At 67.9% G+C, this 49,479-nt stretch carries 37 protein-coding genes, 1 tRNA gene and 1 pseudogene; 19 read left to right on the top strand and 20 right to left on the bottom strand.

Translation table 11 applies throughout. The features are described 5' to 3' along the window. The coding region (locus GV790_RS24125) for a transglycosylase SLT domain-containing protein (RefSeq protein WP_163816365.1) at nt 1-371 on the top strand (371 nt) is incomplete at its 5' end. Between the two features lie 39 nt (nt 372-410). Then, nucleotides 411-725 carry a hypothetical protein gene (locus tag GV790_RS24120; protein WP_163816362.1) on the top strand — a complete coding sequence of 105 codons (315 nt, stop codon included), beginning with the start codon at nt 411-413 and terminating at the stop codon, nt 723-725. A gap of 2 nt (nt 726-727) precedes the next feature. Here the strand turns inward: GV790_RS24120 and GV790_RS24115 are convergent, their stop codons facing one another. Next, nucleotides 728-1,216, bottom strand: coding sequence for a MarR family winged helix-turn-helix transcriptional regulator (locus tag GV790_RS24115; RefSeq protein ID WP_163816360.1), 489 nt, complete (start codon nt 1,214-1,216; stop codon nt 728-730). A 54-nt stretch (nt 1,217-1,270) separates the two neighbouring features. Beyond that, the gene (locus GV790_RS24110; protein ID WP_163816358.1) at nt 1,271-3,391 is read right to left on the bottom strand and encodes an acyltransferase family protein; all 2,121 of its coding nucleotides are present in this window, start codon (nt 3,389-3,391) and stop codon (nt 1,271-1,273) included. A gap of 291 nt (nt 3,392-3,682) precedes the next feature. Between GV790_RS24110 and GV790_RS24105 the strand changes: the two genes are divergently transcribed. Beyond that, nucleotides 3,683-3,982 (top strand): excalibur calcium-binding domain-containing protein, encoded by a 300-nt coding sequence (locus GV790_RS24105; protein ID WP_014349542.1) that lies wholly within the window; start codon nt 3,683-3,685, stop codon nt 3,980-3,982. Nucleotides 3,983-4,054: 72 nt separating this feature from the next. Here GV790_RS24105 and GV790_RS24100 read toward each other — a convergent pair whose 3' ends face one another. Further along, nucleotides 4,055-4,276 carry a DUF3618 domain-containing protein gene (locus GV790_RS24100; RefSeq protein WP_014349541.1) on the bottom strand — a complete coding sequence of 74 codons (222 nt, stop codon included), beginning with the start codon at nt 4,274-4,276 and terminating at the stop codon, nt 4,055-4,057. Nucleotides 4,277-4,405: 129 nt separating this feature from the next. Here GV790_RS24100 and bcp point away from each other — a divergent pair, with 129 nt between their 5' ends. Further along, nucleotides 4,406-4,876 (top strand): thioredoxin-dependent thiol peroxidase, encoded by a 471-nt coding sequence (bcp, locus tag GV790_RS24095; protein ID WP_163816356.1) that lies wholly within the window; start codon nt 4,406-4,408, stop codon nt 4,874-4,876. A gap of 18 nt (nt 4,877-4,894) precedes the next feature. Here the strand turns inward: bcp and GV790_RS24090 are convergent, their stop codons facing one another. Further along, a complete protein-coding gene (locus tag GV790_RS24090; RefSeq protein ID WP_163816354.1) occupies nt 4,895-5,626 on the bottom strand; it encodes a TetR/AcrR family transcriptional regulator in 732 nt (243 codons plus the stop codon). Between the two features lie 126 nt (nt 5,627-5,752). Between GV790_RS24090 and GV790_RS24085 the strand changes: the two genes are divergently transcribed. Beyond that, nucleotides 5,753-6,730 (top strand): ATP-binding cassette domain-containing protein, encoded by a 978-nt coding sequence (locus GV790_RS24085; protein WP_163816352.1) that lies wholly within the window; start codon nt 5,753-5,755, stop codon nt 6,728-6,730. Between the two features lie 25 nt (nt 6,731-6,755). Further along, nucleotides 6,756-7,544, top strand: coding sequence for an ABC transporter permease (locus GV790_RS24080; RefSeq protein ID WP_163816349.1), 789 nt, complete (start codon nt 6,756-6,758; stop codon nt 7,542-7,544). A gap of 16 nt (nt 7,545-7,560) precedes the next feature. Here the strand turns inward: GV790_RS24080 and GV790_RS24075 are convergent, their stop codons facing one another. Next, nucleotides 7,561-8,835: a hypothetical protein gene (locus GV790_RS24075; RefSeq protein ID WP_163816347.1), complete on the bottom strand. Its 1,275-nt coding sequence runs from the start codon at nt 8,833-8,835 to the stop codon at nt 7,561-7,563. A 320-nt stretch (nt 8,836-9,155) separates the two neighbouring features. Between GV790_RS24075 and GV790_RS24070 the strand changes: the two genes are divergently transcribed. Continuing rightward, nucleotides 9,156-9,800 carry a TetR/AcrR family transcriptional regulator gene (locus GV790_RS24070; protein WP_171048418.1) on the top strand — a complete coding sequence of 215 codons (645 nt, stop codon included), beginning with the start codon at nt 9,156-9,158 and terminating at the stop codon, nt 9,798-9,800. Here the strand turns inward: GV790_RS24070 and acpS are convergent, their stop codons facing one another. Next, on the bottom strand, nt 9,801-10,238 hold the full coding sequence (acpS, locus tag GV790_RS24065) for a holo-ACP synthase AcpS (RefSeq protein ID WP_014349534.1): 438 nt from the start codon (nt 10,236-10,238) through the stop codon (nt 9,801-9,803). An 11-nt stretch (nt 10,239-10,249) separates the two neighbouring features. Beyond that, entirely contained in the window at nt 10,250-19,603 is a 9,354-nt protein-coding gene (locus GV790_RS24060) for a type I polyketide synthase (protein WP_163816346.1), read from the bottom strand. 382 nt (nt 19,604-19,985) lie between these two features. Here GV790_RS24060 and GV790_RS24055 point away from each other — a divergent pair. Next, nucleotides 19,986-20,070, top strand: a tRNA-Leu gene (locus GV790_RS24055). Between the two features lie 433 nt (nt 20,071-20,503). Here GV790_RS24055 and GV790_RS24050 read toward each other — a convergent pair. The 3 genes from GV790_RS24050 to GV790_RS24040 all read right to left on the bottom strand — a co-directional run bounded on the left by GV790_RS24050 (nt 20,504) and on the right by GV790_RS24040 (nt 26,820). After that, nucleotides 20,504-21,703: a saccharopine dehydrogenase family protein gene (locus GV790_RS24050; protein ID WP_163816375.1), complete on the bottom strand. Its 1,200-nt coding sequence runs from the start codon at nt 21,701-21,703 to the stop codon at nt 20,504-20,506. Nucleotides 21,704-21,737: 34 nt separating this feature from the next. After that, nucleotides 21,738-24,077 carry an MMPL family transporter gene (locus GV790_RS24045; protein ID WP_163816344.1) on the bottom strand — a complete coding sequence of 780 codons (2,340 nt, stop codon included), beginning with the start codon at nt 24,075-24,077 and terminating at the stop codon, nt 21,738-21,740. A gap of 106 nt (nt 24,078-24,183) precedes the next feature. Continuing rightward, the gene (locus GV790_RS24040) at nt 24,184-26,820 is read right to left on the bottom strand and encodes an aminotransferase class III-fold pyridoxal phosphate-dependent enzyme (protein ID WP_163816342.1); all 2,637 of its coding nucleotides are present in this window, start codon (nt 26,818-26,820) and stop codon (nt 24,184-24,186) included. A 907-nt stretch (nt 26,821-27,727) separates the two neighbouring features. Between GV790_RS24040 and GV790_RS24035 the strand changes: the two genes are divergently transcribed. Beyond that, nucleotides 27,728-28,210 (top strand): GNAT family N-acetyltransferase, encoded by a 483-nt coding sequence (locus GV790_RS24035; protein ID WP_280213225.1) that lies wholly within the window; start codon nt 27,728-27,730, stop codon nt 28,208-28,210. Nucleotides 28,211-28,269: 59 nt separating this feature from the next. On the opposite strand, the gene GV790_RS24030 is transcribed toward GV790_RS24035, so the two are convergent. Beyond that, nucleotides 28,270-29,211, bottom strand: coding sequence for an amidohydrolase family protein (locus GV790_RS24030; RefSeq protein ID WP_163816339.1), 942 nt, complete (start codon nt 29,209-29,211; stop codon nt 28,270-28,272). A 100-nt stretch (nt 29,212-29,311) separates the two neighbouring features. Here GV790_RS24030 and GV790_RS24025 point away from each other — a divergent pair, with 100 nt between their 5' ends. From GV790_RS24025 to GV790_RS24015, 3 genes and pseudogenes are all read left to right on the top strand, one after another. Further along, complete coding sequence (locus GV790_RS24025) at nt 29,312-29,749, top strand: MarR family winged helix-turn-helix transcriptional regulator (RefSeq protein ID WP_218586463.1); 438 nt, start codon at nt 29,312-29,314, stop codon at nt 29,747-29,749. 294 nt (nt 29,750-30,043) lie between these two features. Further along, nucleotides 30,044-30,397, top strand: a pseudogene (locus tag GV790_RS31935) (MmyB family transcriptional regulator); the annotation flags it as partial. A 91-nt stretch (nt 30,398-30,488) separates the two neighbouring features. After that, entirely contained in the window at nt 30,489-31,838 is a 1,350-nt protein-coding gene (locus GV790_RS24015; protein WP_163816335.1) for a TIGR01777 family oxidoreductase, read from the top strand. A gap of 202 nt (nt 31,839-32,040) precedes the next feature. Here the strand turns inward: GV790_RS24015 and GV790_RS24010 are convergent, their stop codons facing one another. Further along, nucleotides 32,041-33,726, bottom strand: a complete 1,686-nt coding sequence (locus GV790_RS24010) for an FAD-binding dehydrogenase (RefSeq protein ID WP_163816333.1) — start codon at nt 33,724-33,726, stop codon at nt 32,041-32,043. A gap of 289 nt (nt 33,727-34,015) precedes the next feature. On the opposite strand from GV790_RS24010, the gene GV790_RS24005 reads away from it, so the two are divergent. Beyond that, complete coding sequence (locus GV790_RS24005) at nt 34,016-34,675, top strand: TetR/AcrR family transcriptional regulator (RefSeq protein ID WP_163816331.1); 660 nt, start codon at nt 34,016-34,018, stop codon at nt 34,673-34,675. A 16-nt stretch (nt 34,676-34,691) separates the two neighbouring features. On the opposite strand, the gene GV790_RS24000 is transcribed toward GV790_RS24005, so the two are convergent. From GV790_RS24000 to GV790_RS23980, 5 genes are all read right to left on the bottom strand, one after another. Beyond that, nucleotides 34,692-35,408, bottom strand: a complete 717-nt coding sequence (locus tag GV790_RS24000; RefSeq protein WP_163816329.1) for a hypothetical protein — start codon at nt 35,406-35,408, stop codon at nt 34,692-34,694. Nucleotides 35,409-35,472: 64 nt separating this feature from the next. Next, nucleotides 35,473-36,774, bottom strand: coding sequence for a lipase family protein (locus GV790_RS23995; RefSeq protein ID WP_163816328.1), 1,302 nt, complete (start codon nt 36,772-36,774; stop codon nt 35,473-35,475). A gap of 234 nt (nt 36,775-37,008) precedes the next feature. Next, nucleotides 37,009-38,259 carry a PucR family transcriptional regulator gene (locus GV790_RS23990; protein WP_175585994.1) on the bottom strand — a complete coding sequence of 417 codons (1,251 nt, stop codon included), beginning with the start codon at nt 38,257-38,259 and terminating at the stop codon, nt 37,009-37,011. A 175-nt stretch (nt 38,260-38,434) separates the two neighbouring features. Then, nucleotides 38,435-39,133: a TetR/AcrR family transcriptional regulator gene (locus GV790_RS23985; RefSeq protein ID WP_163816325.1), complete on the bottom strand. Its 699-nt coding sequence runs from the start codon at nt 39,131-39,133 to the stop codon at nt 38,435-38,437. Nucleotides 39,134-39,177: 44 nt separating this feature from the next. Next, nucleotides 39,178-40,545 (bottom strand): ABC1 kinase family protein, encoded by a 1,368-nt coding sequence (locus GV790_RS23980; RefSeq protein ID WP_163816323.1) that lies wholly within the window; start codon nt 40,543-40,545, stop codon nt 39,178-39,180. A gap of 252 nt (nt 40,546-40,797) precedes the next feature. On the opposite strand from GV790_RS23980, the gene GV790_RS23975 reads away from it, so the two are divergent. Next, nucleotides 40,798-41,610, top strand: a complete 813-nt coding sequence (locus GV790_RS23975) for a VOC family protein (RefSeq protein WP_163816321.1) — start codon at nt 40,798-40,800, stop codon at nt 41,608-41,610. A 40-nt stretch (nt 41,611-41,650) separates the two neighbouring features. Here the strand turns inward: GV790_RS23975 and ilvD are convergent, their stop codons facing one another. Together ilvD and GV790_RS30595 are read right to left on the bottom strand one after the other, a co-directional pair. Beyond that, on the bottom strand, nt 41,651-43,366 hold the full coding sequence (ilvD, locus tag GV790_RS23970) for a dihydroxy-acid dehydratase (RefSeq protein ID WP_163816319.1): 1,716 nt from the start codon (nt 43,364-43,366) through the stop codon (nt 41,651-41,653). A 61-nt stretch (nt 43,367-43,427) separates the two neighbouring features. Beyond that, complete coding sequence (locus GV790_RS30595; protein ID WP_175585993.1) at nt 43,428-43,778, bottom strand: hypothetical protein; 351 nt, start codon at nt 43,776-43,778, stop codon at nt 43,428-43,430. 256 nt (nt 43,779-44,034) lie between these two features. Between GV790_RS30595 and GV790_RS23960 the strand changes: the two genes are divergently transcribed. Further along, on the top strand, nt 44,035-45,540 hold the full coding sequence (locus GV790_RS23960; protein WP_163816317.1) for a hypothetical protein: 1,506 nt from the start codon (nt 44,035-44,037) through the stop codon (nt 45,538-45,540). Between the two features lie 37 nt (nt 45,541-45,577). On the opposite strand, the gene GV790_RS23955 is transcribed toward GV790_RS23960, so the two are convergent. After that, the gene (locus GV790_RS23955; RefSeq protein WP_163816315.1) at nt 45,578-46,393 is read right to left on the bottom strand and encodes a DUF72 domain-containing protein; all 816 of its coding nucleotides are present in this window, start codon (nt 46,391-46,393) and stop codon (nt 45,578-45,580) included. A 117-nt stretch (nt 46,394-46,510) separates the two neighbouring features. On the opposite strand from GV790_RS23955, the gene GV790_RS23950 reads away from it, so the two are divergent. The 4 genes from GV790_RS23950 to GV790_RS23935 all read left to right on the top strand — a co-directional run bounded on the left by GV790_RS23950 (nt 46,511) and on the right by GV790_RS23935 (nt 49,026). After that, entirely contained in the window at nt 46,511-46,765 is a 255-nt protein-coding gene (locus GV790_RS23950) for a hypothetical protein (protein ID WP_163816313.1), read from the top strand. A 563-nt stretch (nt 46,766-47,328) separates the two neighbouring features. Beyond that, complete coding sequence (locus GV790_RS23945; protein WP_163816311.1) at nt 47,329-47,661, top strand: hypothetical protein; 333 nt, start codon at nt 47,329-47,331, stop codon at nt 47,659-47,661. After that, nucleotides 47,642-48,121 carry a DUF6879 family protein gene (locus GV790_RS23940; protein ID WP_163816309.1) on the top strand — a complete coding sequence of 160 codons (480 nt, stop codon included), beginning with the start codon at nt 47,642-47,644 and terminating at the stop codon, nt 48,119-48,121. Before GV790_RS23945 ends, GV790_RS23940 begins: the two co-directional genes overlap by 20 nt. Nucleotides 48,122-48,156: 35 nt before the next feature. Next, nucleotides 48,157-49,026 (top strand): helix-turn-helix domain-containing protein, encoded by an 870-nt coding sequence (locus GV790_RS23935; protein WP_163816307.1) that lies wholly within the window; start codon nt 48,157-48,159, stop codon nt 49,024-49,026. Nucleotides 49,027-49,479: the final 453 nt, after the last annotated feature.

Here is a 49,479-nt window from a genome sequence, read left to right as displayed (position 1 = left end):
CCCCTGAGCCGATTCCCGCTCCCGCTCCCGCCCCCGCGCCGCCGGTCTACCCGGACAACCTCGACGGCTGGATCCGCCAGGCGCTCGACATCATGGCGGCCAAGGGCATCCCCGGCTCCTACGACGGCATCATGCGCAACATCATGCGCGAATCCACCGGTAACCCGCAGGCGATCAACCTGTGGGACTCCAACGCCGCCGCGGGCATCCCGTCCAAGGGCCTGCTCCAGGTGATCGACCCCACCTTCGCCGCCTACCACGTCGAAGGCACCCCGTTCGACATCTGGAACCCGGTGTCCAACATCGTGGCCGCCTGCAACTACGCGGCGCACCGCTACGGCTCGATGGACAACGTCAACAGCGCGTACTGACCCGAATCCGGCGTCTACCGGCCCGACGTACACTGCGCCATGGCCGATTACGCCCACTCCGACGCAGCGGCCAGGAGCCGCGCCGAGAAGGCGCGGCGCCTGGCCGGATTCATCTGGGAACGCGGTATCACCGGCACCGAATTACTGGCGATGCCCGCAGCGCTCCGGCGCAAACTGGCCCGCGCCGCACAGACCAATCCGCCCAGCACCGGCGAGACCTGGGAATCGGTAGCGCGGTTGCTCGACGAGAAAGACGCCTGGGCCGCGCGCAATCCGCACCATCCGGCCGCCGCCCGCGCACATCTGGACGAGAAACTGCTCTGGGTCAAACCGCCGATCACGCCCTGGTCGTGAGCTCAGACGGCTTCGGCCTCGCCGTCCACCGCAGGTTCCGCGCCCCCTCGTTCGGATCGCTCGACGACCCGTTCCGACAACGTCCGCAGCGCACGCGCCTCCGCCTCGGTGATGCCGTCGATGAACATCTCCCGCACGAGCGCCACATGGCGCGGCGCGGCGCGCTCGAGCAGCGCACGCCCCTGCGGCGTCAACCGGATCAGCACACCACGGGCGTCCCCGGCCACCGGCTCACGATCGACCAGCCCACGCGCGGCCATGCGCGCCAGATGCTTGGACAGCCTGCTCTTCTCCCAGCACACGCGTGCCGCCAGCTCCTTGGCGCGCAGACAGCCGTCCGGCGCCGCCGAGAGCGGGACCAGCAGCTCGTAATCGGGCATCGAGAGCCCGTCGGCCGCCAAGCCCGCGGTGATCGCCGCGTCCATCCGCTGACGCAGCAGGATGTAGGCCTGCCAGGTGGCCTGTTCCTCGTCGCTCAGCCATCGCACCACCCCACGATGCTAGCCACAGATGGTTGACATAGACACCAACCGCGGCCGCGGGGCTCACCACCAGCCGGTGGTCGCGCCGATCTGGCGTTCCAGCTCCGGGGCGATGGTGCGGACGTAGCTGGCCGTCATGTGGTGCTCGTCGTGATAGACGAGCACATTCCCGATGACCACCCGGCACACCTCGGGACCGCACACCGCATCGCTCAGATCCAGCAGGTGGACGTTCGGGAACGCGGCGGCGGGCTCGACGGCGGGGTTCACCGGTGAGAGCGCCTCACTGCGCGCGATACCGCAGCTCTCGGCGTTACCGCCGGCGGCAAGGCAATCGACCGCGCGGTACCGGGTGCCCTTCTCATTACGCAACCACGGCGTGTCACGGATGGCGAGCACATTCAACTGTCGCTCGGCCATCGCCGACCACACCTCGACGAACTCGTCCGGCGTGCGATCCCCGCCGATCGGCCACTGCGGTTCGGTCGCGGTGGTGAACACCCAATCCGGGCGCTCGGCGCCGAGCCGGTCGATCACCGCGCGCGACCAATCGCGGCAGTCCGGGATATCGAGGCCCCGATACTTGGCGTCCTCGCGGATATTGAGCGGGCAGCCCATCTTGAGCAGCACGACCACCTTCACCCCGTGCGCGTGCCCCAGCGCGTCCAGCGCGGGCAGCCAATGTTCGGCATGGGAGTTGCCGACGACGGCCATGGTGCGCGTTCCGGCCGGATCACCGTAGGTGCAGGTGGTGATCTCGGTGGTGAACCAGTCCGAGATACAGCCGTCGATGGTGGAGGCGGGCACATCGCCCGGCGCTTCCAGGACCGAGGGCCGCACCCGGGCGGGCGGGACCGTGGCGCCGGCCAGCAGGGCCTCAGCACCCGGATACACCACCGGATCGAGCGCGCCGATCGGCCGTGCCGGATTGGTGATCAGCACGCCCTGCCAGAACCCCGAGACCCCGAGCACCAGCGCGGCGACGACGGTGACCGCGACCGCGGCACCGCGGCGCAACCACACCGGCGAGGTGATCGCAGCGCCCGAACGCAGCCGCAGCGGTTCCTCGATCAACCGATTCGTCAGCACCGCGAGCACCAGCGACAAACCGATGATCAGCACCCCGGCTCCCAGGGTGACCTCGGTGGTGTCGGCGCGGATCAAGTAGTAGATGAGCAGCGGCCAGTGCCACAGGTACAGGGCATAGGCCACGGCTCCGAGCTCGACCATCGGGCGGGTGGCCAGCAACCGGGACACCGCTGGCGTCCAGCCCGCTTCGGTGCGCACACCCGCGAGGATCAACGCGACCGCCGCACCCACCGGGAACAGGGCAGCGGGCCCGGGGAACTGGCGCGCACCGTCGAAGAGGATTCCGCAGGTCAGCACTGCCAGCAGGCCCGCCGCCGCGAGCACCGACAACCCCGCCTTCGCCCACCACCGCGCCGGCATCCGCAGAAACGGCACGACCACCGCGAGCAGGGCGCCGACCAGCAGCTCCCAGGCCCGGGCGCCGCTGTCGTAGTAGATCCATTCCTGATACGTGGTCGAACGCAGCGCCGCATAGATGAACGAGGCGATACCGAGCACCACCGCAAGCGCCGCTACCGCCGGACGGATCGCTTCGCGGCGCCCGGCCCGACGGCACCCCCACGCCACCGCGGCCAGCAACAGGGTGATCGCGATATAGAACTGCCCCTGCACCGCCATCGACCACAGATGCTGCAGCGGGCTCACCGACGGATCGGCCGCCAGATAGTCGGCGGCGGCATTGGCCAGGTACCAGTTCTGGTAATACAGCGCCGAGGCCACCGTCTGGCCCGACATATCCGCCCACTGGGTGTAGGGATGCTCGGCCACCGTCATCACCACGACCAGCGCGAGCACCACGAACAGCGCGGGCAGCAGGCGGCGGGCGGTCCGGCGGAAGGTCTGCCACAGGCCGATCCCGCCGTCGGCCTCGGCGCGGCGCAGCAGCATGCCGGTGAAGAAGAAGCCCGACAGCACCAGGAAGACGTCGACGCCGCCGGAGACCTTGCCGAACCAGACGTGGAACGCGACCACCAGAGCGATCGCCACCCCGCGCAGGCCGTCCAGATCCAGGCGGTAGTCGGCCGGTTTCGCGGCCTCCGGCACCGAATCGGCGGCCGCCGTAGCGACCGCCGAGCCCTCGCTGATCCGCACCAACTGCTCTCTCCCGGTTTAGCTCAATCGCCCGCACACCGGGCGCGCGATGATCGCGCGCGGCGGTAGGCATACAACGGACACAGCTGAATCCCTATCACAACCGGCCGTTTCACCGGAATTCACCGAACACCCCCGCGCGCGTGTCCCGCCCCTGGTCCGCGCCGCGGATCCCCCGCTCGCCACCGGCATCCGGGAGTCATCCGGTTGACAAGTGCGTGGGTCGTCACAACAGTGGATGCGGCGTTCGGACTCAGAGCGCCAATTCCACCGCAGCAGAACATAGAGGAATACATGAACGTTCGCCGGCTCACCGTCAGCGTCGCCGCCGCGGGACTGACCCTCCTCGCGGCCCCCACCGCGCTGGCCGTCCCCGCCCCCTCCGGTTCCGCAGGCACCGGTTCGTCCGCCGTCGACACCGGTTCGGCAGCCACCGGCTCGGCCGGAACCTCGCAGACCGGCTCGGCCGGTGGCGCCTTCGCCAACTGCGAGGACGTCAAGGCCGCGGGCCGGGCGCCGATCTTCCGTGGCGAACCCGGTTTCGGCCCGCACCTGGATCCGGATGGTGACGGATTCGCGTGCCCGACGGTCTGACACTCTCCACACAGACGAACACCCGGTGCGGCTGCTGCCGACCGGGTGTTCGTCTGTTCGCGGGCCCCGCGCTCAGCGGAAGATCTTGACCAGCACCAGTCCGGCGAGCAGCACCCCGGCACCGATGAGGGTGTACTTCACCTTGGGCTCGTTGACCTTGGCCACCACCAGCTGCTTGGTGTCGTCGGCGATCCGCTGCGGATCGGCCCGCACCGCGATCTCGTCCAGCGTGCTGGCCAGTCGCGTCCGCGCGGCCTCGATCTCCTGCTCGATCCGCTCGGTATCCCTTGCCACTTGGCGCCTCCTGTAGACAATTGCCGGGTTCGCGGGCTCCCGGGCCCGGCCGTCGTGCGCGGGCCGGTCCAGGGCTCGCCGACGAGTGTATCCGCGCTCGCTGTCGGCGCCTTCGGTTACGGTTCGGTGATGACCGACAACCGTCTCTCCCCCGGCGATCCCGCCCCCGATTTCACCCTGCCCGACGCCGACGGCAAGGACGTCTCCCTCGCCGACTACCGCGGCCGCAAGGTGATCGTGTACTTCTACCCGGCCGCGAGCACCCCCGGTTGCACCAAGCAGGCCTGCGATTTCCGCGACAACCTCGGCGAGCTGTCCGGTGCCGGCATCGATGTCATCGGCATCTCCCCCGACAAGCCGGCCAAGCTGGCGAAGTTCCGCGACAACGAGGGCCTGAACTTCCCGCTGCTGTCGGATCCCGAGCGCAGTGTGCTCACCGCATGGGGCGCCTTCGGCGAGAAGACGATGTACGGCAAGAAGGTCACCGGCGTGATCCGCTCGACCTTCCTCGTCGACGAGGAAGGCAAGATCGAGGTGGCCCAGTACAACGTGCGCGCCACCGGCCATGTGGCGAAGCTGCGCCGCGATCTGTCGGTGTGAGGTGAGCTGTCGGTGTGATCAGCTGCCGTAGGCGTTGAGGAAGCATTCGTAGCCGTCGAGCAGCCGCTCCATGCCGAACTCGAAATCGCCTTGCTCCCAATCGATGTCGTCGTCGTCGAAGGCGCGGTTGCTCAGCGCGGACAGCAGCGCCGGGAACTGCTGCGGATCGAGTAGCTGCCGCAGCGGTTCGGTGAAGTCGGCCTCGGACTCGAGGCTCGGGGCGATATCGCGGGCCGCGCGGCGGCGCCCGATCACATACAGCGACAGGTTCATCACGAGCTGGAGCTTGACCGCGTCGGGCACCGGCACCTCGCGCAAGGTGCCGAGTCCGGCCTCGAGCCAGGCCATATTGTTCGGGCCGAGCGGCGGTGAGCCGCCGAACGAAATGTCCAGCGCCCAGGGATGCCTGCCCAGCACCTCGTATTCGCTGCGCGCCCACTGCGCCAGGCCGGCGCGCCAGGAGGTGCCGGGCTCGATCTCCGGCGGCAGCCCGATGACGTGATCGAGCATCATCTCCATCAGGGTCGCCTTGCTGTCCACATAGCGGTACAGCGACATCGCCGTGAACCCGAGTTCGCGGGCGACGCGGTTCATCGACAGCGCCGCGAATCCCTCGGCATCACCGATCGCGATGGCGGCCTCGATGATCTGCTCGAGGCTGAGCCCGCGTTTGGGGCCGCGACCGCCCGGCTGTTCGAGCCCCCACATCAGCGCTACCGCCTTCGGTAGCTCGCCGGTACCGGACGTCATCGTCTGCCATCCTCCTTTGCTCGCGTCGACTCTATCCGTGTCCGCGACCGCCTTCCCTTGCGCCCATAAACTGTTTACTCTATAAACGCAGTATAGGTTATAAACAGTTTTGGATCGGAGATCCTGATGAGTTCCTCTCGCCCACCCGCGCTCACCCTCGCCCACTTGGGCAAGTCATTCGGAGAGCGCGTGGTGCTCGACGGCATCGACCTGAACATCGCTGCCGGAACAGTTTTCTCGCTGCTCGGACCCAACGGTGCGGGCAAGACGACGATGGTGCGCATCCTCGCCACGCTGAGCACGCCGGACCAGGGCCGGGCCCTGGTGTTCGGCCACGACGTCGTCGACGAGCCCGCGATCGTGCGCAGGCTCATCGGCGTCACCGGCCAGTACTCGGCCGTGGACGAGGTGCTGACCGGGGTGGAGAACCTGCACCTCACCGGCAAACTGCTGCACCTGGGCCGTGCCGAAACACGCCGCCGCACCGCCGAATTGCTCGAGCGGTTCGATCTGACCGAGGCCGCGAACCGTCGGGCGGGCACCTACTCCGGCGGTATGCGCCGCCGCCTCGATCTGGCCATGAGCCTGATGAGCAGACCACGCATCCTGTTCCTCGATGAACCGACCACCGGTCTCGACCCGCGCAGCCGGCGCGATCTGTGGCAGGTGATCCAGGAGCTGGCCAACGACGGCACCACGGTCTTCCTGACCACGCAATACCTAGAGGAAGCCAACCAGCTCGCCGACCGGGTGGCCGTGCTCGACGGCGGCAAGCTGGTCGCCGACGGGACGCCCGAGGAACTCAAGCAGCTGGCCCCCGGCGGCCACATCAGGCTGCGCTTCGCCGACAGTGCTCTGCTGTCGGCCGCCGCCCGGGCGATCGATACACGAGTGGTGCCCGCGGGCGATCGCGTCCTCGCCGATACCGAGCAACTCACCTTGCAGGTGCCCTCCGACGGCAATGCCGGCGATGTGAAGCGGCTGTTGAACCGCTTCGACGAGCTCGATATCGCCGTCGACCAGCTGACCGTGCACCTGCCGGATCTCGACGACGTGTTCTTCGCCCTGACCGGCCACCCCACCTCCGCCGACACCGCAGCCTGACACCGCACCCCGAAACGAGATGACGATGACCACCCTGTCCCCCGCCGCGCGCACCGCGCGCGCCGCCGTCGATTCCGGCACCATGCTGGACCGCAATATCCGCCACACCCTGCGCAGTCCCGACACCATGATCATGACGATCGCGCTGCCGGTGATGATCCTGCTGATGTTCGTCTACGTCTTCGGTGGCGCGATGGATGTGGGTCCGGGCGCCTACATCGACTACGTGGTCCCCGGGATCATCTTGCTGTGCGCCGGTTTCGGCGCCGCGATGACGGCGCCGGCGCTGGCCACCGATATGCACAACGGCATCATCGACCGGTTCCGCACGATGGACATCGCCCGGTCGGCGGTGCTCACCGGGCATGTCGCCGAGAGCGTGATCCGCAATCTGATCACCACGGGCATCGTCATCGGTGTCGCGGTGGCGCTGGGCTTCCGGCCCACCACCGATCCGCTGCGCTGGCTGGGCGCCATCGCGGTGATCGCGATGTTCGTCCTCGCCCTGTCCTGGGTCGCGGCGGCGCTCGGCTTGCTTGCCCGCAACCCCGAGGCCGCCAATGGTTTCACCTTCGTGTTCATGTTCCTGCCGTACGTGAGCAGCGCTTTCGTGCCGACCGAGTCGATGCCGACCTGGCTGCATCCGTTCGCCGAACATCAGCCGGTGACGCCGGTGATCGAGACGATGCGTGGGCTGCTCATGGGCACCCCGATCGGCGATAGCGCGGTGCTGGCGATCGGCTGGTGCGCGGCGATCACGCTGGCCGGCTATCTCGCGGCGCGCGTGCTGTTGCGGCGCCGCACCATGAACTGATCCACGCGGCCGCCGATCAGCTCGGCAGCACCTGCTCGGCGGCCCACTGGGCCAGCATGCGCACATGCTCGGTCCACCAGGCGTAGGACTCGGCGGTGAAGGCGGGCGGTGGCGGCGACTCGCCGGGAAACAGGAAACCGTGCGGTTCGCCGACCTTCACCTGCGGCTCCGGCACCACCGAATTGCGGCTCGGATCCCACGCGGCGGGCGCGGTTTCCGGTTCCGCTGGCACCAGCGGGATGCCCCGATCGACGCCGGGCCACGAATTCCGGTGGCCGGCAGCGTACTGCGGGCGCGGAGTGGTGTGCAGACTCTCGGTTTCCGGGACCGACGTTGCCGAACCCGGCTGGAATCCCATGGGTTCCGGCGCACGGGCCGGTGCGTGCGGCGGGTGCGCCCCGGTGCCGGGGCGGCCGGATTCGCTGCTGTCGGCGTCGACGGTATGCGAGTTCGCCGCTGACATCGCGTCGGTGGCGGAGGGCCCGGAGTGCCGGCTCTGCTGGGCCAGCAGATACACCCCGCCGCCGGCGAGGCCACTGGCCAGCACACCGGCGGCGGCCACCAGCGCGACCCCGCCACCGCGCCGGCGGCGCACCTGTTCGATCGGAACCACCGTGTCGATCAGATCGTCCATGGCGAACAGCGCGGCGCCGATGGCGGGCGCGGAAGCGGCGATCATGGACGGGAGCACGGGCGCACCGAATCCGGCGACGGCACCGGTGACGGCGGGCTGGTCGGCGCTCGAACCGATCAGCACCACCGCGTCGGGGCGGACCTCGGCGGCATCGAGCTGATCGCGGGCCACCGTGACCGCCGACCGCATGGTCTCCATGGTGACCGCGGCACCCGAATGGCCGGTGGCCGCCAGTACCCGGCTGCGGCCGGGATCGACAAGGGTGAAGGCCTGATAGCCGGGCACCACCTCGCAGATCAGCAGGTTGTCGAATTCGTTGAGCCAGGTCATCGCCCCCGCGACGCTCAGATGCGCCGACTTGGTGGATACCAGCGAGGCGCTGCGCCACGGCCCCGAGGCCAGCCTGGTGACGATCGCGCGACGCTCGGCGGCGTCGCGGTAGGCCACCGCCACCCCGTCGATCTCACCGGTGGCGCCGATCTCGGCCGCGATCCGGTCCAGCGCGCGTGCCACCGTCTCGGCCAGCTCGGCCTTCCCGTCACCCTCGGTGGTGGCCACCCGGTGCAGCAGCACCCGTTCGGACAATTTCGCACCCTCCGCGCCGAGGGCCACCGCGTGTACCGCACCACGTTCGGTGGACACGCCGAGAGTGATCACGGATCGAGCCTGTTCGGACCGAGCTACCACAGTTCACGCCTTCCCTGTGCCGCCACCGGCTCACGGACGCATCGAAACCCATGAGCCTGGAGAGATTTCCCTGCATTTCCCCTGGATCCCTGCCCTGAACACCCGCCGAAGGCACGTGCCCTTGGTATGTGTTCGATACCACGGCCGATCCGGATGGGTGGTGACAAATGACAGTTTCAGCCATCGGGAACAGCGGCCGTGTGCCGCGGACCGGCCGCTACCGCTAGCCTGGACGTGTGGAAACGCGCACGGAGACCAGGTCGAAACGACGCCTGGACCCTGCGTTGGATATGCAGGACGATCCGCAGGAGCTGATGCCGCGCAAGCGGCCCACGCAGGAACGCAGCAAACGCAAGTTCGACGCGCTGTTGCAGGCCTCGAGGGAACTGCTGGTCGAGGTCGGATTCGAATCGTTCACCTGCGAAGAGGTGGCCGCCCGCGCCGAGGTGCCGATCGGCACCCTGTATCAGTTCTTCGCCAACAAGTACGTCATCGTGTGCGAGCTGAATCGGCAAGACCTGGTCGCGGTTTCCCAGGAGCTGGCCGACTTCCACGGCGAAGTCCCGTCGCTGGACTGGTTGCGGCATATGAACCAGTTCGTCGATCACCTGGCCAGCCTGTGGATGACCGACCCGTCGCGGCGCGAAGTGTGGCTTGCCATGCAGTCCACGCCGTCCACCAGGGCCACCGGCGCGATCCACGAAAAGGAGTTCGCCGAGGTCGTCTCGCAGATGCTGCGGCCGCTGACCCCGCGCACGCCGCGCGCCCGGCGCACCATGATGGCCGAGGTGCTGGTGCACGTGGTGTATTCGATGCTCAACTTCTCGGTGCAGGACGAGCAGAGCCACGCCGACGCCGTCGCCGAACTCAAACGGCTGATGGTGGCCTATCTGCTGGTGGCGGAGAAGGAATCGCGCACCGCGAACGAGAGCTGATCAGCTCTCCGGCACCCGGCCCTCGATGAGATCGGCCAGCTCGCCCGGATCTTCCAGCACCACCATCGCCGCGGCGGTATCGCCGTCATGGGTCAGCGACAGGTGCACCCGCGCCCGGGGCAGGAATTCCGCGGCCAGGCCGTGCAACTTGATGCTCGGCCTGCCCCAGGCGTCGTTGACCACCTCGATCAGCGGATACGGGTTGTCCCCGATCTGCGGGCGGCGCGCGAAGCGAGACGATGCCCAGGCTTTGAGCACCGCCTCCTTCGCCGCCCATCGCGCCGCGTAGCTGCGGGCCGGGTCGGTGCCTTTGCTCTGGCAGTAGCGCCGCTCACCAGCGGTGAAGCTCTCCCTGAGCATGGTCGTCCCGGACCGTTGCAGCTGTTCGGCGAACTCGGAGATGGTTACCAGGTCCAAGCCGATTCCGAGGATGGTCACAGTGGCGCAGCCTACGGCGTGGCACGCCTCGCGGTGCCGGAACCGTCGACGAGTTGCCCGGTCTCACAACCACGTCCACCGATCCGGTACACACCGTCCGCGCCGAGCCTGGCCTCACCCGAGAGCAGCACGCCCGCTTCGAGCCCGCGCACCTGCGCCGCGGGAGTGCCGTCGCCGCCGAGCCGACGGTCGGCCGGCCGCTCGTAGAGCGGGGCGCCACCGCACATGGCCTCCACGAAGCGCTGACGTCCGGCGAGCTGACGCTGCTGTGCCCGGCGCTGGTAGTCCTCGCGCTGGTCCGGGTCGATCGCCTGGATGAACGCCTCCGGATGCACCACCGCGAGCAGCCCGGACACGTGCCCGAAGCCGAGCGAGGTCACCAGACCCGCCTTCAGCGGGAAACGCTCGCCGAAGCGCAGCGCCTCGCGCACCCACACCAGGTGCGGGTATTCGCGCATCTTCTCGTCGACGCAGTCCAGGCTCCGGTTCGGCGGCACCACACCGTTTTCCAGCACCTGGCACAGGCCGATCAGCTGGAACGCGGCCGCGCCGCCCTTGGCGTGCCCGGTCAGGCTCTTCTGCGAGATGACGAACAGCGGTGCGCCGTCGGAGCGGCCGATCGCCTCGGCGAGGCGTTCGTGCAGTTCCGATTCGTTCGGATCGTTGGCCGCGGTGGAGGTGTCGTGCTTGGAGATCACCGCGATGTCGTCCGCGCCGACGCCGAGCTTGCGCAGTTCGGCGGCGAACCGGGATTCCCGCCCGCCCCGGCCCGCGCCGAGCGCACCGAGTCCCGGCGCCGGGATGGAGGTGTGCACGCCGTCGGCGAAGGACTGCGCGTAGGCCACCACGCCGAGCACCGGAAGGCCGAGTTCGACCGCGATGTCGCCGCGCGCCAGCAGCACCGTGCCACCGCCTTGCGATTCCACGAAGCCGCCGCGGCGGCGGTCGTTGGCGCGGGAGAAGTAGCGGTCGCTGATGCCCTTGGCGCTCATGGCCGCCGAATCCGCGGTGGCCGACATGTCGCCGAAGCCGACGATGCCCTCGATACCGAGATCGTCGAAGCCGCCGGCCACGACCACCTCGGCCTTACCGAGCTTGATCTTGTCGACGCCTTCCTCCACCGACACCGCCGCGGTCGCGCACGCCGCCACCGGGTGCACCATCGCGCCGTAGCTGCCGACGTAGGACTGCACCACATGTGCCAGCGCCACGTTCGGCAGCGCCTCTTGCAGGATGTCGTTCGGACGCGGCTCGCCGAGCAGGTTGTCGACGTAGAGCGAGCGCATCGAGGACATGCCACCCATGCCGGTGCCCTGGGTGTTGGCCACCAGGCTCGGGTGCACCCAGCTCATCAGCTCGGCCGGGCTGAACCCGGAGCCGACGAACGCATCGACGGTGCAGGCGATGTTCCACAGCGCCACCCGGTCCACCGAGGACGCCATATCGGCGGAGATGCCCCAGACGGTCGGATCCCAGCCGGTGGGGATCTGGCCGCCGACGGTGCGCGAGAGCTTGGCCTTGCGCGGCACCCGGATCTCGGTGCCCGCCTTGCGGGTCACCGTCCAGTCGCCCGATTCGGCGACGGGGGTGATCACCGTGTGCTCGGGGTCGGCGGCGTGGAAGGCTCGGGCCTCGGCCTCGCTGCCGACGGTGAACGACAGGTCCTGATCGAGGAACACCGAGGTCATCAGCGGGCTGGTGTTGTCGATCATGGCGCCGTCGTCTTCGTAGCGGCGGATGCCGCAGCGTTCGACCACGGCGTCGTGGTACTTCTCGGCCAGCTCGGATTCGGGCACGTAGTCACCGGTTTCGGTGTCGTACCAGCCGGGCTTGGGCTCGTTCTCCCAGGTCACCATGCCGGTGGTCCAGGCCAGCTCCAGCACGCCCGCCGCCGACAGCTCGTCGGAGACCTCCATCTCGAAGCGGGTGCGCGCCGAACCGTACGGTCCGAGCTCACCGGCGCCGACGATCACGACCATATCGGTGAGATCAGCCGTCACCTGTCCCCATTCGGGCACCGGAAGCGCGGAGGTCAGCGTCGGCGGAGCGGGCAGCGCCGGAATCAGCTGCGCCTGCTCGGCTTCCGCGTCGTCCGCGACGGCCTGCTCGGCTTCGGCGGCCTGCTTGGCCAGCGCGGGCAGGTCGAGCTTGGCGCGGGCGAGACCGCCGGTCAGGTCGATCTGCTGCGGGCCGTCCGCGGTGACCGCGCGCGCCCGGGACGTGGCCCATTTGAGCAGCTCGTCGGCCATCTCGGCGGTGGACCAGGTCTGCACGCCTGCCTTCTCGACCGCCTCGACCATCGGGTCGTTGTGGCCCATCAGGCCGGTGCCGCGAACCCAGCCGATCAGCGCGTGCACCAGGGTGACCCGGCTCGACCACGACTTCTCCGCCCGCCACTTGGCGACCACCGCGTCCAGCGCGGCCTTGGCCTCGCCGTAGGCGCCGTCGCCGCCGAACAGGCCGCGGTTGGGCGAACCCGGAAGCACCACATGCAGTTTCGCGTCCACATCGTGGTCGGCGCCGAGCTTGGACAGCCCGCCGATCAACCGCTCCACCGACCACAGCAGCACCCGCATCTCCATTTCGGCGCGGGCGCCGGCGTCGGAGAGATCGCCCGCCACGCGCGGGGCCGCGAACGGGAACAGCAGCGTCGGGGTGAGCGCGTCCTTCACCTTGATCTTGGCGCCGCCCGCGGTCTGCACCTGCTCGGTGCCGACCCATTCGATCAGCGCGTCGATATCGGTGTAGGAGGCCATGTTCGCAGGCACCACCCACAGGGCGGCGCCGTTGCGGGCGTTGGCGCGGTAGAGCTCGCGGTAGAAGGCGAGCCGGTTGTCGTCCAGGCCGGAGGTGGTGACCACGACCGTCGCGCCCCCACCGAGCAGGCGCCCGGTGACCGCGGCGGCGATGGAGCCCTTGCTCGCACCGGTGACCACGGCGACGTCGGCCGACCACAGGCCCGGTTCCTCGGTGCTCAGCGCGGCCGTCGCGATCCGCTCGTAGTGGCCGGCCAGCACCGAACGCGCTTCGTGCATGGCCCGCTGACGCCACCACTTCGCCTGGGCGGCAACGGCTTCCCCGGCGCCGGCGAAACCGTCCACCGGCTGCTTGGCGGTCTCGGAGTCCTCGGCCAGCCACAGCCGGGCCAGATCCTCGCGCGCGGTGGCCCAGCGGTCGTCGATCAGCACCGCCTTGCGGGCATCGAACGCGGGGGCGACCAGGCGCGGCCAATCCGAACCCAGCTCGGCCGACACCAGATCGACAAGGCCGTCCTCGGTGGCCTCCGGCGCGGAGATCTCCTCGCTGAGGCCGAGCTGCTCGAGCACCAGGCGCGCGGCCGAGGCCAGCACGCCGTCGCGGCCGGTGATCTGCTCGGTGAACTCGCCGAGCGCGGCGGCGTCCACCGTCGCGCCGCCGCCACCGCCGGTCGCGGGAAGCGCCACCGAGATGCCGCGGCGCGCGGCGACGGCCTGCACGGCGGCGTCGATGGCGGCGTCCACCGAGGCGGCGTCGGACAGCGCACCGGAGACCAATCCGCCGAGATCGCCGCCGCGCACGCTGGCGCCCTCGCGGGTGCCGAGCGAGACCTCGGCGGTGACGTGGCTGGCCCAGCCGTCACCGAGTTCCCAGACCTTCTTGACCCGCTCGGCGATGGCCGCCGGCCGCTTACCGGAGGGGCCGAACACCTTGCGCAGGTGATCGCCGATGGCGTCCGACAGCACCGAGCCGAACGGCTTGTAAGTGCGGGCGAGCCGGTCGACGGTGGCCGACAGCGCGCCCATATCGGCGTCCGCGGCACCGTCGATGGCACCGAGCGAGAGCTCAGCGCCGAGGTCGACCAGCAGCTGGTTGCGCCGGGAGGACACGCCGTCGCACAGGCCTTCGATGGTGTCGACCGGACCGATCTGGTCGATGCGCAGCTTGGTCCACAGTGCGATCAGCACGCGGGTGGCGTCGGCGGCGGTGAAGGCGATGTCGTCCGGGCGCGGTCCGCCCGAGGCGGCCGGTGCGGCGGCCGGAGTCGGCGCCGCAGCGGGTGCCGGTGCGGCGGAGGCGGTTTCGGCCGGTGCCTCTTCGGGCTCGTCGACCGGCGCCGGATCGGTGTCGGTGGAGTACACGATGCCGGCCTCGCGCTCGATATTGAGCACCTCGACGGTGGTGGTACCGAAGGCCGGCAGCTTCAGGGTCTGGCTCGCCAGGTTCGCCACCGTCGGCGTCGCGCCGAGGCCGATCTCCACGAACCGCTCCACTCCGAGCCCGCCGTGCGCGGTATCGGTGAACAGCAGGTCCTGGGTCTCGATCCAGCGCACCGGGCTGGCGAACTGCCAGGCCAGCAGCTCGATCAGCACCACGCGGCACAGTTCGGTCGGCCGCTGCGACCAGGAGTCGAAGTCGGCCAGCACCGCGGCCAGCGGCTCCGAGGGCACCAGATCGGCGATCTCGGCGATGAATTCGCGCTCCAGCGAGAACGGCTTGGGCACCAGGTTCGGGATGTAGCGCCCGACCAGCACCTCCGGATGCAGGTTCTCCGGCAGCAGCTGTTCGAGCTTGTGCCGGAACTCGGGCACACCCTCGCGCAGCACCGTGGAGTGGAACGGGACGTCGATGCCAGGCACCAGGATGAACGCGCGCTTGCCGCCGAATTCGGCGCGGCGACGGTCGATTTCGGCCTCGAGATGCTCGAGCCCGGCCACCGTGCCCGCGATCGCGTACTGCGAGCCACGCAGGTTCAGGTTGACGACCTCGAGGAACTCACCCGTCTGCTCGGACATACCCGAGACGAACCCGACGACCTCGTCGTCCGGCAGCCCGAACTGCGAGGGCCGGATCGCGGCCATCCGGTAATCGCTGCGGCCCTTGGCATCACGCGGCACCAGCTCGTGCATGGCCGAACCGCGCTGGAACACCACCTCGAGCACGGCCTCCAGCGGCAGCACTCCGGCCACCGCGGCGAGCGCGTTGTACTCACCGACCGAATGCCCGGCCAGGTAGGCGCCCTCGACGAAGGCGCCGGCCTCACGCAGCTCGGCCACCTGCGCCACCCCGAGGGTGGCCATCGCGACCTGGGTGAACTGGGTCAGGTGCAGCACGCCGTCGGGGTGCCGGTGCTCGACGCCGCGCGCCTTCAGGTAGGTCGGGTTGTCCCGCACCACGGCCAGGATGGAGAAGCCGAGCGCGGCGCGGGTGTGCTTGTCGGCCCGATCCCAGATCTCCTTGGCGGCCTTGGACCGCGAGCGCGCGTCCAGGCCCATGCCCTTGCGCTGGATGCCCTGACCCGGGAAGGCGTAGACGGTCTTGGGGGCGGCGGTGCGGCCGGTCGCCGTCATCACCAGGTCGCCGCCGGTGCGGCAGGACACCTCGACGATCTCGCTGCCCTGATCCACCGCGACCCGCTCGACGCGCACGTCTATCTCCGCGCCGGGGCGAACCATGCCCAGGAACCGGGTGGTCCAGGCGGTCAGCGTGCGTGCGGGCACCGAACTCTGCGGATCGACTGCCGACACCGCGTGCTGGGCGGCGGCCGACAGCCACATCCCGTGCACGATCGGGCTGCCGAGTCCGGCCAGTTTGGCGGCGGCCTCGCTGGTGTGGATGGGGTTGTGATCGCCGGAGACGGCGGCGAACGCGGCCATGGTGCGCGGCGCGACGATGGTGACGTCACGGCGGCGGCGCCGCGGGGTGTCGGTGGCCTGTTCGGACAGCGTGCCGGCCGCGCGCGGCGGATCCGACAGCTCGCCGGAGCCGTTGCGGCCCCGGATGGCGAACCGCTCGGTCAGCTCGGCCAGCGGCACCACGTCGAGGCCCTGATCGCGCATCTCGCCGACGGTGACCCGCACTTCGACCACGCGGCCCATATCGGTGTCGAGCACCGACGTCGATTCCGCGCGCACCACCAGAATGCTGGTGTCGCCTGGCAGTTCGCGCAGCAGCTCGATCTGGTGATCGAGGTGCACCAGGTCGAGCATGCCCTCGATCACCGAGTCCGCGGTATCGGTGCGGGTCGCGCCGAGCACCGCGAAGACCGCGGGCCAGCAGGCGCCGACCAGGACATCGGGCACGGTGCGGCCGAGCGTGCTGAGATCGGCCGGCAGCCCGGATCCGGTGACGCCGGCGTGGTCGGCGATGAGATCGGGGGTCCAGGCCAGGTTGACGTGGGCGACGCGGCCCTTCACCTCGGGCAGCGCCTGGCCCGCGGCGACCGCGAGCAGCGCGGACATGGCGGCGTCGGCGTCATCGGCGGTGACGACCGGCGCGCCGCCGTTGTACACCGAGACCGGCACGGTGATCCGGATGCGCACCACATTGCCCGCGTACAGCGGGACGGTGAGCTCGACGTAGCTGTTCTCGGCCACCGGACCGGTGGTCTCGACCAGCGTCGCGCCGGTCGGCGGGTGCACCGCGCCTTGTCCGTCGACGGTCCAGTCACCGAGATCGCCGAGCCGGTGTACCGGGTTGACGGTGGTGCGCCCGGACCATTCGACGTCCGGGGCGGCCAGCACCACGTCGATCGGTCCCGAGGTCACCGACGCGGTGCGGCGCGCGTCCACCGGGGCCGGGACGACGCCGGCGCGGACCAGCGAATACGCCGTGTCCTGTTCGAAGCGGTCGAGCAGTTCGCCCACCGGCTCGTCGACCCGGGTGATGCCCGCGACGGCCACCGTGCCGGGGATGATGCACACCTGATCGGCGGAGTAGCGCGGATCATGGGCCTGCCACAGCGAATCCGACCGCCACCAGCGCCGCACGTCGGCGTCGACGACGGGCACGAAGTTCACCGGCTTGCCGGGGGTCTTGCACAGCGAGATGAAGAACGGCACGTCGGCCGGGTGCAGCAGGGTCTCGGCGACGGCCGGGTACTGCTTGCGCAGCTCGCACAGGGCCGCGACCGGGCGCTCCAGATCCTCGTCGGTGAACAGCGTCGGGATCTCGCCGCGGTCGGCGGGGTTGAGCCGGGATTCGGTGCGGCGCAGCATTTCCGCGAAACGGTCGCGCCAGGTGATGTCCAGCCAGACCGAGCGGGTGGCGTCGAGGATGGCCTCGCCGAGGTCGCTGCCGCAGTCGAAGTCCTTGCGCCGGTCCAGGCCGACGGCGAGTTCGACGTAGCGCTCCAGCCATTCGGCGTAGGTCATGGTGGCCAGGTCGCCGAAGTACGGCTTGGCGGTGGCGTCGAGCGCGGCGATGATCTCCTCGCGGCGCGCGGCCACGGCCTCGGCGTCACCGGCGACCTCGTCGAGCAGGCGGCCGGTGCGTGAGGCGGCATTGTCGATCTCATGGATGTCGGCGCCGAGCTGGCTGCGGCCGGAGGCCATGCCGCCGCTGGCGGTGCCCGCGCCCACCCAGTCCGGGGTGCCGGGGGTGTCGACCAGCATCTGCTTGACCTCGGGGGCCGTGGTGGCCTCCAGGGTCGCCATGGCCGCGGTGCCGACGAGCACGCCGTCCAGCGGCATCACCGGGTAGCCGTGCGGCTGCGACCAGGTGCCGGTGAGGTATTCGGTGGCCCGCTCCGGGGTGCCGATGCCGCCGCCGACGCAGACCACCACGTTGTCCCGGGCACGCAGTTCGGCGTAGGTCTCGAGCAGCAGGTCGTCCAGGTCTTCCCAGGAGTGGTGCCCGCCCGCGCGACCGCCCTCGATGTGCATGATCACCGGGTAGCCGGGGATCTCGTCGGCGATCCGGAGCACCGCGCGGATCTGCGCCACGGTGCCCGGCTTGAACGCCACGTGGGTGATCCCGGCTTCGGTCAGTTCCTCGACCAGCGCGACGGCTTCCTCGAGCTCCGGGATGCCGGCGGTGACCACCACGCCGTCGAACGGAGCGCCCGCCGCGCGAGCCTTCTGCACCAGCCGCTTTCCACCGAGCTGGAGCTTCCACAGGTACGGATCCAGGAACAGCGAGTTGAACTGCACCGAGCGGCCCGGGTGCAGCAGCGTCTTCAGCTCGGCGACCCGGTCGGTGAAGATCTGCTCGGTGACCTGACCACCACCGGCCAGCTCGGCCCAGTGTCCGGCATTGGCGGCGGCGGCGACGATCTTGGCGTCCACCGTGGTCGGCGTCATGCCCGCGAGCAGGATCGGCGAACGGCCGGTCAACCGGGTGAACGCGGTCTCGACCACGATCCGGCCATTGGGCAGCCGCACCGGCTTCGGCGCGTACGCCGACCACGGCTGCGCCACCTCGGGAGCCGCGCCCGGAGTCAGCAGGCTGCGCTGGCCCGCGCGAGTCGCGACGGCGACGATGCCGACGCCGGTGCCCTTCAACGAACCGCCGGTCACCCGGGACAGCAGATCGCCGGGGCCGAGGTCCAGAATCCATTCCGCGCCATCGGCGACCACGGCGTCCACGGTCGCGACCCAGTCGATCGGGTCGACGAGGATCTCCTTGGCCAGCGAGCCGGCCAGTTCGGTGTCGAGACCGCACTGACCCGCCCAGCCGGCGACCAGGTCGACGGTGTCGGCCAGCGCCGGGTGGTGGAATGCGACGTCGACGTCGACGTCCTCGAAGACCGGCGCGAACACCGCACCGCCACGCACCTTCGCCTCGCGCTCGCGGGTCTGCTCGGCGTGGATCTGCTCGCACCGCAGCCGCACCCGCTCCAGCTGCGCCGGCGTGCCCGACAGCACCGCGCGCCTGCGACCGTTGCGGATCGAGACCACCGCGGCGGCCGCGGGATCCACGCCCTCGGACACCTCGGCCACGACCGCGCGCAGCTCATCGGGATCGACATTGGATACCGCCACCATCGGCGAACGCTGCCCCACCGGCATCAGCCCGCGCCGGCGGGCCACCAGTCCGGCTGCGGCGCCGATCAATTGGGCGATGGCGAGCAGTTCGGCGTCGCGGGCGCCGCCGGCTTCCACCGCCGAGGCCGCCAGCCTGCCCTGCGAATGCCCGACGATCGCGACCGGCGCGTGCTCGGCCGGGTCGAGCCCCTGCAACCGGAGCGCGCGCAGCGCGGCCAGCTGGCTCAGCATCACACCCGGCATCGACACCGTCGCCGAACGCAGTACCCGCTCCGACGGCGCCGCGGAGGTCTCGCCCTGATCGGCGTCTACCAGCTCGTCTTCCAGCATCCAGCCGATCGGGTCGAAGCCCATCGGCCGGACCACCAGCAACTGCGCGGCAACGGGCTCTAGCAGCGCCGCGGCCTCGTTCACCAGCGCGGTGAGCTCCGGTTCCAGCGCCGCGTCGCGGCCGATCTCCTCGAGCTCGCCCAGCCACCGGGCCCCCTGACCGCCGAACGCCAGCGCGTACGGCGCCCCGTTCAGCAGACGATCCAGCAAGGGCGATCGCGTTCCGTCGGCTTCGCCCCTACTCGTGTGTGCGCGAAATCCGGTCCCGGCCGTGGTGCTCTCGTTGATCGTCAAGACGCTTCGACTTCCTTCTCGTGGCGACGTGCCGTCCGGGGATGCCGCACGTCCTCGTGCGCGCACTCCTCACCCAACTGGCCCTGATAAGGCGAGGATCGCACAAAATCATGAGGGAACCCTCACGTTTGCTCCGCCGCCACCCGGCTACCGTTCAGTATTTCGGCACGGAAGTACCAGAACTTTCAGAAACATGACCCCTCCTCATGTTTGAACCCGCAGGTCCCCCCACTGTTTCCGTTGACGAAACATGAGTCCCCCTCATATTGCCCGTTATCCAATCGTTATAATCGCTGGTCGGGTTACTCACGAGTACGCCACACCCATCCAACGCTTCGCGATCCGCCCCGAGACCGGTAGAGTTTGCACGGTCGTACCATCAGCGCGAGTGGCGAAATTGGCAGACGCGCCAGATTTAGGTTCTGGTGTCCACGGACGTGGGGGTTCAAGTCCCCCCTCGCGCACCACAGGAATCCGGGCCGCACCCATCGGGCGGTCCGCACTCGTTTCAGGCTACGCAGATCCCGCAACGACCAGCGATGACACGTTCTCAGCGTTGGGAATCATGGACGCGCCGGTCGATCGGTACACATCTGGCTACCGCTCTTCGAGCGGTCCGCGTGGCGACACCTCGATGAATCCAGCCGTCGAGCGCCGGGAGCGATGCACCCCCGCCGTCGCCGGATCCGCGACCGCGCCGCGAGGTATAGGCGGCAGGACTTCCCGGCCGACCCAGCCGTGCCGCTCGAAGCCATCTGCCGCGCCTGGTGCGCCCGCAGCGTGCGGGCTCCCGGGCGGATACCTCGTCTCCCAGGCGAGCGGCCGGGGCGGGCTGCTGCGGCCGCACTCGGCCGATGAGCGTGGCCGGTCGGCAGGGCCTGGGCGACCGCAAGCGACCGGCTAGCGGCCCGCGGCGAGCAACGCTGTGATCAGCGATCCGCGGTGCAGTGCAACAGAGTTGGCTTCGTCGGAGGCGTAGCTGGCGGTGGTGACGGTGAGCGAGTCCGGGTTGGGCCGGCCGAGGCAGTGCGGGGCGAGCCGGGTGAAGAACTCGCCGGGGGTGAACACCGCTTCCGGTGGATGGACGCCGGGCCGGTGCGGGCGCATCAAGGCGCCAACGGCCAGCGGGATTCCGGTCACTTCGGCCATCGTCAGCCCGGGTACCTGCCCCAGCGCGCAGGCGACCGTCGCCGGTTCGCCGTTCTTGTAGCCGCGGGCAAGGGCGAACAAGGGCGGCAGATCGGAATCGGCGAGCGCGCCGACCGAGCCCGAAGGCATCAGATTCTCGGCGACGGCCGCGATGGCGGCCGCGTGGGAGCGTTGCAGGACCTTTCGGGTCACTCCCCTGCCCAGCAGATGCAGCACAGCGACCACGTGACGGGGCGCAAGCGCGACGTTGACGCTCTCGCGCAGATCGGGGTAGGTGCGGGCGAGCGTCACCGGCTCCGGGTGCCCGAAGGTCCACCCCGCTGCCGCCCCGAGCCCCGGGTAATCGATGACGGTCTTGTGCAGCGGCTTCTCCCACACCTGCCGGCCCGCACGGATCACCGGGATGGTGTTGCTGATCTGTTCGATCCCGTGGGTGATCGCGGCGCTGGGCCGCCAGGACCGCGTCTGCGGCTGCGCCATGGCCAGATTCCAGCCGGTCACCACCGATTCGACCCGATCCAGGCCGTGGATACTCTGCACGGCAAGCAGATTCGCCAGCCCGGGGCTGGCGCCCACGCCGAGAACCGCGGTGATTCCGGCGGCCTCGGCCTCGGCGTTCATCTCCAGCATGGTCATGGTCGGCGCGGGGTCGTCGCAGACGTCGATGTAGTCGCGCCGCGCTTCGATGGCGGCGCGCAGCACACCGGGACCGAACCGGAAGTAGGGCCCGACCGTGTTCACCACGATGTCGCAGTCGCGGATCGCGGCGACCAGACCAGGGTGGTCGGTGACGTCGATGGATCGCGCGGCACAGCGGTCACCCAGTTCGGCGGCCACCAGGCGGGCCCGCTCCTCCGACAGGTCCGCCACCACCAGCTGTTCGACCTCCGGCTCGGTGGCGAGGACTCGTGCCGCTGCCCGCCCGACTTCGCCCGCCCCGCCCAACACCATGACCCGCACCGGAAGCTCCCCTCACATCGACTGGTTACACCGCAACACTATCTGTGACTTTCGGTAACGGCTGGGGGTTTTCGGAATTCTCGGCAGATCGTTTCTGGAACGGCAGCCACCAGTTCCACGAATCGGCGACCGACATCAGAACGGGCACGAGGATCAGCCGCATGACGGTGATGTCGATGGCGATGGCGATGGCCAGGCCGAAGCCGATCTGTTTGAGCTCCAGCACATCCGCCACGGTGAGCGAGCCGAAGACGGCGATCATGATCAGGCCGGCGGCGGTGATCTGGGGTGCGGTGGCCGCCATCGCGCGCCGGACGGCTTCCCGGTTGTCACCGCAGCTCAGATACTCCTCGCGGACCCGCTGCACCATGAAGACCTCGTAATCCATGGACAACCCGAACAGCACCGCGAACATGGCCACGGGCAGGAACGCCTGGATCGTGCCGACGCTGTCGAATCCGAGCAGGGTTTCTCCGTACCCGTACTGGAACACCGCGACCGTGGCACCGAGCGAGGCCGCCGTGGCCAGGGCGTTCAGGATGATCGCCTTGATCGGGATCACCACGCTGCGCAGCGTCACGACCAGATAGATCAGGGAGACGGCGAGCACCAGCAGGACGACGGCGGGAAACATCCGGCCCGTTTCGGCGGCGATGTCGTGGTACAGGGCAGCCATCCCACCGACACCCACCGTGACGCCGAGCCGCGACAGCCGGCCGCCGTCGGTGCGCAGGGTCTCGACGAGTTCGATCGTCTCCGGTGCATCCACCGCATGCGCGGACTGCACCACACCGAGCAGGCAGTTCGGCGATGCCACGTTGTCGACGAGCACCCCGTTGACGGCAGCGCCCACCGGAGTACCCGCCAGGCCCCCGAGCCCGGCGTCGGCTGCCGAGCCGATGGGAGCATCGAATACCGATGCGGCAGAAGACACCCCGGCGGTGTGCCGCACATCCGCGAAGTGGGTGCGAATCGCGGCCACCTGATCGGCGTGCAGCGGACGGCCGTCGTCGGCACAGGCCGTGACGTAGATCGGAGCCACCGCGGAGCCGCCGAAGGCCTGCGCTGCCGCGGCATAGCCCGCGCCGGCGGGGGTATCGGCCAGGGTCGGGATGCCGAGGTCGAGCCCGAGCCGCATGCCCGCGGCCGGGATCGCCGATACGACGAGCAGGATCGCCGCCGGGATGCCGAGCAGCACCGGCCGTCGCTGGACGAAAGCCACCCACCGGTACCACCGGCCGTCGCGTTCACCACCATCGCGCGGGGTGGCGATCCGCAGCCGCGACGCCGACAGCGCCAACAGAGCAGGCAATCCCGTGATCGCGGCGAGCAGCGAGCACAGCACCACCAGCGCCGCGGCGACGGCGATATCGCGGAACACCGGGCCGTCGATGATCAGGATCGAACACAACGACACCATGACGATGACGCCGGAGACGATCACCGTATGCCCCGAGGTCTTCATGCAGACGCTCAACGCGGCGATCACCTGCTCCCGGCTCGGTTTCCCGTCCCCCGGCCCGGGAAGGTGTTCGCGGAAACGGCTGATCATGAACAGCGCGTAGTCCACCCCCACCGCCAGGCCGATGATGGTGGCCACGACGAGCGCGAATTGGGAGGTTTCGGCTATCCCCGAGATTCCCGCGATACCGATACTGCTCGCGGCCACCCCGAGCGCCGCCGAGGCGATCGCCACCACAGTGCCGAGGACCGATTTCAGCCCCCACAGCAGAAGTATCAGGGCCAGCGTCATTCCGACGATCTCGGCGCGGACTTGGTCACGCCGTTCCACATCGGCGAGTGCCTTGTTCAGCGGGGTCTCGCCGGTCAGCTCGGCGGAGGTCCCCTCGCTCATCTCGATGTGTTGCAGCGCGGCTTCGATCCGGTCGGTGGTGTCATCGCGCGCGGCCACCGTGCCGTGCAACGGGATCAGGATCATCGCGGTCCGCCGGTCGTCGGCGATGAGCTCCTGGCCGGCCTGTGGTGTTGTGGGATCGACGATTTCGCCGAGGCCGTCGATGTCCTGTAAGGCGGTGGTGATCGCGCGCACCGCCGTGACCGTGGAGCCTGCGTCGGCAGCGGTGACGACGATCGCGGCCTGTTCGGCGCCGAGGCGCGGGAATCGTTCGCCGAGCATCTCCGCGGTGCGGGAGGATTCCGAACCGGTGATCGAATAGTCGGGTAACCGGAGATGTTCGTCCATGCGATCGAACTGGATCCCGCCCACCACGGCGATCAACAACCACACGGCCGCCAGCGGCCATCGGAATCGATAGCACATCCGTGCCCATGCGGCCGCTGTGCCGCGCTGGTGAGCGCCTGGATCGACCGTGGCGGCGGCCTGATCGTCGAGACCGGTTCTCATCGTTGTATCGCCTTCGTCTGTCTGGTGCGGGGATGCGTCGTGGTGCGGGCCCGAGCAGCGGAGGTCATGTCTGCCCGGCCCGCACCACGGCGGGATCTGGCGATCGTCAGTACACGAAGAAGTTGTGTCGCTTCATCTCACCGATGCTGGTGCCGAAGGCGTCAACGACGGTGTCGAGATCGCTGTAGGTGTGCGCGTTGTTGAGCAGGATCGTGTGCAACTCCGGTAGGTACACGTTGTTCAACCGCATGTAGTACGCCAGCGCCAGCGTGGCCTTCACATGGCTGCCCGCCGTCTGGTCGCGCGGCAGCGCGGGCTTGGAATAGTCGAAGCCGATGCTGAACAGGGTGTGCTTTCCGCTCACCCGGGCAGGAACGCCTTCGCGCTCGGCGACCTCCTGGAGTCCGTTGCGCAGGTAGTCGGTGCGGGCGTCGAGCTCGGTGTAGATGGCCGGGTTGTCCCGCAGGTGCCGCAGCACCGCGGCACCGGCCGCCGTGGAGACCGAGTTGCCGCTGGTGGTGCCGCCGCAGAAGGCGCGCGTCGCCCAGTCCTCGAACGGATCATTCGTGGTCCGGGCCGACCATATCGCCCGCGGATGCCCGACGACGGCGCCGCCGGGCAAACCGCCGCCGACGATCTTGCCGAGGCAGGTGAGGTCCGGTTCGACGCCGGTCAGCGTCTGCACGCCGCCATAGGTCACCCGGAATCCGCTGACCACTTCATCGAAGATCAACATGACGCCGCACTCGTCGCACACCTGTCGCAGGGCCTGGAGGAATTCGATGTCGTAGTCGACGGCCATCGACGGCATCGGTTCGATCAGCACGGCGGCAAGGGAATCGGCGTTGCGGCGGATCCGCTCGATCGAGATCGGCGAGCCGTACTGCAAGACCAGGGTGTTCTCCACGACCTGACGTTGCGCGCCTGCCGAATTGCTGATCGGCTGTGGTTCGGTCGCGGTGCCGCTGTAGCGGAACCACGACGACACCATGCCCTGGTCGGACCAGCCGTGGTAGTGGCCCTCGAACTTGGCGATCCGGTCCTTGCGGGTGGCGGCGCGGGCGATCCGGGACGCGGTCAGCACCGATTCGGTACCGGAGTTGGTGAACACCACCCCCTTGTCGCCGCCGAACGCCGCGCTGATCAATTGGGCGAGATCCACTTCGGCGGTGTTGCCGATCGCGTTGACGGCGCCCTTCTCCATCGCGGCGGTGACGGCCTCGACGACCACCTTCGGCCGGTATCCGAGGATGTGCGGGCCGAAGCCGCTGGCCAGGTCGATGTAGGTGTTGCCGTCGATGTCGGTGATCGTGGCGCCCTCGGCGGATTCCACGATCAGCGGGTACTCGCTGGGCAGTACGTAGCGGTCCATATGCGTCTGCGCGATCAACGCGCGGTCGGCATCGTTCTTGATCGCCATCGACTTGGGCATATGCCCCGCGATCCGGGTATCGAACAGCTCCTTGAGGTCCTCGCTCATGAACGGGGAGAAGCGGTCGGTGAACCGGCGGGCATTGGACCAGATGTCGATTTCCGGATCGACGGCGCTGACCAATCCTTCTCCGGTGAGGAACGCCAGCCCGAGCAGAGTGAAATCAGTGGTCAGACGCCAGCCTGCGGCACGAAGTACCTTGGTGGCGTCGTCGAAGAAGCCCATCGTCGACCAGGCTTCGGCCTTCTCCTCGAAGTGGTACCTCAGCACCCCGATCAGGTCCTGCCGCTTGCGGGCGGGGAAGGTGGAGCCGGATTCCGGTGCCACCGTGAACGCTTCGATGAACCGGTCGACGGCGCGATCCCATTGCTTCTGGATGCAGCCGTAGTAGAAGGAGGCCAGCGCCCACTTACCGTCCTCGGACAGCGTTCCGACCAACCCGTAGTCGAGCATGATGATCTCGCCGTCGTGGGTGAGCATCATGTTGCCCGGATGCGGGTCGACGTGGAACAGGCCGTGGAAGAAGGCCATGGTGTAGAAGGTGTCCTGCATCCGGCGGGCGAGCTCACCCTTGGGGAATTCGCAGGTGGCGAACTCGGTGCCGGGTACGGCGTCGATGAACTCCATCACCAGAACGTCTTCCGAGCACAGCTGCGGATACACCCGGGGCACCCGGACGAACGGATGCGCGGCGAAGTTCTGCCCCACCTGCTCCTGTCGCTGCGCTTCCAGGCGCATATCGCACTGATCGACCAGGAACGGGCGCAGTTCGGCGAAGTGACTCAGCGCATCGTAGGAGCGTGCGGCCGGAACCAGCTTCTGCAATGTCGTGAGCATCGCCGAGGTCGCCGCGGTGCTCGCGGCAAGACGCTCCCGCACACCGGTTTTCACGATCTTGAGGGCGACCTTCTCGCCGGTGTCGAGTCGGCCCTGGTGAACCTGCGCCACTGTGCCGGCCGCGAGGGCGACCGGCTCGAACGACGTCAGGCGGGTCAGCAGATCGGGGTGCGCCTTGTCGTGCAGCACCTGTTCCGATTCCCAGGCCGGCATCGCGGGCATATCGGCGAACAGGTCCCGGAACTCGGCGATGGCGTCGGCGTCGAAGAGCCCGGTCTGGGTCCCCAGGATCTGGCCCGCCTTGGTGTACATGGGCCCCATGCGAAGCAGGAAATCCCGCAGATTAACCGCGACCTGCTGCTTCGACCCGGTACGGCGGAAGTCCCGGTAACCACGGGTCCCGTAGTACGGCAACCATCGGGCGAGGCGCCCCACTTCGCGTACCGCACCGCGCTTCACGGACAACTCAACCACGAATTTCCTCCCGAAAGCATCACGCACGCAGCGCATTCGAATCGTCGTCGGCCCGAAGCACCCGCAGCGAATTATTGGTACTGCCGTACCAGAGTTGCATAGGAGCCGAGACAATTCCCAGGCTCGGGATCGCGATGTAATCGGACCCACTGCGATAGCGGATGCGCATTATTATCCGGCGCCGACCGGCGCCCTGGACCCCTTGGCAATAGCTCGAGTTACCTTGCTGTTCAACGTGTTACGGAACATCCGGACGATGGCCGCACGGATGCTCGAACTGGTCGTCCGTCCGAGACGATATGCGCTGCATCACTGCCGATCGGTACGCGAAGAGCGGCGCACATGGGCGAGAGCGGTTGACATTCGGCCGACCTATGGGTGCCCCTGTCTACGAGAGTGGCGCTTACTCGGGCGTCGATGAAACGCCCTCGAGCCATCGCGCGCATCGGCCGCGAGCCGTCGGGCCGGCTGCCGCGAACGCAACGGATACGCGTTCGCGCGGGATGGCCACCGAATCGGATGCTGGTGGATGGTGTGTGAGTTGGTCGCCGCTCAGTACCGGCTGAATGCTGCCGTCGACGGCCGATGTCGTTCGGAGTGGTGGCATTCGCGCCGACACGCCGCCGATAACCCCAGCCCGCCGAGCGAAGGTCTCTGCCCCGAAAGGCTGTTCACGACCATTCGGCTATTGCCCCCATGTGCTCGTGTTTTCATGAACCCCTGACGCCGCTACGGTAGGTGATACTCACGGTGACACGCAAGTGCTCCGCTCGCAGCATGCGGCGACATCGATGGCCCGTCCACACCCAGCCGACCCCCATGTAGCGCGGCACCTGCCCGGCCACCGTCCGCGCGGCGGCGAAAATCGATTGCCAAGACAGCAGCCCGTGACGCACGGTTGACACTCGTGACGACTCCCGATACCGATCCCGCCGCTCGCCCTTCCGCCCCGACTCCGGTGACGATCCGCCCCTACCGTCCCGAAGACGAGGACACCGTGGTGAGCCTCTGGAGCCGAGCCAGCCGAATCGCTCACCCCTTCATCGAGGGCGAAGGAACCGGCGAGCGCGAGCGCAAGCTTCGGGAGATCTATCTCGTCCACGCCGATAACTGGGTCGCCGAAGCCCCGCCCCACGGCGTCGTCGGACTGCTCGGCATGCTCGGCTCCGAGATCGGCGGCCTCTTCGTCGACCCAGAGGTCCAGAAACTGGGCATCGGAAGGCGCCTGGTCGAGCACGCGCTACACCTGCACGGCAAGGTGACCCTCGACGTCTTCGAGCTCAATTCCTCCGCCCGCGCCTTCTACGCCCATCTCGGCTTCCGCGAGATCGGCCGGCATCCCGAGGAGGACACCGGTTTCACCGCCATCACCCTCGAGCTCGGCGCCTGAGGCTCAGCGCATCGGTGACCGCCGCCGGTGACGCTTCAGAAGGCGGTCCGGCCAGGTGGTCACGATCCCGCCAGGCGTGAAAAGAGGACTTCGGCGCTGCCGCGATTGATCGCGCCGAGCTGTCCGGGACCGAAGCCGGCATAGCTGTCGAGCATCGCGTCGAGCATTCCGCCGGATTCCTCTGGGGCGAAGGGGAAATCGCTGCCATACAGGATGTGTCCAGGAGCCGCGAAGGCCAGCAGTGACGGCAGGGCCGTCGGCGTGGTGGACAACGCGGTGTCGAAGTAGAAACGCTGCAGATCGGTGAGGATACCCGCGGGCGTGGTTCCGGCGTTGAACTGCGCGCCACCGGTGAAGCGCCATGCGGCGAACGGCAGGAAGCCGCCCGCGTGGGACAGGATCACCTTGATCCGGGTATGCCGGCTCATCACGCCGTTGAGCGTCATATGCACCGCGGTGCGGGTGGTGTCGAACGGGAAGTCGAGCAGCGGTCCGGGCATACCGTCCAACAAGGGAATCGGGGGCGTGGTCGGATGGATGAAAACCACAGCGGCACGCGCGTCGAGTTCGGCCCAGAGTGGCTCGAACCGCTTGTCGCCGAGGTAGCGGCCATGGGCATTCGACATCAGCACCACCCCGTCGGCATGCAACTCGTCGAGCGCGTATGCGGCCTCGGCGATCGCGCCGTCGACATCGGGGAGCGGAAGGCTCGCGAAATGACCGAAGCGGTCGGGCCGGTCCTTCGTCAGCTCCGCGGCGAACTCGTTGACGCTGCGGGCGACGCCACGGGCTTCGGCGTCATCGCCGAAGTGAGTGCCGGGAGAACTGACCGACAGCATCCCTGTCGCGATGGACCGGCGGTCCATCATCGCGATCGCGCGGTCCGCGTTCCAGGCCGGTGTGGGCCAGCCGCCGGCGGACGCCCCGCGCCGGTCCATCACCTCCCGGTACGACGGCGGGATGAGGTGCTGGTGGACATCGATCCGAGCGGGGACTGTCATCCTTGAGCCTACTAACATTTAGGTTGCTAAATATTGTGCTGTTAGGCTAATCCGCATGGCACAAGGACGCAATACCCCGCCGACGCCAACCGTCGGCGAAGTGGATGCGGAGCAGATCGCGCAGACGGTCGACGCTCTGTTCGTCGCGATACGCCGCGCACGGTCGGCGGGTGCCCAACAGTTCGGTAGCCTCTCCTTACCGCAGGTGGCGCTGCTCGAGCCGCTGATGGACGAGCCCGATCTCCCGGTCGGGCAACTCGCGACCAGCGCGGATGTCAGCGTTCCCACCGCGACCCGAATGCTGCAGCAATTGGAGGCCAAGGGGATCGTGGTACGCCGCCGGTCCGCCGAGGACGAGCGGCGCGTCCTGATCTCGCTGACCGACGCGGGGGCCGAGCGCGTGGCATCACTGCGAAAACGGCTGCGGGAGCGTCAGGCCCGCGCCTATGAGACATTCACATCGGACGAGCGGGCCCAGCTCGTCGACCTGCTGCGCAGGCTCACCAGACTCGTGACCGAACCGATCGATGTGGAGTAGATCGGCACAGCCGTCCGGCGCCCCAGCTTCCGGCGACACTGCCGGGTGCGCGCAGCGCGTTGGATCCAGCGGCGCAGAGCATCGACAGTGGTCTCCGGAGAGGTGTCGAAACACAGCCGGATGTCGGGCGAGCTCTCGATGAGCGCGTTCACAGGCGCTCGAACAGCAGAGTGTGTACAGGCGACATGCGCACCCTCGCACCGATCATCGCGACCCGGAATAACCCCTGCGACAAGCACTCTCGCAGTGTCGTCATAGCCACGTCGGGGTCGGCGGGCAGCTGGCAGGAGACGAGCCGACGCCGAGGCCGCCGATGCGGTCGACTGCGTGGGTTGCCTGCGCACTGTGCACGCGACATACCCGGACGATCCCGGTCTGGCCCGGCTGCTCACCGAACCGCGCACGGGCAGTTCGCGCTTCGATGAACTGTGGCGGGCCGCACGCGCCGGGCAACTGCGCGGCCGCACCGTCACGCTCGCGCACCCCGACCTCGGCGCCCTGGAACTCGACTGCGATGCCCTGCTAGCGCCTGAGGCCGACCAGACCGCTGTCGTCTACTCCACCTTCCCTGCCACGTCTGCCTCGGCACTTGGGCCTGCTTCGCACCACCGGAATCGAATGATTCGGTGTGCACTGATGCCGAGGTGATCGACATGGGTTTGATCGGCGCCAAGCGCAGGACACACCGATTCGATGCATGAACGATGCATTACTCGGATCGGGTGCGTAGATTCGAGGTATGAGCATCGAGTGTTCGGCTGTGGTCGCGGTCCCTCGATCCGACGTTTTCGCCTGGTTCGGGCGGCCGGGCGCGTTTGCCCGGCTGGCTCCGCCGTGGCAGCCGGTGACCCTGGTTCAGGAAGCGGGCTCGCTCGCCGACGGACGCGCGGTGCTCGCCCTGCCGGGCGGGCTTCGATGGGTGGCCGAGCACGAACCCGAGGCCTACGATCCGCCGTGTCGGTTCGCCGACCGGCTCTCGCGCGCCGGACTGGCCTCGGTTCCCCTGGCCACGGCGTTGACCTGGCGGCATGTCCATGAATTCGAGGAAGTCGATGCCACCCACACCCGCGTGATCGACCGCGTCGACACCCGGCTGCCCGCCGCTGCGCTGCGGCCCATGTTCGCCTACAGATACCGCCAGCTGACCCATGATCTGGCCGCGCACGAACGGGCGGAGGCCAACGGGCTCGGTCCGTCGACGATCGCGGCGACCGGTTCCTCGGGGCTGATCGGTTCCGCGCTGACGGCTTTTCTCAGCTCGGGCGGGCACACGGTCGTCCGGCTGGTGCGCCGCGAACCGCGCCACCCTGGTGAACGCCGGTGGGACCCGGATCGCCCGGACAAGGACCTGCTCACCGGAGTGGACGCCGTCATCCATCTGGCGGGTGCATCGATTGCGGGGCGATTCACCGAGGAGCACAAACGCTCGATCCGGGACAGCCGAATCGGGCCCACCCGCGCGCTGGCCGAACTCAGCGCCGACAGCGGCGTGCCCGCGTTCATCTGCGCCTCCGCGATCGGCTACTACGGCAATGACCGCGGCGACGAGGACCTGACCGAAAACAGCTCGCGCGGCGACGGTTTCCTGGCCGACGTCGTCACCGACTGGGAAGCGGCCGCCGCCGCGGCTGCCACCGCGACAACGCGCGTCGTGCACGTGCGCACCGGCATCGTGCTGTCCCCGCGCGGCGGCACCCTCCGGTTGCTGCGGCCGCTATTCGCCACCGGCCTCGGCGGGCGGATCGGCGATGGACGCCAATGGATGTCGTGGATCGGCATCGACGATCTCCTCGACATCTATCACCGCGCGCTCTGGGATGGTGAACTGCGCGGACCGGTGAACGCGGTCGCCCCGCATCCGGTGCGCAATGCGGAGTTCACCCGCACACTGGGCCGGATAATGCGCAGGCCCACGCCGATACCGGCCCCCGAGTTCGGGCCTGCCCTATTGCTCGGCCGCGAGGGCGCACACGAACTGGCCACGGCGAGTCAGCGTGTCGGGCCGCAGCGCTTGCTGCACGCCGAGCATCCCTTCCGGACGCCCGATCTCGAATCGGCGTTGCGCCACGTCCTCGGGCGTAGCCGCTGACGATCCCGCTCGCAGGCAGTAGCGACTGGGTGCGCACCGGCAAACCACGGCAGCACCCGTCGGAACGCCGCATCCCGGTGCCCCGCCGATCATCAGCTGATGCGAACCGTCGCTGCCCAGCATCGATCAGCCCAACGTTGGAAGCGATCGCCCGCCCCATCGATCATCAGCTGATGCGTACCGCTCGGCGGCCCAGCGTCGATCAGCCCAGCGCCGAAGCGATCGCCCGCCCCGCCGCTCGCCCGGAGAAGATGCAGCCGCCCAGGAATGTGCCTTCGAGCGCGTTGTAGCCGTGCACCCCGCCGCCGCCGAACCCGGCGACCTCACCGGCGGCGTAGAGGCCGGGTAGCGGGTTGCCGTCGGGCCGCATGACCCGCGATTTCAGGTCGGTCTGCAAGCCGCCGAGGGTCTTGCGGGTGAGGATGTTCAGGCGGACCGCGATGAGCGGACCCGCCGCCGGGTCGAGGATGCGATGCGGTTTGGCGACCCGGCCAGCTTTGTCGCCGAAGTACTGGCGGGCGTTGGTGATCGCCATCATCTGGGCGTCTTTGGAGTATTTGTTGGCGACTTCGCGGTCGCGGGCCACGATCTGGCGTTCGAGATCGTCGTGGTCGAGTTGCGGGCCACGCGCGATCTTGTTCATGCCATCGACGAGTTCGCGGAGGGTATCCGCGACGACGAAATCGACCCCATGCTGCTTGAACGCCTCCACCGGGCCGGGCGCGCCCTTCGCGACCCGGCTCTTGAGCGTGAGCTTCATGTCCTTGCCGGTGATATCGGGATTCTGCTCCGAACCGGAGAGCGCGAACTCCTTTTCGATGATCGACTGGGTGAGCACGAACCAGGAGTAGTCGTGTCCGGTGGCCAGGATCGCCTTCATGGTGGTGTTGGTGTCGAAACCGGGGAAACACGGTGCGGGCAGGCGTTTTCCATTGGCATCGAACCACAGCGAGGACGGGCCGGGGATGATCCGGATGGCGTGATCGGGCCAGATGGGATCCCAGTTGATGATGCCCTCGGTGTAATGCCACATCCGGTCGCGGTTGACGATGGCGCCGCCCGCGGCCTCGCTGATGCCGAGCATGCGGCCGTCCACATGCGCGGGCACTCCGGAGATCATCGTCTTCGGGCACGGTCCGAGCCGGTCGGCGGGCCAGTTCTTGCGGATCAGGTCATGGTTGTGGCCGATACCGCCGGAGGTCACGACCACCGCCTTCGCACGGAAATCGAAGTCGCCCACAACGGTTCGCGAGGAAGCCTTGCCGCGCTCGAGCTCGGTCGGTTCGAGCACGCTGCCGCGTACGCCGGTGACCGTGTCTGCCTCGACCACGAGCTCATCCACCCGATGCCGGAACGCGAACCGCACCAAACCCTTTCGCTCGCCCTCGAGCACGGGTTCGGCGAACACGCGCACGACCTCGGGCCCGGTGCCCCAGGTGAGGTGGAATCGGGGCACGGAGTTGCCGTGCCCATCGGCGGAGGCCCCGCCCCGTTCGGCCCAGCCGACCAGCGGCGTGACCCGCAGCCCGAGCGCGTGCAGATAGTCCCGCTTCTCGGTGGCGGCGAATCGCACGTATTCGCGGGCCCACTGCCGCGCCCAGTGGTCTTCGTCCTCGCGGTCGAAGCCGGCCGACCCCATCCAGTCCTGCAGCGCCAGTTCGTAGGAATCCTTGATGCCGAGGCGACGCTGTTCGGGGCTGTCGACGAAGAACAGCCCGCCCAGCGACCAGAAGGCCTGCCCGCCCAGGTTGTTGCGGTTCTCCTGATCCAGCACCAGCACCCGTCGGCCGGCCTTGACCAGCTCATAGGTCGCGACCAGCCCGGCCAGCCCCGCACCGACCACGATCACTTCGGCGTCGAACGCGGAATCAGGACTGTTGTGTGTCATGTTGTTCCTTCGAATAGTCGCATCGACAGCCGGCGGCCACCCGGACCGTCCCATCGCCTGCGTTCCAACCTAAGCATCGGCGGGTGCCCGAGTCGGCACATTCGCCGAGTCGATATCACCGGAGCGAACCGACCTCGCCCCCGCCGACGCAACGCGGCGCCCGACCCGGCCCTCACCAGCTCGGACCGATCGACATCACGGCATTCGACCGAATCACAGGCGATACACTATCGAATCAGATGCAATAATGCATTCGGTCGCCCATACCGCCGGAAGATAAGGACACGCCGTGGCACCCTCCGACGACGTCGCCGCAGCCGCGACGACCGGGAAGCCCTCGACCGGCCGCCGAGTGACCAAGCGGCGCGCCGAAACTCGCCAGCGCCTGCTCGGCGCGGCCTACGAGGTCTTCGCCGAACAGGGTTTCGGCCGCACCAAACCCGACCACATCTGCGAACGCGCCGGCTACACCCGCGGCGCGTTCTATTCGCAGTTCACCAGCATGGACGAGCTGTTCCTGGCGATGTGGGAGCAGCAGTCGGCGCAGCTGCTCGCCAACGTGACGGCGGTGCTGCGGGAGGACCCGGTCACCGATGTCTGCAACGTGCGTGAGGTCGTCGAGCACGTGCTGCACGCGGTGCCGATGGACGACAAGTGGCAGCGCATCAGCCTCGAGGTGACCGCACACGCCCTGCGCAACCCCGGACTGCGCGACCTGATGGTCGCCAGGGAGGAGTCGATCAGCTCCGCACTGCTGCCGGTGGTGCAGACACTGCTGAACCGGATCGGCCGCACCGTCACCGACCCGAAGGCATTGGGACGCGCGCTGGTCGCGGTGCACGACGGCACCGCGGTGCAATGCCTGATGGAGCCCGGCAGCGACGAGGCGCGGGAACTGCGGGTGGATCTGATGCTGCGGGTGGTCATGTCCTACACCCGCGAACAGTAGGGCCGCACCGGCAGGCTCACTTCCCCGGATTGACCGGCGAACGCCGCAGGTATTCGACGTAGCGCTCCCGCATATGCGCCGCGGCGGCTTCGGGGGCGGGATCGCAATAATCGCCGGGGATGATCCACTGGCGGCTGTCGATGTGACGGCGCGCGGCGCGAAGACGCTGGCTCCAATGCCTGCCGCCCTGTTCACGCAGGGCCTGGCCGAGGGCCGAGACCAAGCCGGGTTCGATGCGGCGCAATTGCAGCGGGTCGAAGATGGCCAGCAGCGGTTCACCGCTGTAGGGCGGATCGGCGCAGATGCCGACGTGCCCGGCATGGGTCAGCAGCATGACCGATGCGGGGCCGTCGGCGGTCGCGAACTCGATGACGCGATCCCAGCCCTGTTCGCGATGCCAGGCCGCCATGCGCTCGGCCACGACGTTCGGCTCGGCGGTACCGAAGGAACGCACCAGCGAGGGCACCAGGCTCCAATAGGCTTCCTCGGCCTCGAGGATCGCCGAGCGCAGGGGCCCGAGTGCGTTCACCGCGAATTCCGCTGGGAAGACGACCGAGAACGGCAGGCCCACCGTGTCGGAGAAGCGCAGTGCGAGCGTTCCGTGCACGGTGACGATCTCGACCCGGTCGACGACGATATGCGGCCGCGAGCGCGCCGACCGTGCACGTACGCGCTGTCCGGATTTCCGGTTCTGGCTGATCGCAGGCTCCTTCGGTTGATCCTCGGGGTACACGGCGATGGCTTCGGGGCGGATCGGAGCCGACCCACCCCGAAGCCGGGACCTCACGGGTGCGGGGTCAGGGCAGCGCGGCGCAATTCGACGGCGCGGGCCTGCCCGCGAGCCGGTCGGTGATCCACTGCTGGGAGGCATCCAGCGCCGAGAAGAACGCCAGCACATGCGTGCCGGCCAAGCCGGTCATCGGCGGAATCGAGGAGTTCGCCTCCAATTGCACCGTCGCGCCGCCGCCGCACCAGTCGGCCGCGGTGGCATGGATCGGCGGGAACGGCGCGCCCTCATCGTTCTTCGCCGAGGCGATGAGCACCGGGGCCGAGGGGGTGAGCGAGCCGACGCGCTGTTCGGCGAAGACCGCCCGCAGCGCCGGATTCCGGTCGATCACCGCGGTCAGCGGCTGGCCGCTGCTGGTCCACTGCGCGGTGTGTGGATGGTTCTGTGCCATGCCGACGGGCATAGCGCACTTGCTTTCCGAATCCCGCAGGATCGCCTTGCCGGTGTCGTTGAGTTCGGCGTCGAGCACCGGCCGCACCTGCGGATAGGCGGCGGCCATGCCGTTGAGGATCCAGGCGTGGGTGGGCGCGGCGGCGGCGCGACCATCGTTGTAGCCGACGAAGTACTGGTCGTCGACGACCGGTCCGCCGACGTAGGCGCCGCGCACATTGAGATCGGGGGCGTAGCTCGGATGGAGTTCGGCCGCACCGGCGGAGGCCATACCGCCCTGGGAGTAGCCGTAGAGGATCACCGGGGAATCCGGGGCCAGGCCGGTGCCCGGCAGCCGCAGCGCCGCGCGAGCGGAATCGAGCACGGCGTGGGCCTGCTCTTTACGGTTGAGGAATCCGTGCACGGCCGGCGTGCCGAGACCCTGATAGTCGGTCATCACCACCGCCATGCCGCGCGACAGCAGCGAATACAGCGCCACCACGTCATATTCGAAGATCAGGTTGACCGGCGGCTCGAAATGGATGAACTGGGCGAGCAGTTTCGAGGGCGCGCACTGATCACCCTGGCCCTTCGTTCCGCCCGCGTAGGCGACCAACGGCCGCGGTCCCGGGCCGGTCCATGGCATCGCGGGCATCAGAAAGGTACCCACCGCCGCGGCCGGAGCGCCGTGGGTGTCGCTGCTGGTGTACATCACCCGCGTCGCCGACGCCGGCATCGCGCCCATCGACAGCGCCAAGTGGGATGGCTCGGCGCGCACGATGGCGCCGGGGCCACCGGGTAATGGGGCCGGGGGTACATAGAATTCGGCGCCGGCGACCTCCGTGACCGGCTGGGTCCAGGCCTGCGGGGCACTGATCGCACCGGCCCCGACAGCGAGGGCACACGCCACCGCCGCGGTGAAGCTACGTGCTCGGCTCCTCACGATTCGATCCTTCCGACGATTGGGAAAAGCCCAGGACATCGAGAAAGCGAATACAGCATCGAGATGGATACAGCATCGAGGATCGGGTACCGAGGATAGACCCGTGGCCTGCCGGCCGGTACCACCGCCGGGCGAAAATGCTCCCGGGCGCAGCCCGAGGTCGACGGAGCTCGGGACCGGTCCGTCCACGCGTGGCCGAGCCGACTACCCGACGGTGGGCCGTGGCGAGGCGGCTCAGGCCGGCTGGCGAGCCTCGACTCCGGGATTCCCCGGCCCGTTCACGCGGGCGATCAGGGCCGAGCGCAGATACCAGAGGCCTTCGGTGGGCGACAGATCCAGGCCGGTGAGCTGCCCGATCCGGCGCAGCCGATAGTCGACCGTATTGGGATGCACGTGCAGGATGCGCGCGGTGCGCTGCCGGTTGAGGTCCATGGCGAAGAACACCCGCAGGGTCTCCATCAGTTCGGGGTGATCGTCCAGCGGCGCCAGCCGGGCGTGCAGGATGTCGCGGCCGATGCCGGGACGGGTGAGCTGATAGTGCAGCGCCAGCTCGGCGAATCGGTACAGGCCGGGGGCGCGCCCGAGCTGATGCACGGTGTCGAGGAGATCATGGGCGCGGTCGGCGGCCGAGGCCACGTCAGCGGCGGCGGCGGTGAGCACAGTGGCGCGGATCGGCACCAGCGCGGCCGCGGAGAGCTTGCGCACCATCTCGTCGAGGTCGGATTCGGCGCAGGCGCTCGCAGGCACCAGGATGGTGCCGCCGTCCACCGACAGCAACGACAGCGCGGTATCGCCGAACTGATCGGCCAGCGCGGCCTGCACCCGGCGCAGCTTGCGCCGCGCGACGACGTGCGGGTCCAGCCGCGGATGGCTCTCGTCCGGATGGGCGGGCAGCGATACCGCGAGCACGTAGTACTCGGCCGCGATCTGGATACCGCACTCGCGCGCCATCTTCGAGGTGGCATGGCCGCCGAGCAGGGCCGAGGTCAGCGTATGCACCGCGGTGTGGTGTTCGGCGACACCGGCGCGATGTTCGCGCACGTAGGCCTTGCTCACCGTCGAGGTGATGAGGTTCAGCAATTCCAGTGCGGCAGTGGTGCCCTCGACGATGTCGCCGCTCCCGTTCGGCTCGGTGCGCGCGAACAACAGGTCGAGGCCGGCTTTGAATCCGGCGTGCACGGCGTGCAATACGGTGTCGATGGGGACGCCGTCCTTGGCCCACTTGGTCGCGGCGGCATTGATGCGTTCGGTGGGCACGGGCTGGTCGTCGCCGTTCATCCGCTGGATGGACCACTCCACGCAGACCCGGACCAGGGCCGCCACGTCTCCGGCCATCACCTCGGTCCCCATGGTGGTGAACGGCGGCACCGAGGCGGCCAGATGGTCGACCAGCCGGCCCGTCAACCGGCGGACATCACGCACGGGCGGTGAGATGGACCGTCCAGGGGTCTGGCATCCGGGGCGAATCGCGTTCTCGATCGTCACGTGTGACCTCCTCGTCACCTGTACTACGCAACGAACATTAATGCGAGCTCGCGCTCACCTTCCACTCCGCTTTGCTCGAGTTGTCCACCACCCCAACGAACCAGGTCTACCAGGCATTATGCCGAAAACGCCGAGCAAATACGGCAACCGAGCGCGACGGAACCTGGGGAACCGCTCACTTTTTGCGCCCCACCCGGGCCGGCTGCTTCCCGTTGCGTCCGCCCAGCCCGGTGAAGCGGGACTCGCGCAGCCCGCGAGCTGCGGCTTCGGCCTCGAACCAGGCACCGAGCATGCGCGCGGTCATCGCGATGGCCTCCTGCCGTTCCTCGATCCCGACCTCCAGGGCAGAGGCGCGCAGTACGGCGGCGAAACCGGTGTTGAGCACCACGAACGTCATCAGGTCGTATTCGTGATCGTCACCGGGGCCGAGCACTTGGATGAGCATCACCTTCACCAGCAGCCGCAGCCGTGGTTCGAACTCCGGAATCCCACTGTTGTAGAACTGAACTCCGGCGACGAGCGCGCGCACCAGTGCGGCGTTGGCCACCAGTTCCTCGGTGATCACCTCGAGCACATTGATGGTCAGGTCCTCGACCGAGTTCTCCGACAGATCGAAAACCTGCTGGGTGAAGCGTCTTTCGATGTCCTCGAGCAACCGGCCGAGCAATTCCTCCACGATGACGGTGCGGTCGGAGAAGTAGCGGTAGACCGTGCCGATGCTCAGCCCGGCTTCCGTGGCGATCCGGTTGGTCGAGGTGTTGGCGATGCCGCGCTCACCGAACAAGCGGGCCGCGGTATCGAGAATGTGCTCCCTGGTCGCCTTCGCGCGCTCCTGGCTGGGACGTCGACGCTGTCCGACTGTCTTCGAGGGCATGGCGCTCCCCTGCCGTTCTCGCTGAAAATGAGTTCGCGCTCACCTTAGCGACTACGCCACCGCGCCGTGGCAAGTCCGATCTCGGTGACGGGAGGTTCGCCGTAGAGCCACTCGCGCGCGATGCGATGCCAGTTGTTGGTCGAGCCCAGCTGGCCGAGCGCGGCATAGGTGAACAGGTCGGCGCGGCGGGAGAACACATGCTCCGGCGGCAGCAGCTGATGACGCATACCGCGGAACTCCGAGGCCCGCGGGTCGACGGCGAGCACAACGGCCCCGGTCGCCAGCTCGGGGGTGATGGTGATCCGCTCGTCGAGCAGATGCCAGCCCGCCGCCGCCCACACGTATTCCAAGCATTCCTGTGGACTCACCCCGGCGGCCGGGTCGATGATGCCGCGCCCCACCCAGGCGTCGTAGAGCTCCTTGGCCCGCTGTTCGCCGGCGAAGCGCAGGCAGTCACGCTCGAAGTCGGCGTCCACCGGATCCATCCGGTTGTAGAGCCCGAAATCGACGAAACCGACCCGGCCGTCGTCGGCGAGCAGGATGTTCCCCGGATGCGGATCGCCGCAGAATTCATAGTCGACGAACAGCGAGCTCACGTAGAACCGATAGATCAGCTCGCCGATCCGATCGCGATCGGCCTCTGGCAACTCCCGGATCTGCTGGAACTGCCTGCCTTCCACCAGTTCGGTCACCAGCACGTGACGCCCGCACAGCTCTTCGACGCTGTCGGGCACCACGATGAACGGATGATCGCGATAGCGTGCGGCCACCCGATGCTGGGTGCGGGCCTCACGCGGATAGTCCAGTTCGCGTTCCAGATTGCGGGTGATCTCCTCGAGCACCGCGGCGTCGGCGGCACTGGGCAGAATGGATTTCCACAGCCTGCTGAAGAACTCCAGGTTGCGCATGTCGGCGGCGATGGCCTCGTCGACGCCCGGATATTGGACCTTGACCGCCACCGCGCGGCCATCGTGCAGGCGAGCCCGATACACCTGGCCGATAGAGGCAGCGGCAATCGGCGTCTCGTCGAAATCGGCGAACGCCCTCGACAGCGGGCCGAGATCGTCCTCGATGACCTTGCGCATCTGAGCGAACGACACCGCCGGCGCCTGATCGCGCAGCTCGGCGAGCTTGACCCGGAACAGTTCCCGATGCGATTCCGGGACCATGTCGATATCGAGCACCGACAGCATCTGGCCCAGCTTCATCGCCGCGCCCTTCATCCCGCCGAGCACGGTGACGATCTGCTGCGCGGTCTGCAAGGCCGAGCGTTCGGCGAGCACCTGCCTGGCCTGCTCGGTGCGCCCGACCATCGACAACCGGGTGCCCACCCCGCGCACCGCCTGCCCCGCGGCCAGCCGGCCGAGCCTGCTCCCCCGCGCGAAACGGCTCTTCGGCACGCGACCGGCCACGATCTCCCACCTCCTCGGCCCGCGCACCGTATGACGGGCGTCACGATCCTCTCGCGCCCTGGACGATCTTGTCGACCACTCTGCCGAAGTCTGTGCTCGATCACTGCCACGGTGACGGCCAGCGCCTGTCCCGAATCGGGCGAACCTCGCCGGACCCCTATCCCGCAGCGCACCCGAGTGCTTGACTGAGACGAGTGCCGACCGGGTTCGGACGGTCGGTCATCCGACTCGAATGCCAGGGAGGTTCAGCTGATGCCGACTCGCGACAACGCCTGGCCGGAAGGAACACCCTGCTGGGTGGACTGCCAGGTCGATGATGTGACCAAGGCGCGCACGTTCTACGCCGACCTGTTCGGCTGGGAGATCATCGACAGCCCGCACGAGGCGGGCGGCTATCTGATCGCGCTGCGCAACGGGCAACCGGCGGCGGGGATCGGACCCAAACCCGCCGGTATGCCGATGCCCTCGGTGTGGACCACCTACCTCGCCGCCGACGATGCCGACGCGGTCGCCGCGCGGGTCGGCGCCGCGGGCGGCACCGTGATGATGCCGCCGTTCGACGTGCTCGACGTGGGCCGCATGTTCGTCGCGGCCGATCCGACCGGCGGAGTGTTCGGGGTGTGGCAGGCCAAAGCGCACCGCGGCGCCGGGATCTACAACGAGCACGGCGCCTACTGCTGGAACGAGCTGCACACCGGTGATTACCGCCGGGCGCAACAGTTCTACGCCGAGGTCTTCGGCTGGACATACACCGAGATCGGCGACGGAACGAACTTCGTCTACTCGACCTTCGGCCAGGGCGGCGACGACCACCCGCTCGGCGGAATCAACGACGTGACGAAGATGCCCGGCGATGACCAGTCCTATTGGCTGGCCTGGTTCCAGGTCCAGGACACCGACGCCGCGCTCACCCGGGCGACCGAGCTCGGCGCGACGGTGATCAGCGGCCCCGAGGACAGCCCGTTCGGACGGCAAGGCATCGTGCGCGCGCCGCAGGGCGAGACGTTCGCCGTCATCGACCCGACTCGCACGGTCGGCGCACCGCCCACCGGCCAGCCGGCCTGAGACAGCGGGCGCTCGCGGTGGTCCCGCGAGCGCCCGTGGCTCAATCGCAGACCGCGCCGGACGAGGCCGAACCCACGAGCTTGGAATACTTCGCCAGCACCCCGCGGGTGTAGCGAGGCGGCAGCGGAGCCCACCCCTCGCGCCTGTCGGCGAGTCCCTCCTCGTCGACGAGCAGATCCAGGGTGCCCGCGGCGACATCCAGCCGGATCCGGTCGCCGTCGCGGACGAACGCGATCGGCCCGCCGTCGACGGCCTCCGGCGCCACATGTCCGACGCAGAGTCCGGTGGTGCCACCGGAGAACCGGCCGTCGGTCAGCAGCAGCACGTCCTTGCCCAGCCCCGCGCCCTTGATCGCGGCGGTGATCGCCAGCATCTCCCGCATACCTGGGCCGCCCTTCGGCCCCTCGTACCGGATGACGACCACATCGCCCGCGGTGATGGTGCCGTCTTCGAGCGCGTCCATGGCCGCCCGCTCGCGGTCGAACACCCTGGCGGTGCCGAGGAAGACATCGGAATCGAAACCCGCCGACTTGACCACGGCCCCACCGGGAGCCAGCGAACCGCGCAGGATGGTGATCCCACCGGTCGGATGGATCGGCTCGGCCAGCGCGCGCACCACCTTGCCGTCCGGGTCGGGCGGGGCAATGGCGGCCAAATTCTCGGCGACGGTGCGGCCGGTGACGGTCAGGCAGTCGCCGTGCAGCAGACCGGCATCGAGCAGGGCCTTCATCATCACCGGCACGCCTCCGATGCGGTCCACATCGGTCATCACATGCCTGCCGAACGGTTTGACGTCGGCCAGATGCGGCACCTTGCGGCCGACCCTGGCGAAATCGTCCAGGGTCAGATCGACGTTCGCCTCGTGCGCGATGGCCAGCAGATGCAGCACCGCGTTGGTCGAACCGCCGAAGGCCATCACGACCGCGATCGCGTTCTCGAAGGCTTCCTTGGTGAGGATGTCGGAGGTGGTGATGCCGCGCCGGATCAACTCGACCACGGCCTGGCCGCTGCGCCGGGCATAACCGTCGCGCCTGCGGTCGGTCGCGGGCGGTGCGGCGCTGCCAGGCAACGACATACCGAGCGCTTCGGCGGCGCTGGCCATCGTGTTCGCGGTGTACATGCCGCCGCACGCACCTTCGCCGGGGCAGATCGCCCGCTCGATGGCGTCGACGTCTTCGCGGCTCATCAGCCCGCGCGAACACGCGCCGACGGCCTCGAACGCGTCGATGATCGTCACCTCGCGTTCGCTGCCGTCGGACAGCTTCGCGATGCCGGGCAGGATCGAGCCGGCGTAGAGGAAGACGCTGGCCAGGTTCAGCCGGGCCGCCGCCATCATCATGCCGGGCAGTGACTTGTCACAGCCGGCGAGCAGGACCGACCCGTCGAGTCGCTCGGCCTGCATGACCGTCTCGACGCTGTCGGCGATCACCTCCCGCGAGACCAGCGAGAAGTGCATGCCCTCGTGTCCCATGGAAATGCCGTCCGACACCGAGATGGTGCCGAACTGCATCGGAAAGCCGCCCGCGGCGAACACGCCGTCCTTGCAGCCCTGGGCCAGCCGGTCCAGCGAGAGGTTGCACGGGGTGATCTCGTTCCACGAGGAGGCCACGCCGATCTGCGGTTTGGCGAAATCGTCGTCGTCCATGCCGACCGCGCGCAGCATGCCGCGCGCGGCGGTTTTCTCCAGGCCGTCGGTGACGTCGCGGCTACGGGGTTTGATGTCGGGTGTCTCGGTTCGGTCGGCCACGACCGCCATCATCCTCGCCCCGCCCCGATTACGGCAGTCACCCACGCCGATCGCCGGGCATGGCGCGAATTCAGTAGGCGCTTCCGGTCGGCGGGAGCACGATCACCGGCCACAGGTAGTAGCCGCCGTAATTGGGGTAGCTGTATCCGCCGTAGCCGTAGCCGCCGTACCCGCCATACCCCGGGTAGCCGTAGCCGCCGTACCCGTAACCGCCGTATCCCCCGTAGCCGTAGCCGTAGTACACCGCGTCGGCCGACGCGTCCGGTGCCGCGTGCTCGGCGGATTCGATCGGTTCGAGGATGAGCGGCTCGGCGACGGCGGGCGCGACCATCACAGCGGCCGGCGCGAGGGCGATCGCGGCGACGGCGGCCGCGCGCGCGAGACCGCGCCGGGTACGGGCGAGGACGGTGGTTCGATTCATCGGAACTCCTGGTTCGGATCGCACCGCCGCGGTCTTCGGCGATGCCTGGTCGCGGTCCGCTGAGGGCGGCGGCGCTTTGCTGATCGCCAATTAATGTACCGTTAAACAACGGCACGTTCAACAGGTTCCATGTTCCTGATCGCGGTCGGCACATCTGGGTGCTGCCCACCTCTGATGTGTGGCAGACTCGGCCCGATCACCCGAGCCGGCCGATAGGCGACCGGATACGGAAGGTGATGCGGGAGTTGGGATCGCGATGGATCTGAGCGCCGTCGAGCGCCGGGTGGCCACGGATCGACGTGCTGCCATGGACCGTTCGGCCGAATCCGAACTGCAATTGGCGAACTCGCTGTGCGAGCTGGCCACGGCACTGGCCGCCACCAAGAACGATCCCACCGCGCGCGACCGCTCCGCCGCCGCCCTCGAGCCCGCCCAGGAAGCGGTACTGATCCGGTTGCGCTGGCTCACCAACGGCCATGTCTCGGCTCAATTCGCCGGCCAGGTCCAGGACGCGCTGCGCATCCTGGAACAGGCCGCCCGCGCGATCGGCCATCGGGAACTGGCCACGGCCACCATCCGCGATGCCTGCAACGCCTACCGTCAGGTCGCCGCCACCCATCCGAATGCCGCGGGCGTGTGCGCCGACGGTTTGTCGAAATGCGGTGTGTGGCTGTGCCGTCTGGATCCCGGCGCCGCGGTAGCGGCCACCGAGGAGGCGGTGCGCATCCGGGCCCGGTTGTTCGCCGCCGACCCCGATCAGGCGAGCAAGTACCTCGCCAGTCTGAACACACTGCTGCGGACCCTGATGGTCGGCAGGCAGCGCAAACAGGCCGTCGCCATGTACCGCGAGCGCTATGCCGCGCTCACCTCGCCCGCGATGACGGCGACCATGCGCGAAACCAAGATCGGCGAGATCGGCTTCACCAGTAAGACTCTCGGCGCGCTGAAGAAGCTGGACTGCCCCACCCTGGAACGCGCCGGACGGTTGACCCAGCAGCAGATCCTGTACCAGAGTGCCGGCGATCTCTCCACCATCGAGGAGATCAACTGGAATCTGGCGCTGGTCGGCTTGAAGCCGCTGGCCGCGGGCGCGCTGCCGGATCCACCGTCCAAACCGGTGGATATCGCCACCTCGTTCGGTGCGCTGGCGGTGCGGTGCTCGTCGGCCGACGCGGTGGCGCAGATCCGCGCCGCCGTCATCGCCGCCTACGCGGCCGACGGCGCCGAGCAGGTCGCCATCTCCGCATTTCAGGGCGTGGACCGGACGCATTGGAGCACACCGGATCCCGAACTGAACACCGCGACCGCCCTCGGTGACGATCTGGTGCTGATCGAACGATTGTCGGGTAGCTGGGTGGCGGTGCAGAGCCTGAATTGGGAGATCGCACCCGTCGGCAGACATCCGCTCGCGCTGCGGCTGTCGCAGCGCTGGCCGGTGGTGAGCGTGACCACCGTTGAGCAGCTGTCCTACGAATTGTGCTGGTACGAGCAGGGCGTACCGACCCAGTACGCCGCGCTCGGCCGCCCCGCCGAACCGACGCCGCTGGATACGCCGCTGGCGCCGTTGAACTTCGGAGTGCTGGCCGATTACGGCGCCGATTACGCCTCGGAGACGCAGGTGCGGGCGGCGTTCGGCAATACGCCGATGTTCGCCAAGCTGACGCAACTGCCCGCCAGCGGCATTCGGCAGGCGGTGGAGTCGCGGCCGCTCACCGACTACGGCGAGCACGTGCTGTCGTTCCGGGGTGGGCGGTCGAGCTAGCCCGGTTCGGGTAGCGCCGCACGGCCGGGGCCGACGGTCAGAACAAGGTCATCGGTTCGGCCGAGGCCGGCTCCGGCAGCGGCTCCAGTCGCGGCACCTGGGCGCGCACTTCGTCGTGGAAGCGGCGGGCCAGCTCCGGTGCGGCGGCATTGTCGGGGGTGTGCAGGAACACCGTGGGCGAGCGGCCTTCCCGTAGCCATTGCGCGACCGTCACGACCCACGGCTGCCAGCCCGCCACAGTGGGCTCGGTCGCGTCGCGACCGTGATAGCGCACGATCGGGAACTCGGTCAGGGCCCGCATTCGGCGCGGCAGGCGCGGCTTCTTCCCCCAGGCCTCGCGTTCACCGTCGCTGGCCGCGGGAGCGGCGAACAGCGTTGTGGTGTCGAACGGTATCCACTCCGCGTCGACCCGTGCCAGCACGCGTTCCAACTGCCGCGCGGTGCCCTCGTCGGTGAAAAACGCGCTGTGGCGGACCTCCACCGCGACGCGATAGCCGCCGGGCAGTCCGCGCAGGAAACCGGCGAGCACGCCGAGGTCGGTGGGGCCGAAGGAGCCGGGCAGTTGGACCCACAGGGCATGCGTGCGCGGGCCGAGCGGTTCGATCGCGTCGAGGAAGGCGCGCAGTTCGGCGTCGGCGCCGTTGAGCCTGCGGTCGTGGGTGATGGTGCGCGGCAACTTGGCGACGAAACGGAAATCCGGCGCGGTCTGCGCGGCCCAGGTCCGCACGGTCTGCGGTGACGGGGTGGCATAGAAGGTGGTGTTGCCCTCGACCGCGTTGCACCGGGCCGCGTACCACTCCAACCGCTGCCCGGCGGGCAGCTGCCGCTGCTGCCAGTGCGGATGCTGCCACATCATCCGATAGTACAGTCGCCGAAGTTCGCTCACGAATCCGCGATTGACCAGGGAGAACCCGCCATGCTCACTAAGACTGTCCACGCTACTTACGGCAACACCGGCCATACTTGGAACGTGACTTACCCAGAGCAGCAGCCCACCAAGCGCAGCAACCGGGTTTGCCTGCGAGATGGGGCGATGGTCGAGATTCGGCGAATCCTCAAACCGAAAAGCGAGACGCACCTTGCCGACATGATCGGGGTCAGCCGGGAGACGCTACGCCTGGTCGAGTCCGGGGAACGTGGCGCGAGCGGAGCGTTCATCGCGGGTGTCTGCTTGGCGACACGCGAAGCGAGCATTAGCCGCTGGTTCAAGGTGAGCGAGACCTAGCCCAGACCCTCACACACTGACGAACACCCCTCAGATTTGATTCTGGGGGGTGTTCTCGTGTGTAGGGCCATCGGCGCTAGAGAGACCGTATCCAAGCGTCCTGCTCTGACGGCGTGAACGACCGGCCACCAGTGCACGACTGCTCTGCTGGCTCCACGAACCGACCCAACTCCAAGTCGATATCGAACTCTGCCGGTGCAGCGCCACACAACTTGATCAACGAACGCGCCGTGTCCTCTATCTCCCGTTTGTCGTTCACCACGGCCCGGATGCCGAACGCTGGCACATCCACCAGCCAGCGGGAACCATAACAAGACACTCGAACCAGGAACCTCATACCGTCTGGCCTCCCTCGCATCGGTTGGGGAGCACGCGACGCCAGGGCCTCTCTACACCTGACGCCGCGTGCCTGACCAAGACGCTAAGAAGCCAGCAACCAGCCGGTCTACAACTATGCCCGAAAATGCTCTAACAGCCGCATACAGGCGCGTACCCGGCAGAGGTGAGGGACAATCAAGGGTGCGTGAGCATTTCCACGCATACGGATGATTGGAGACCTGGACATGCGGTTAACGTTCCTCGGTAAAGGTGGCACCACTGGCGGCGGATGCCCAAGCCTGTACGCCACCGACGAAAACAGCTACGTCGTTCAAGGCTGGAAGACCGACCTACCGGGAGTCATCGAGATACCACACCTGCTACTCGGCTACGCCCAACCCGACACGTTCGTCGGCGCAACCCTCACCGACACGGGTAGGGGCACCTTCACCCTCAAGGGCCGACCGATCACCGATGCTGACACGCTGGCACAGATGGACATCTACCCGGACGAAACCGCTATTGAGGTAGCCAAGGCAGAGAGGACGTTTTACGGCAATGCTGCTAGTGCAGGATGACGAATTTGAAAGACTGTTCCACAACGCCGACCGTGAAGCGTTCCACCTGGAACTGTTAGACCAATACGACACCCCGGAAGAGTCCGAACCGTTCAGGAAATACCTCAACGGTGAGCCGGACGATTACGAGTGGTTTCAGCCTTGGCTCAACCATGTTCGGGAAGTCACCGACGACGGTTTAGCTGTGCGCCGTGCACGTGTGGTCAGCGAACCCCACACTGATTACACACGGTTCGCTAAACACGTGGCCTGGTTGAATATGGAGGCAGGAGAAGACGTACGGTACGTGCCACGCCACCTGATCAATGGTCACGATCTGACCGCCGATGACTGGTGGCTGTTCGATGACCAGTTGGTTGCGTTCACCGTATTCACCTCGACTGGCGCTTGGGTGGGAGCAACAGTAACGGTAGACCCCGTGATCGTGGACTATGTGCGTCGCGTGAAACAGAAAGTGTGATCTATCGCTATTCCACTCGGAGAATACCCCGACAAGTGACAAGCAGCGTCAATGAGGCTAAAGAAGCTCTCGGGAAACGACTCCGGGAGCTTCGCCTAAACGCTGGCCTCAAAGGAACCGAACTAGCGAAACTCGCAGGCTGGCATCAAACCAAGATACCCAAAATCGAGTACGGGAAAACCAAACCCACCGACGCCGACATCAGGGCCTGGTGCAAACACACCCACAGTGAAGACCAAATACCAGACCTCATAGCGACCGTCCGCAACATTGAAGCCGCATACCTCGAATGGAGGAGACTGCTCGGCACAGGCACCAAACGCCGACAGCAAGCGCAAGTCAAGCTCGAAGCAAACACAGAGTTCATGCGATGGTTCGAGCCGTTCTTAATACCTGGACTGTTGCAGACAGCTGGATACGCGGAAGCGATCATGAGAGAGGTTATCGACTTCTACCAGATAGCTGATGACCTAGAGGCCGGCCTATCCAAACGAATGGAACGGCAACAAATATTGTACAGCCGAAACCATCGATTCCACTTCGTCATAGCCGAACAAGCACTACACACAACCGTAGGTGACGACGGAATCATGATAGGGCAACTCGATAGGCTGCTAGCGGTATCCAGTATGCCTAGGGTCACGTTTGGGATAGTCCCCGCCGATACCCGATACCGGGCGCCTATCTCTAACATGATCTTCTTCGATAATCGAATGGTGATGGTCGAGAACGTGACAGCAGAGTTGACTATCACTCAACCAAGAGAGCTTCAGATATATGGGAAAGCTTTCGACACGTTGGCTGGTCAAGCTGTCTATGGTGATGACGCTCGACGCATAATCAACGATGCATTGAGTGTGAGACGCGAGAACAACAACAAAACCACGAATCAATTAGAGCGATGAAGCATGGTGCTGTGCTGTGTGTCGATAGCTATCCGCTTTCCCTATCAGTTCACGTCCGCTTGTTTGGCACACAGTCATAGCCGAGCAACAAGCACGGACCAATGAGGCGCATCAACAGTCATGGCAAGGCCGTGACACATTCCGTCGATGATCGCCCGTGGTCGGATGCAGTGATGTTGTTGGAGCAGTGGAACCGATAGGGGTAGGCAGGGAGAGCGGGACATGCACCGTGGAAGGCGGAAGCGTGACCAGCAGAAATAGTCATAGCGTGCGCTAGATTCGTCTACGGCGCGTCAGAGCATCGTTCTGGGGTTTTGGGTATGGGTGACCGGGTTCTGTTTCGTCTACGGCACCCTGGGGGAGACCCCTCCCCGCCCCGGTCGTGCGGCCAGTCTCGGGCCCCGGCCGAAATCTCCCCGCAACGCCCATATTCACCCCCCGAGCCCCTAGATT

Source organism: Nocardia cyriacigeorgica (assembly GCF_010858045.1).
GTDB classification, from domain to species: domain Bacteria; phylum Actinomycetota; class Actinomycetes; order Mycobacteriales; family Mycobacteriaceae; genus Nocardia; species Nocardia cyriacigeorgica_E.
This window is presented reverse-complemented; position numbering and strand designations above follow the sequence as displayed.

Excerpts from the sequence above, each read along its gene's own strand:
- GV790_RS24120 (WP_163816362.1), top strand. The coding sequence starts at position 411 with ATGGCCGATTACGCCCACTCCGACGCAGCGGCCAGGAGCCGCGCCGAG.
- GV790_RS24105 (WP_014349542.1), top strand. The coding sequence starts at position 3,683 with ATGAACGTTCGCCGGCTCACCGTCAGCGTCGCCGCCGCGGGACTGACC.
- bcp (WP_163816356.1), top strand. The coding sequence starts at position 4,406 with ATGACCGACAACCGTCTCTCCCCCGGCGATCCCGCCCCCGATTTCACC.
- GV790_RS24090 (WP_163816354.1), bottom strand. The coding sequence starts at position 5,626 with ATGACGTCCGGTACCGGCGAGCTACCGAAGGCGGTAGCGCTGATGTGG.
- GV790_RS24085 (WP_163816352.1), top strand. The coding sequence starts at position 5,753 with ATGAGTTCCTCTCGCCCACCCGCGCTCACCCTCGCCCACTTGGGCAAG.
- GV790_RS24080 (WP_163816349.1), top strand. The coding sequence starts at position 6,756 with ATGACCACCCTGTCCCCCGCCGCGCGCACCGCGCGCGCCGCCGTCGAT.
- GV790_RS24070 (WP_171048418.1), top strand. The coding sequence starts at position 9,156 with ATGCAGGACGATCCGCAGGAGCTGATGCCGCGCAAGCGGCCCACGCAG.
- GV790_RS24050 (WP_163816375.1), bottom strand. The coding sequence starts at position 21,703 with ATGGTGTTGGGCGGGGCGGGCGAAGTCGGGCGGGCAGCGGCACGAGTC.
- GV790_RS24045 (WP_163816344.1), bottom strand. The coding sequence starts at position 24,077 with ATGAGAACCGGTCTCGACGATCAGGCCGCCGCCACGGTCGATCCAGGC.
- GV790_RS24030 (WP_163816339.1), bottom strand. The coding sequence starts at position 29,211 with ATGACAGTCCCCGCTCGGATCGATGTCCACCAGCACCTCATCCCGCCG.
- GV790_RS24015 (WP_163816335.1), top strand. The coding sequence starts at position 30,489 with ATGAGCATCGAGTGTTCGGCTGTGGTCGCGGTCCCTCGATCCGACGTT.
- GV790_RS24010 (WP_163816333.1), bottom strand. The coding sequence starts at position 33,726 with ATGACACACAACAGTCCTGATTCCGCGTTCGACGCCGAAGTGATCGTG.
- GV790_RS23985 (WP_163816325.1), bottom strand. The coding sequence starts at position 39,133 with ATGCCCTCGAAGACAGTCGGACAGCGTCGACGTCCCAGCCAGGAGCGC.
- GV790_RS23975 (WP_163816321.1), top strand. The coding sequence starts at position 40,798 with ATGCCGACTCGCGACAACGCCTGGCCGGAAGGAACACCCTGCTGGGTG.
- ilvD (WP_163816319.1), bottom strand. The coding sequence starts at position 43,366 with ATGGCGGTCGTGGCCGACCGAACCGAGACACCCGACATCAAACCCCGT.
- GV790_RS30595 (WP_175585993.1), bottom strand. The coding sequence starts at position 43,778 with ATGAATCGAACCACCGTCCTCGCCCGTACCCGGCGCGGTCTCGCGCGC.
- GV790_RS23960 (WP_163816317.1), top strand. The coding sequence starts at position 44,035 with ATGGATCTGAGCGCCGTCGAGCGCCGGGTGGCCACGGATCGACGTGCT.
- GV790_RS23955 (WP_163816315.1), bottom strand. The coding sequence starts at position 46,393 with ATGTGGCAGCATCCGCACTGGCAGCAGCGGCAGCTGCCCGCCGGGCAG.
- GV790_RS23945 (WP_163816311.1), top strand. The coding sequence starts at position 47,329 with ATGCGGTTAACGTTCCTCGGTAAAGGTGGCACCACTGGCGGCGGATGC.
- GV790_RS23940 (WP_163816309.1), top strand. The coding sequence starts at position 47,642 with ATGCTGCTAGTGCAGGATGACGAATTTGAAAGACTGTTCCACAACGCC.